Source organism: Bradyrhizobium sp. MV1.5, assembly GCF_055807615.1.
Genome location: NZ_JBVVPL010000008.1, coordinates 146,904 through 201,828, shown reverse-complemented (window position 1 = coordinate 201,828; position 54,925 = coordinate 146,904). Strand labels below are relative to the sequence as shown.

The window sequence follows — 54,925 nt, the reverse complement described above, 5'->3', positions numbered from 1 at the left end:
CCCCCCCCAACCCCCATTCCTGAGATGTCTCGTGGGCTCGGAGATTTTTATAAGAGACAGATGCTTTGCATCGCGCCGGGAGCCTCGAAGGATGAACGGCCGAGATGCAGCCGGGCCGTCGCCCTTCGAGGCTCGCCGAAGAGGCGAGCACCTCAGGGTGACGGTGATAGATTATCGCGAGCTATCACATCACCACCGGTGCATCCGGCAGCTCGTTGGGATGCGGGCCGCTTGGCGGAAAGTGCTTTGCCAGCTGCCGGGACACCGCCTCGATCCCGCCGATCACGCCGCGCTCGAACTGCCCCGACCTGAACTCGACTTCCATGGCGCGGCAGATGCGTTCCCAACGCTCGCCACCGACCTTCGCATCGATACCGCGGTCGGCGATGATCTCGACATCGCGGTCGGCGAGCAGGAGATAGATCAGGACGCCGTTGTTGTGCGCGGTGTCCCAGATGCGCAGTTGCGAGAACACGTCGAGCGCGCGCTCGCGCGCCGGCTGGTTGCGAAACAGCGGGCCGCCGTCGAGCGCGCCTTCGACCACGAACCGTACCTGGCCGGAATGCATGGCTTCGCCGCGCCTGATCGCCTGCTCGATGCGGTCGAGCATGTCTTTTGGGAACACCTGCTTGGCACGCCAATGATGCTGAAGCAGATGCCGGGTGATGCGCTTGATGCTCATGACCTACCAGCTCCCCGAAGCACCGCCGCCGCCAAAGCTGCCGCCACCGCCACTGAAGCCGCCGCTCGACGACGACCCGCTGCTCCAGCCGCCGGATGACGAGCCGCTCGACCACGAGCGGCCGCGCGAGGACCCGGTGCCCGATCCCGCCCCGAACAGATCGGCGATAAACGTCAGGACAGCGCCGAGCACACCGACACCCAGTCCGATGACCGCAGAGCCGATCACGAACCAGGCGAGGACACCAACGATCGCCCCGGTTATGCCCGAACCGAACAGCCGCCCGAACATGGAACGCAGGATGCCGCCGATCACCAGCGGCCCGAACAGCAGGAAGAAAAAAAGCGGCTCGATGTCGTTCCAATCGCCGAAATTCACGCTGCGCGAGGGCGTCGGCAGCGGCTCGCCATCGATGACGCGGATCATGCGATCGACGCCCGCCGTGATGCCGCCGGCGAAATCGCCGCTCCGGAATTTCGGCGTGATGTCTTCGTCAATGATGCGCCGCGAGGTGACGTCGGTGAGCGCGCCCTCGAGGCCGTAACCGACCTCGATGCGCAAATGCCGGTCGTTCTTGGCGACCACCAGGATGGCGCCGTCGTCAACCTTCTTGCGCCCGATCTTCCAGGCCTCCGCAACGCGGATCGCGAATTGCTCGATCGTCTCCGGATCCGTCGTCGGCACGATCAGGACGGCGATCTGGCTGCCCTTGCGGGTCTCGAAGTCCTGCAGCTTTTGCGACAGCGCGGCGATGTCGCCGCTGGAAAGCGTGCCGGTCTGATCGACGACGCGGCCGGTGAGCTGGGGTATGGCGACATCAGCTGAGGCGGGAAGCGCAAAGGTGAGAAAGAATGAGAATGCGACGGCGACTATCGCTCGCCACACATGCGCTGTCATCGCCCGGCTCGCCGTCTTCGCTGACGCTTCGCCGGCCCAATATCGAGGAGTCCGGCGAAGCCCTTGGCGAAGCCGGGACCGGGCGATCCAGTATTCCAGAGACGCCAGCGGGATACGGTGAAGCCGCGGCGTACTGGATTCCCCGCTTTCGCGGAGAATGACAGTGGTGGGTGGGGCTGGGCGCATGCGCAAAATAGCGCGCACTTACTTCGACGGCGCAGGTGCCGGATTGAAATCGACCTTCGGTGCGGTCGAGATTTCCTTCTCGTTCCCGACCGTGAAGTTTGGCTTCTCCTTGTAGCCGAACATCATCGCGGTGACGTTGCTCGGGAACGAGCGGATGGTAACGTTATAGTCCTGCACCGCCTTGATGTAGCGGTTGCGCGCCACCGTGATGCGGTTCTCGGTGCCCTCGAGCTGCGACATCAGATCCTTGAACAGCGCATCCGATTTGAGCTGCGGGTAGTTTTCGGTGACCACCAGCAGCCGCGACAGCGCGCCGGAGAGCTCGCCCTGGGCAGCCTGGAATTTCTGGAATGCGGCGGGATCGTTCAGCACCTCGGGCGTCGCCTTGATCCTGCCGACCCTGGCGCGGGCATTGGTGACGCCGAGCAGCACGTCCTTCTCCTGCTGCGCAAAACCCTTCACCGAGTTGACGAGATTGGGCACGAGATCGGCGCGGCGCTGATACTGGTTGACGACCTCGGACCAGTTGGCCTTGATCTGCTCGTCCTCGCTCTGGATCGCGTTATAGCCGCAATTGGTGAGGCTCAACGAGGCCAGCGCCGCCAGCACGGTCAGGATCTTGCGCATCAAATTTCTCCCGGTGGAATCGGGCGCAAGCTACCAGATTGCATGCACGAGATGCCAGACATCTTGCGTCCCGGCCGAGGCCGCGAAAAGCAGCCAATGTACGCAAGCCTCTTGCTTAATCCCGGCTGTAATAGTCAACTTGAGCGAACAATAATACCGGGTCGGGAACGCCAGGGGAACGCGATGAGTTCGTTCGAGACCATCCTCGTGGAGAGGCCGGAGCCGGCGATTGCCCGGATCGTGATGAACCGGCCCGACGCGCGCAACGCGCAGAACCTGCAAATGACCTACGATCTCAACGCCGCCTTCGATGAGGCGGTGCAGGACGATGCGGTCAAGGTGATCATTCTCGCCGGCAACGGCCCGCACTTCTCTTCGGGCCATGACCTGCGGCCCGGCAGCAAGAATGAAGCGGGCGTGGATTTTCCGCCGATCGGAAATTGGGGCGGCTTCGCTGAATCAAATGCTCATGGCCGCTTCGCGCGCGAGCAGGAGATCTATCTCCAGATCACACGGCGCTGGCGCAACCTCGCCAAGCCGACCATCGCCGAGGTGCACGGCAAGTGCATCGCCGGCGGCCTGATGCTGGCCTGGGCCTGCGATCTCATCGTCGCCAGCGACGATGCGCAGTTCTGCGATCCCGTGGTCACCATGGGCGTCTGCGGCGTCGAATGGTTCGTGCACCCATGGGAGCTTGGCCCTCGCAAGGCCAAGGAGTTTCTGTTCACCGCCGACGCATGGAGCGCGCAAGAGGCGCACCAGCTCGGCATGGTCAACCGGGTCGTGCCGCGCGCAGAGCTGTCAGCCGCCGTGCTGGCGCTGGCGCGCCGGATCGCGTCAAAGCCGTCCTTTGCGCTGAAGCTGACCAAGGAAGCGGTGAACCGCTCGATTGACGTGATGGGCCAGCCGGCCGCAATCGATCAGGCCTTTGCGCTGCATCAGCTCTGTCACGCCCATAATCTTCAGGAATTCGGCATGGTCGTCGATCCATCCGGCCTGCATCCCTCCGTGCGCAAGCCGCCGGCGGCCGCGGAGTAGACAGGATGGATCTCAATCTCACCGACGAGCAACGCCTGCTGCGCGAAAGCGCGGAGCGCTTCGTGGCCGAAAGCTACGATGCCGATCACCGCCGCAAGATGGCAAACGATCCCCTCGGCTTCAGCCCCGCGGTGTGGACGCAATTCGCCGAGCTCGGCTGGCTGGCATTGCCGATCGCGGAGGAGTTTGGCGGGCTCGGCGGCAGCGCGGTCGAGATCGGCATTTTGATGGAAGCCTTCGGCCGCGGGCTGGTGTCGGAGCCGTATATCGCAACAATCGTGCTTGGCGCTGCGTTGATCGAGCGATGCGGCAGCACGGCGCAGAAGCAGGCAATCCTGCCGAAGATCGCGGACGGATCGATGAAGCTCGCGCTCGCGCATTCCGAGCGCGCGGCGCGGTTCGATCTTGCCAAGGTTGCAACCATCGCCCACAAGACGGCGCAAGGCTGGCGCCTCGCCGGCAGCAAGATTGCCGTGCTCGACGGTCATGCCGCCGACGAGATCATCGTCTCCGCGCATATCCATGATCATCAGGGGCCCTCGGCGCGGATCGGCCTGTTTCTGGTCGCGGCGACGACGCCGAATGTTGCGATCTCCGACTACGAGCGCCTCGGCGGCGGGCGGGCCTGCAACGTCGTGCTGTCGGACGTGCAACTGCCGGAGGATGCCTTGCTCGGCAACGGGCATGACGCGCTGCCGGCCATCGAATGGGCTGTTGACCGCGCCATGGCTGCGCTTGGCGCCGAGGCCGTCGGCATCATGCAGGTGCTGCTGGACACCACGCTGGAGTACACAAAAATTCGAAAGCAATTCGGCCGGCCGCTCTCGGCCAACCAGGTGATCCGCCACCGCCTCGCCGACATGGCGGTGCAGGTCGACGAAGCGCGCTCGATGGCGCTGCGCGCCGCGCTGAAGGTCGACGCCGATCCGGTCGAGCGCGCGCGGGCGGCGTCGGGCGCGAAGGCGAAGATCGGCAGGTCCGCACGTTTCGTCGGCGAGCAGTCGATCCAGCTTCACGGCGGCATGGGCGTCACCGAGGAGCTCGAGGTCGGCGCTTATTTCAAGCGGCTGGTCGCCTTCGACACGCTGTTCGGCGGCAGCGCGCACCATTATGGCCGCCACGCCCTGCTTGGCCGCACCATCGTGCCGGCCTGATACTGGGAGAGCCTCATGGACCTGTCGTTCAATGCCGAGGAGCGCGCCTTCCAAGACGAGGTGCGCGGCTTCATTGCCAAAAATCTCACCGAGGAGATGAAGCGCGCGACCGCGCTGACGCCGTCGGTGTTCTCCGACCCCGATATCGGCATGGCCTGGCAGCGCACGCTGCACAAGCAAGGCTGGGGCGCGCCGGGCTGGCCGGTCGAGCATGGCGGACCGGATTGGACGCCGGCGCAGCGCTGGATTTTCGAGACCGAGAGCGCGCGTGCCGGGGTGCCCAATGTCAATGTGATGGGCGTGAAGATGGTCGGCCCCGTCATCATCGGCTTCGGCTCGGCAGAGCAGAAGAACTTCTACCTGCCGCGCATTCTGTCCGGCGAGGACTATTGGTGCCAGGGCTATTCCGAGCCGGGCTCCGGCTCCGATCTCTCCTCGCTGAAGACGCGCGCGGTGCGCGACGGCGACGACTACGTCATCAACGGCACCAAGATCTGGACCACGCATGCCCACCACGCCAACCGCATGTTCGCGCTGGTGCGCACCAGCGACGGCCCGCGGCAGCAGGACGGCATCAGCTTCATCCTGATCGACATGAAGACGCCGGGCATCACGACGCGCCCGATCCTCACCATCGGCGGCGACCACGAGGTCAACCAGGTGTTCTTCGACGACGTGCGCGTTCCCGTGGCGAACCGCGTCGGCGAGGAAGGCAAGGGCTGGACCTACGGCAAGTACCTGCTCGAGTTCGAGCGCGGCTCCGGCATCGCCTCGGCAAAATTGCGCGAAGGGCTGAAGGCGATCGCGGATCTCGCCGAGTCCGACCTGACGGGCCGCGCAATCGACAGTCCTGAGATCGCGACGCGCATCTCCGAGGTCGAAATCGACATCGACGCACTGGAGATGACGGAGCTGCGCGTGCTGTCGGCGCTGCAGACCGGACAGAATCCCGGCGCGGTGTCGTCGATCCTGAAGCTGCGCAACAGCGAGATCCGCCAGGCCGTGACCCGGCTCGGCGCCGACGTGATCGGCCATGACGCCCTCACGATCGAGCCGATGCGCCCGCTCTACAGGCTCAACCACGAGCCGGCGATGCCGGAGGAGATGCTAACCGTGGTGCCGGAATATCTCAACGGCCGCGCCTATACGATCTTCGGCGGCACCTCGGAGATCCAGCGCGACATTATTGCGAAGATGATGCTGGGGATTTAGCACTTGTAGCCCGGATGGAGCGCAGCGCAATCCGGGACAACAATCGCGAGCGGCCCCCGGGGGGTGTGGGTGGGGAGCGCGCGGGGCGCCCCCCCCCCCCCCCCCTCAAAAACCTCCCCCCCGGCGCCCTTTTTTGCGCCCCCCCACCCGGGCCCCCCACGCCGAGCAACTACCCCACCTTCGCGTCCCGGATCGCCTGCCAGATCTTCTGCGGCGTCAGGGGCGTGTTGAGCTGGGTGATGCCGAGTTCGGCGAGCGCATCCATCACGCCGTTGGTGACGCAAGGCGGGCCGCCGATGGCGCCGGATTCGCCGCAGCCCTTGGCGCCGAGCGGATTGGTGCGGCAGGGCGCGGAATCATCCAGCGTCACCACAATGGGCGGAACGTCGTCGGCGCGCGGGATGCAATAGTCCTGGTAGCTCGCGGTGAGCAACTGACCGTCGGCATCATAGGACACGGCTTCATACAGCGCCTGGCCGATACCCTGCGCCACGCCGCCATGGATCTGCCCCGTCACCAGCATCGGATTCACGGCGACACCGACGTCGTCGACGGTGGTGTAGCGCACGACCTTGGAGACGCCGGTCTCGGGGTCGATCTCGACCTCGCAGATATGCGTGCCGTTGGGCCAGCTCGGACCATCGACCTCGCCCTCGGAATCGACGCTGAGTTTTGCGCCGCTCTCCTTCTCTGCAATATCGAACAGGCTGATGCGGCGGTCGGTGCCGACCACGGTGAGCATGCCGCCCTGATATTCGATGTCCTCGATCGAGGTCTCCAGCACGTTCGCCGCCTTCTCGCGCGCCTTCTGGATCAGATCGTTGGAGGAGACCGCGACCGCCGTGCCGCCGACGAACAGCGAACGCGAGCCGACGCTGCCAAAGCCCGTCGCCAGATCGGTGTCGCCCTGGACCACGTCGATCTTGTCCATGGCAATGCCGAGCGTGTCGGAGATCATCTGGGTGTAGGTGGTCTGCAACCCCTGCCCCATCGCCATGGTGCCGGAATGCAGGATGACGCGGCCTTCCGACGTCGCGTGCAGGCTGACCTTTTCGGTGTGGGCGCGGCCACCCGTCCATTCGATATAGGAGGTAAGACCGCGGCCGTAGAGCAGGCCCTTCTTCTTCGCCGCCTTCTTGCGCGCGGCAAAGCCGTCCCAATCCGCAAGCTTCACGGCGCGATCGAGCATGTGCGCGAAGGCGCCGGAATCGTAAACCTGCCCCGCAGCATTGGTGTAGGGCAGTTGCGCCGGCTTGATGTAGTTGGCTTTTCGGATCGCGCGGGGGTCCATGCCGATTTTTCGCGCGGCCGCGTCGAACAGACGCTCGACGATGAACACCGCCTCCGGGCGGCCCGCGCCGCGATAGGCACCGACGGGTGCGGTGTGGGTCATCACCGACTTCACCTCGAAATGCACCAGCGGCAAATCGTAGACGCCGGTCTGCACGAACGGCCCCAGCACCAGCGGAATGATGTTGGCCGCGCCCGAGGAATACGCGCCGGTACAGCCGATCGAGCTGACGCGATAGGCCAGCACCTTGCCCTTGTCGTCGAGCGCGAAAGAGGCGGTCGAGGTGAGATCGCGGCCGTGCGTGCCGCCGACGAATTCGTCGGTGCGGTCCCCGCGCCAGCGGATTTTCCTGTTCAGCTTGGTTGCGGCATAGGCGACGATGCCGTCCTCGGGATAGAGGTTGGTCTTCTGGCCAAAGCCGCCGCCGATATCGCCGACCAGCACGCGAATGCTGTCCTTCGGACGCTTCAGCACGGCCTCGGCCAGCACGTCGCGGGTCGAGGCGGGCGTCTGCGACTGCACATGGAGGAGAAGACGGCCGGTCTTGTCGATCTCGGCAATGGTCGAGCGCGGCTCCATGGCCGAGGGCACCAGGCGTTGGCTGACGAGATCGAGCTCGACGGTATGCGCCGCCTTGGCAAAAGCCTCGTCCACCTTGGCGGCATCGCCGTAAGCCATCGCGCCGACGATGTTGTCGGGCGCCTCCGGCCACACCAATGGCGCGCCGGGCTTGACCGCCTCGACCGGATCGACCACCGCCGGCTGCACGTCATATTCGACCACGATCGCTTCGGCCGCGCTCTGCGCGTCGGCACGCGAGGAGGCCACCACTGCGGCCACAGCCTCGCCGGCATAGCGCACGATCTCGTGCGCCAGCAGGCGACGTGGCGGCACCGTCATCGGCTTGCCGTCGGGGCGCTTGAAGATGCTCAAGGTCGGGATGATTCCGATGTCGTCCTTGACGAGGTCGGCGCCGGTGTAGACCGCGGTCACGCCGGGCATTGCAGTGGCGGCGCCAGTGTCGATCGAGACGATCTTCGCGTGGGCATGGGGCGAGCGCAGCAGGTACAACCACAGCGCGCCATCTTCCGGCTTGTCGTCAATGAACTGCCCCTTCCCGGTGAGCAGTCGCTGGTCTTCCAAACGCTTGACGGGCTGCCCCGCTCCGAAACGCAAATTGCCGGGAAGAATGTTCATTCCGTGGGGTCCCTTAATGTCTCAAAAGCGGCTGCCTTTTAGCGGATCGAGGCATGCGAGGCCAGCCGCGGTTTTGGGCGGTCTATCCACGATTTCGTCATGCCGGGCATAGGCGAGCGGAAGCGAAGCCGTCCTATGGACGCCTAGCCAAGCTCCCGCAGGGCCGCTTCCACGATCTTGCGCGCATCGGCCGTGAGAGCGGCCTGCGGCAGGACGGGATCGCCGACGTCGTAGCCCTGGATAGCCAGCCCGGCCTTGATGCAGGCCGCCAGGTTGAAGCGGGCAAAAGCCTCGTTGATGCGCCACAGCCTGCGCTGGAGCGCCATCGCCTCATCCCAGCGGCCGGCCTTGCAGAGGTCGTAGAGCGCGACGCTCTGGCGCGGAATGATGCAGGCCGGACCCGCCATCCAGCCGAGCCCGCCGATCAGCATCACGGCGGCCGGGATGTGGGCGGAGGCCGAGAACACCCGCAAGGCATCGCCGCAGCGGTTCATGATCGAGAGCAGCCGGCCGGTGTTGGTCGAGGCGTCCTTGATGTAGCCGATGCGCGGATGTTCGGCGAGGCGCGCGATGACGTCGAGGGTGAGATCCGAGCGCTGGAATTGCGGATTGGTGTAGACGACGACGGGGATGTCCACGGCATCCGCGATGGCGTGGAAATAGGATTCGATTTGGGCATCGGCGAGCGGGAAATACGCTTCCAGGATCGCCAGAATGCCGTTGGCGCCGAGCTTCTGATACGCTTTCGCCTGCGCCACCGCGTCAGCCGTCGAGGTGGAGGCGACACCCGCGACAACAGGCACACGTCCCCTTGCCGCCTCGATCGTGGTCTGCACGACCGCGGTGCGTTGGGCGGCATTGAGATAGGCGAACTCGCCGGTCGAGCCGAGCGGGGTCAGACCGTGGACGCCGGCACCGACCAGATCGTCGCAGAGCTTTGCGAGCACGTTCGTGCGCACCGCGCCATCGGCAGCGACGGGCGAGACGAGATAAGGGAAGACGCCGCGAAAATCGGACATGTCAGGTGTGAATCCCGGAAACTGGCCAGCGCCTGACCGGTCATACCAACGCTGGCGCCGGCGATCAAACCCTGATCAGCCGCACCCGCGTGCCCCAGGGATCGATCGCCTCGACGCCATTGGCCAGCGCCGTGACTTTCGCGCCGCCCTTGCGCAGGCGCTCGTCCTGCGCGGCAAGCAGGTCCGGCTTCTCCGTCACCAGCGAGAACCAGGCGAGCCCTGTTGCCTGATCGTCGCGCTGGCCGGCGCCCTGGCTCTGCCAGACGTTCATGCCGAGGTGATGGTGGTAGCGGCCCGACGACAGGAACGCGGCACCGTTGCGGCTGCGGGTCGGGTCCAGGCCGATGGCACCGTGATAGAAGCGCTCAGCCTGCGCGAGGTCGCCGACGCGCAGATGCATGTGGCCGATGCGCATTCCGTCCGGCGCCCTCGCATAGTCGGCCACGCGCGCATTGGTCAGCGACAGCAGGTCGGGAATGTTGAGCTCGTCGGCCGCCATCTTCACACTGCCCTCGCTCCACTGCCATTGCGAGGGATCGCGATCGGCATAGACCTCGATGCCGTTGCCCTCGGGGTCGTCGAGATAGACGGACTCGCTGACGAGATGATCGGCAAAGCCCGACAGCGGCACACGATGCGAGGCCGCTGCTACCAGCCAGCGCGCCAAGTCCTTACGGGTCGGCATCAGGAAGGCGGTGTGGTAAAGGCCCGCGGCGTTGCGTGGTTCGATCTCGGCATCAGGACGGGCCTCCAGCACCAGCAGCGCGATGCCGGCCGTGCCAAGCTTGGCGGCGCTCGCCGAGCGCTCCATCACGGTGAGCCCGATGACGTCGCGGTAGTAGTTCGCAACCTTGTCGAGATTTTTCACGCGCAACGTCACCATGCCGACCCGCATCGGCGTACGGCTGGCATAGGTCGGCCCACCGCCCTGTGGTGCGCCCTCGGCGCGCGCAGCGCCCGCAGCCGCCATTGCGAGCGAGCTGGCGCCGGCGAGTTGAAGCAGGGTGCGGCGGGTAAGGTCGATGGTCATCAATCAGGGCTCGCAAAAAGGCTCGAGGCCGTACGGCACAAAGTCGAGCCGATTGCTACACGTTCCCGTGAGCGGCTCCAATCACATGTTCGTCGGCCGTGGTCTTACGGACCAGCTTCCCTGCCTATTTCCTGGCCATGCGGCCAGTTACGCGATCGCCCGCGACATCCCAGATTGAGGACAGCTTACAGGAGCCTCCCATGACCGAACCCACTCCCCTGTCCTCACTGTCGTCCGCGCTCGCAGACGTCGTGGCGCGCACTGCGCCGTCCGTCCTCGCCGTGCATTCGCATCGCTCCCGCGCCACCGGCTTCGTCTGGAAACCCGGCCTGATCGTCACCGCCGACGAGGCGCTGGCTGACGAGGGGGACGTCGCGATCGGCCTCCCCGACGGCAGCCAGGTGGCTGCCACGATCGCGGGCCGTGACCACACCACCGATATCGCGCTGCTGCGCGCCGATACGGCGATTGCTCCGGTCAAGCTGGCCACAACGGTGCCGCCCCTCGGCGCGTTGTCGGTCGTCGTCGCCACCAACCGCGATGCGTCGAGCGCCGCGCTCGGCATGGTGTCGCTGTCCGGCAAGAGCTGGCGCTCCTTGCGCGGCGGCGACATCGACGCGCGAATCGAGCTCGACGTCCGCTTGCGCTCCAGCCAGCAGGGCGGCCTCGCGCTCGATGCATCGGGCGAAGCCTTCGGCATGGCCGTGCTCGGCCCGAGGCGTGTGCTGGTGATCCCGACGGCGACGATCGAGCGGGTCGCGGCCCAGTTAGAGGCCCGCGGCCACATCGCACGCGGATATCTTGGCCTCGGGCTGCAGCCGGTCCGGCTCGACGACGGCGTCGGCGCGATGGTGATGAATGTCGACAAGGCCGGCCCTTCGGCCGCGGCCGGCATCCGCCAGGGCGACGTCATCGTCGCGGTCAACGACCAGAAACTGTCCGGCGTGCGCGCGCTGTCGCGGACGCTGGGTCCGGCGAGTGTCGGCACGGTGGTCGATGTCGCGGCGCGCCGCGGCGGAGAGCCCGTCAGCTTCAAGGTCACGATCGGCGAGAGGCCGGCGGCGTGAGCGAGGATATCGCGCCCGAGATCGTTCTGGCCCTGGAGATCGACGATCCCGCCCTCGCCGATCGCCTGGCGGCTCTGCTCGGCAATATCGCCGGGCTTCGCCTCGCCGAACCCGGCGAGAAGGCCGCCGCGACGATCGTCACTCGCGATCCGCGCATCATGCCTGAGGACATCGCGCTGACACAGCGCGAGCTCGATGTACTGGCGTTGATGGCGGAGGGTGGCTCCAACAAGATGATCGCGCGTCAGCTCGGCATTTCCGTCCACACCGTGAAATTCCATGTCGGCTCGCTGCTCGACAAGCTCGACGCCACCGGCCGCACCGACGCGGTGGCACATGCGGCCCGCCGCGGCGTGATCGAACTCTAGAGCGGGAGCAGCGGGAAGCTGAGCTGAACCGTCAGGCCCGGCGCGTTGTCGTGCAGGGCAATCTCGGCGCCATGGAGGCCGGCGACCGCGGCGACCAGGCTTAAGCCAAGGCCGTTACCCGGCGTGTAGCGGCTCTGTTCGAGCCGGTAGAAACGCTTGAACACGTGATCGCGCTGATCCGCCGGAATGCCCGGTCCATCGTCGGCGACCGCGATCGTCGCGCCACGGTCGGTGCTGCGGCAGGTGACGGTCACCTGCCCGCCTTTGCAGCCGTGCTTGATCGCGTTGTCGACGAGATTGGCGATGGCGTCGAACAGCAGGTCGCGATCGCCCGTGATCGCCACCTCGCGGTCGCCGCCCAGGCTGAGCCGCGTCGCGACCTGTTCGGCGGCGGCATCGTAGAGCTCGACGACCTCGCCGGCGATTTCGGCGAGATTGAGCTTGCGAAACGCGCTGCGGCGGGCGCGGGTCTCGATCTCCGAGATGCGGGTAATGGAGGCAAACATGCCGAGCACGGCGTCGAGATCGGCGATGGTGTCGCCGATCAGCGCCGCATCGGCCTCCCCGTTGCGATGGGCGTGATAGGCCTTTTCCAGCCGGCCCCGCATGCGCGTCAGCGGCGTGCGCAGATCATGGGCGACGTTGTCGCTGACCTGCTTGACCTCGCCCATCAGCGTCTCGATGCGGTCGAGCATCTGGTTGAGGTTTTCGGCGACGCGATCCCACTCGTCGTGGCTGCCGCGCAAGGGAATGCGCTGGTCGAGGCCCGACATCATGATGGCGCGGCTGGTGGCGTTGATCTCCTCGATTCGTCCGACCGTGCGGCGCGTCACCAGCACCGCGGCGAGCCCGGCGAGCACCAGCATCAGCACGGCTACCGCAGCCATTGCGAGCTCGATCATCGCGGTGAAGCCGCCGTGATCGCCGGCATCGCCGACCCGGCTCCGCACATAGGCGATCGTACCGAAATAGACATACGCCATGATTGCCGCGACGATCAGCCCAAACGCTGCGATCGCGATCAGCGCAAGGCGGAAGGTCGAGGAGCGGAGCGTTTTAGCCAGGAGCACGGAGACAATATCCGATGCCGCGGATGGTGTGGATCAGCGGATAGGCCTGGGCACCATCGACCTTGCGACGGACGCGCCCGACATAGACGTCGATGATGTTGGTGGAGGGATCGAAGTGCAAATCCCAGACATGCTGGAGCAGCATCGCACGCGAGACGACGCGGCCCTCGTTGCGGACCAGATATTCGAGCAGCTGGAATTCCCGCGGCAACAGCGGAATCTTCCGGCCGCGGCGGCTCGCGCTGCGTGCGATCAGGTCGATGGCGAGATCTCCGATCCGCAGGATCGTCTCCTTGGCGACGGTGTCACTGCGCCGGCCGAGTGCCTCCAGCCGCGCCAGCAACTCGGTGAAAGAGAACGGCTTGACGAGGTAATCGTCGCCGCCGGCGCGCAAGCCGCGCACGCGGTCGTCGACTTCGCCAAGTGCGGAGATGATCAGGAACGGTGCGGCGATGCCGTCGTCACGCAACTGGCGCATCACGCTGATGCCGTCGATGTCGGGCAGCATGCGGTCGATGGTGATGACGGCATAGTCGCGCGCGGCGCCGCGGCTGAGGGCTTCGCGCCCCGTGGCGGCGAGATCGACATCGTAGCCGGAGGTCGTCAGCTCCTCGACGAGCTGGCCTGCGGTTTCCGCATCGTCCTCGACGACCAGAATGCGGCGGTGAGCTCCGGTCATGACAAACTCCGCGCGACGATCGCCACCAGACTATCCCGTTCCGGGGCTGAGCGGAACCGTCCGATGACGATCGCGACAATGGTGCGGTACGGCGATGCTAGTACCAAGAGTCTCCGCACACATTGACCCATTGCCACCCATAGGGCGTCAAGCTCCTGCGCCAGCAGCCGTCATTGTAGCCGGCATAGATGAAAGGTGCTCCGAAGAAGAAGCGATGGTGGTGCCGGAAGAAGGCATGGCGACCAATGAAGGGCCTGCCGTGCCAGCCGGAGCCAGCGAAGCGCGGCCCGATCGCCGCATGTGCGAAGCCGGCGCCGCCGAAGCCGGGTCCGCCAACATGGGCGAAACGGGCGCCACCCATGCCACCAACGTGCATGCCGCCGAAGCCACCGGCGTGCATGCCACCGCCGAAGCCTCCCGCGTGCATGCCACCACCACCGAAATGCCCGCCGCCACCAAAGCCGCCATGACCTCCGCCGCCAAAGCCGCCTCCGCCGTGACCTCCGCCTCCGCCACCGCCGCCACGGGCGAGCACAGGCGAAGCGAGCGCCATCACCGCGGCGACCGACACCGCCGTAAGGCCTTTGAGAATCCTGTTGTCCATCGAAGCGTCCTCCGTGCTGCGCAGCGATACCTGCCGCGCGAGGGGGCTCAGATGAAAGCAAGGGACCGGCACCTTCAACTTACAAAGGCGCCAGATTCTGACGCGGAAGTTAGGAGGCGTCCCGAATCTCTCCTCGTCATTGCGAGGAGCGAAGCGACGAAGCAATCCAGAGTCCCGCCGCGAAACGATTCTGGATTGCTTCGCTGCGCTCGCAATGACGATTGGATAGAGCTCTCCATACATCGACCAGTGCGATCAGCGGAGGCTCGGCCCTCACCCGGAATCCGCGCTTCGCGCGAATTCCGACCTCTCCCCGCAGAAGAGCGGGGACAGGTTAGAAGCTACGCCCGCTTGCCGCCGTTCTTCTCGGCCGCGCGGCGCAGCGCTTCGGCGAGCGCACCGCCGCCGCCGGAAGATTCCTGCTGGCGCGGGGTCGACGACGTCATGCGGGAGGGGTTGCGTGAGCTGTTGTCCCGCTGCATGCCGGGGGCGTCCTTCTTGGCGCCGACCTCGTCGTCGAGCCGCAGCGTCAGCGAGATGCGCTTGCGCGCGACCTCGAAGTCCAGCACCTTGACCTTGACGATGTCACCGGGCTTCACCACCTCGCGCGGATCCTTGATGTAGGTCCTGGACATCGCCGAGATGTGCACGAGCCCGTCCTGGTGCACGCCGATATCGACGAAGGCGCCGAACGCGGCGACGTTGGTCACGGTGCCCTCGAGGATCATGCCCTTCTTGAGGTGCTTGATCTCCTCGACGCCGTCCATGAACACTGCTGCCTTGAACGCCGGACGCGGGTCGCGGCCGGGCTTCTCGAGCTCGCGCAGGATGTCGGTGACGGTCGGCAGACCGAACGTCTCGTCCACGAAGTCTTTCGGCTTCAGCGTGCGAACGATGTCGCTGCTGCCGATCAGCGCCTTGATGTCGCTCTTGGTGGCGCTGAGAATCCGGCGCACCACCGGATAGGCTTCCGGATGCACGCCGGAGGCGTCGAGCGGGTCCTCGCCGCCGAGGATGCGCAGGAAGCCCGCGCACTGCTCGAACGCCTTGGGACCGAGCCGCGGCACGTCTTTCAGCGCCTTGCGCGACTTGAACGGACCGTTGGCGTCGCGGTGTGCCACGATGCTGGAGGCAAGGCCGGAGCCGACGCCCGACACGCGCGCGAGCAGCGGAGCGGACGCGGTGTTGACGTCGACGCCGACGGCGTTCACGCAGTCTTCGACCACCGCGTCGAGCGATTTGGCGAGCTTGGCCTGGCCGAGGTCGTGCTGGTACTGGCCGACGCCGATCGCCTTGGGCTCGATCTTGACGAGCTCGGCGAGCGGATCCTGAAGCCGCCGCGCGATGGACACCGCCCCGCGCAGGGTGACGTCGAGATCAGGCAACTCCTCCGAGGCGAAAGCCGAGGCCGAATAGACCGACGCGCCAGCTTCCGAGACCACGATCTTGGTCATCTTCAAGTCAGGCAGGCCCTTGACGAGGTCGGCCGCGAGCTTGTCGGTCTCGCGGGAGGCGGTGCCGTTGCCGATCGCGATCAGCTCGACGCGATGTTTCAGCGCGAGCTTGCCGAGGATCGCAAGCGCCTCGTTCCACTGCCGCTGCGGCTCGTGCGGGTAGATCACGGCGGTATCCACTACCTTGCCGGTTGCGTCGGTGACGGCGACCTTGACGCCGGTACGGAAGCCGGGATCGAGTCCCATGGTGACGCGGGTGCCGGCGGGCGCGGCCAGCAAGAGGTCGCGCAGGTTCGAGGCGAACACGCGCACGGCCTCGGTCTCGGCGGCATTCCACAACCGCATGCGCAGGTCGATGTTGAGATGCACCTGGATCTTTGTGCGCCAGGCCCAGCGCACGGTGTCGATCATCCAGCGGTCGCCGGCGCGCTTGAGGTCGGCGATGCCGAACCGCTTCATGATCTTCAATTCATACACACTCGGCACGCCCGGGGGCGATGCTTCGGCCTCGGCCTGGATCTGGAGATCGAGGATTTCTTCCTTCTCGCCGCGGAACATCGCGAGGATGCGGTGCGAGGGCAGCTTCGTCAGCGGCTCGGAGAACTCGAAATAGTCGGCGAACTTTTCGCCCTCGGTTTTCTTGCCGTCGCGCACCTTGGAGGCCATGCGCGCATTGGTCCACACCTCCTCGCGAAGCGCACCGATCAGGTCGGCGTCTTCGTCGAAACGCTCGACCAGGATGGCGCGGGCGCCATCGAGTGCCGCAGCGGCATCGGCAACGCCCTTCTCGGCATTGACGAAGGCTTCGGCGACGACCTTCGGATCGTTGGTGGGCTCGGCCATGAGCTGATTGGCGAGCGGCTCCAGGCCGGCTTCCTTGGCGATCTCCGCCTTGGTGCGGCGCTTCGGCTTGAACGGCAGATAGATGTCTTCGAGGCGCGCCTTGCTGTCGGCGGCGAGAATGGAGGCTTCCAGCGCGGCATCGAGCTTGCCCTGCTCGCGGACCGATTCGAGGATGGCCTTGCGGCGGTCCTCGAGCTCGCGCAGGTAACCCAGGCGCTCCTCCAGCGTGCGCAATTGCGCGTCGTCGAGCGCACCGGTCGCTTCCTTGCGGTAGCGGGCGATGAAGGGAACCGTGGCGCCGCCGTCGAGCAGCGCCACTGTCGCCTCGACCTGCTCCGCCCGAACCCCAAGCTCCTGCGCAATTTTCTGGTTGATATTTGCCACGCGAGAACCCCTCTATCCAAGCACCCATCGCGGAGGCGAACCACCGGCTGCGGGACGCCGCTTATGGACCAATCAGGGTTGATTCATCAAGGTGCGACGCACGGCCGTCGACAAGGGATTTTTTGTTGAGCCGATGCGATCTCGCCACAATCGTGGGAGCGACGAAGACGACGCACATACTTCGTCGTCGTCCTGGCGAAAGCCAGGACCCATACCGCGGAATTCATCGATTGTGGGCGGTATCAATACCGAACGACGAGCCTTCGCCAAACTCCCCCGTGGGGTAATGGGTCCTGGCTTTCGCCAGGACGACGAGGAGGACATCTTGACAGGCGCCGCGGTTCAGCGGCTGTTTTGTCGGCCGGGCTCCTGAACCCATGTGAGGACTATCATGCGAACGACATCGGTCGGCGTCTTCAGGATCGCCACCAAGGGCCCCGGCGACATCTCCGGATTGATCAGCATGATCGCCTCCGGCGCGATCGATCCGGCATCCATCCTGGCGATCCTCGGCAAGACCGAAGGCAATGGCGGCGTCAACGACTTTACCCGTGAATATGCCGTTGCCGCGCTGTGCACGGCGCTGGCGCCGCAGCTCGGCCTGTCGCCGCAGGAGGTCGAGCAACGCATCGCTTTCGTGATGTCCGGTGGCACCGAGGGTGTGCTGAGCCCGCACATCATCGTGTTCACGCGCCGGGACGTCCAGCAGCGCCCGCCAGGCATCTCCGGCAAGCGCCTGAGCATCGGCATGGCGCACACGCGGGATTTTCTCCCTGAAGAGCTCGGCCGCTCCGCTCAGATCACGGCGACAGCCGACGCCGTGAAGGCCGCGATGTCGGATGCCGGCATCGCCGATCCCGCCGACGTCCACTTCGTGCAGATCAAGTGCCCGCTGCTCACCAGTGAGCGCGTCGCGGCGGCGAATGCGCGCGGCCACAAGACGGTGACGACCAGCGCCTACAGCTCGATGGCCTATTCGCGCGGCGCTTCCGCGCTCGGGGTCGCGGTCGCGCTCGGGGAGATCGCAACCGACATTCGCGACGACGACGTGCTGCGACGCTACGATCTGTTCTCGAACGTGGCCTCGACCTCGTCCGGAATCGAGCTGATGCACAACGTCGTCATCGTGCTCGGCAATTCGATGTCCTCAACGAGCGAATTCGAGATCGGGCATGCCGTGATGAGCGATGCGATCGACGCTGCCGCGGTGCTTGCGGCGCTGGAGAGCGTCGGGCTCGGTGCCGCGCCGCAGACGACGACCGGCCGCGAGCTCGTCAACATCTTCGCCAAGGCCGAGGCCCCGCCTGATGGCAGCGTGCGCGGCTTCCGCCACACCATGCTGGAAGATACCGATATCAGCTCGACACGCCACGCACGGGCTGCCGTCGGCGGCCTGATTGCCGGCCTCGCCGGCACCGGGGCGGTCTACGTCTCCGGCGGCGCCGAGCATCAGGGCCCCGCCGGCGGCGGGCCGGTCGCGGTGATCGCAAAGCTCTCGAATTGATGCGCGCGCATGCAATGCGGGATTACCTCTCCATCCGGCGCAACCCTGCCCTTCGCGCCGCTCAGTTGATTAAAGTGTTCCTGTGCGAAACTAAGATGGCGCCGCACGAAGAGGTTTGGATCGCATGACTTTTCCGATGAGCTGGAACGAATGGGCGCAGCACGATGGCGTGGGGCTGGCCGCGCGCGTCCGCAAGGGCGAGCTCACGGCAAAGGAGTTGGCGCGCCAGGCCGCCGCGGGCGTCGCCAAGGTCAATCCGGCACTGGCGGGCGTGGTCGAGTTGTTCGATGACGTGATCGCCGATCCGGCCAAGGACGGCGCCAATCTCGCCGGCCCGTTCGCAGGCCTGCCCTTCCTGATGAAGGACCTCGGCCCGACCATGAAGGGCCGGCTCCAGGAGATGGGCTCGCTGCTGATGCGCGGCAATCGCGCCAGCGCCGACACGTTCCTGACCGGCAAATTCCGCCAGGCCGGACTGAACCTGATCGGACGCACCACGACGCCGGAATTCGGCGTGTGCAGCTCGGCCGACAATCCCGCCGTCTATGTCACGCGCAATCCCTGGGATACCGACTACACCACCTGCGGCTCGTCGGCCGGCAGCGCCGCAATGGTGGCCGCCGGCGTGGTGCCGATCGCGCACGCGACCGACGGCGGCGGCTCGATCCGCATTCCCGCCGGCGTCAACGGCAATATCGGCCTGAAGGTCTCGCGCGGCGTGTTCTCGCTGGCACCGCACATGTCCGATCTCACCGGCCTCGTCTCAATCCAGGGCTGCCAGTCGCGCTCGGTGCGCGACACCGCCGCCTTCGTCGATCACGCAAGGGGAGCGGCGCCCGGCGAATTCATGCCGTTCTGGACCACGGCGCAGCCATATTCCGAGATGATCAAGCGCGATCCGTCAAAACTTCGCATCGCGCTGTCGCACAGCTGGGGCGACTACACCGCGACGCCCGAGATCGCAGCCGAACTGGCGAAGGCCGGCCGCTTCCTCGAAGGCCTCGGCCATCACGTCGACTACGCCTTGCCCGAAGTCGACTTCCGCGCCGCGTTCGAGGCGCAGACGACCTGCTACATTTCGAATTTTGCCGTGGTGATCTCCAACATGCTCGCCGCGCGCGGGCTGGAACGGCCGCCGGAAGATCTCATCGAGCCGATGAATATCCGGATCTGGGAAGCCGGCCGGCACACGAGCTTCGCCGAGCGGGCGAAGATGCAAGGCGCGTTCAACACGACCTCGCGCGCCTTCGGCGCCTTCTTCGAGCAGTGGGACGTGATCCTGACCCCGATCACCGCGCTGCCGACGCCGAAGGTCGGCACCAGGGAATATCTCACCATCTCCGACAACCCCGACGTGCTCGACTGGTTCGGCAATCTCTGGCGCTTCTTCGCCTTCACGCCGCTCGCCAATCTCTGCGGCATGCCCGCGATCTCGATGCCGATGGCCACGCAGAACCACGGCCTGCCGCTCGGCATCCAGGCGATTGCGAAACAGGCCAATGACGGCCTCCTGCTGCAACTCGCCGCCCAGATCGAGCGCGCGCTCGACGGCAAGTGGAACGACGGCAGGAAGCCGAAGGTGCATGTGAGCTGAAGCGGAGCTATTCGCCTTGACGAGAGTTCACGTCCCCGCGGCCATCCTTCGAGACGCCCGCGTTGCGGGCTCCTCAGGATGAGGTCTGGTTTAGCGGCGAGGCGAAATGTCAGACCCTCATGGTGAGGAGACCGCGAAGCGGTCGTCTCGAACCATAAGGCCAAGCGCGCGAGCCAACCTCCAAAGCGGATCTCAGTTCTTCACGGTCGGAATTTCCTCCGGCCGGGGCTGCTGCTGGCCCTGCTGGTACATCGCCAGCGCCTTTTCGAGCGCTTCGCGCAGCGCCAGCGCCGCGGCCACGCTGCAGCGCAGATGCGCGGTCTGGACCACGTCGACCCTGACGGCGGCGCCGACCGGCATCAACAGGTTCGCCGCAAGTTCGATCTGAATCGCGCCGTTGTGGTGGCCGAAGCAGGATGCGCCGTCGAAATAGATGATCGGCGCCCGCTCCGAGCTCGAGGTCGAAATGATGACGGGCCCCTGGCTGGTGGCGGGCGTTTCGGAATCGGCCATGGGTACTCCTTGCGGCTAGTCGGACGAACGAAGCGCCCACCATCGTTGCTTCGGCCCGCCCTGTCGAGGCCAAACCGCCCCCGGCGCCTGCCGCCGGACACGCATCCGGGGTTTTGCGCCGCGCCCGCCACTGGTCTAGAACGTCCTCATGTCCAGCTCACCGACCACACTTTCGTTCGAGGACCTCGCCGAGGCGATCCAGGGCCGCCGCTCCGATTACGGCCGTATCAGCGGGCTCCAGCTCGATCGCTTCGCACCTCGCGAGGCCTGGTCCAGCCTGCCCTACCGGCCTGTCTTCGTCGGCGACACCGAGACCGGCGTCCTGCATGGCGGGGTCGTCACCGCGATGCTGGACGAGAGCTGCGGCATGGCAGTGCAGCTCGCGCTCGACGGCACGAGCGCCATCGCGACGCTCGATCTGCGCATCGACTATCAGAAGCCGGCAACGCCCGGCCTCGACATCAAGGCGCATTCGGTCTGCTATCGCACCACGCGTTCGATCGCCTTCGTGCGCTCGACTGCCTATCAGGAGTCCGAGGACGATCCGGTCGCGACCGCGACCGCCTGCTTCATGATCGGCGCCAACCGCACCAACATGCTCGCGGATCGCAGGATGGACTCGCTCGACATCCCGACGCTGGAGGCGCCGGACGATCCGGAAGGCCCGTTCGCCAACAGTCCGTTCGCGCGTTGCCTCGGCATTCGTGTCAACGACGACGACACACTGACGATGCCGTTCTCGCCCAAGATCATCGGCAACCCGATCCTGCCCGCGATTCATGGCGGCATGACCGGCGCCTTCCTCGAGACCGCCGCGATCTTCGGAGTGGCGCGCGAGCTCGGCGTCGCCGCACTGCCCAAGCCGATCGGACTCACCGTCAACTATCTGCGCTCGGGCCGCGCGCTCGACACGTTCGCCAACGTTTCGATCGTGAAGCAGGGCCGGCGCATTGTCGCCTTCGAGGCGCGGGCCTGGCAGGACGATGCGAACAAGCCGATCGCCACCGCCTTCGGCCATTTCATGCTGCGGCCGACGCCCGGAAACGACGAGGAATAGGCGCATTTTCCCTTGACGGCCAAGGTCTGGGCCACAACGATAGCGCGTTCCCGCGAGAGGTATTGGGTTGCGGCATCCGCTCGACATCATCGCCATGTTCGCCGCGCTCTGGCTGCTGGCAGCGATGGTGCTCGACGCGCTGACGCCGAAGGAGCTGACCGCGGTGATGATTGGCATTGCCATCGGACCCGCCATCGTCATCACCGCCGTGTTCTACTATCTGCGCTGCCCGCGCCTGGATTTCGCGGTGATGTTCGCAGCGCTCTGGCTGATCTCCGACATCGGCATTGCGTTCATCTCACCGGCGCAGCTGCCGCATTTCCTGATCGCGCTCGGCTTCGTGCCGGCACTGCTGATCGGCATCGTGCTGCACTGGCAACGCTTCCAGCGCCGCCATGAGCGGCTGCCCGTGCCGTCGGTCAAGCGCGGCTAGCGCGGCAGCAAATTGGTCTTGGCGAGATCGACGACCTCGTCGCCGCGGCCATTCATCACCGCGCGCAAGACCCAGAGGCTGAAGCCTTTGATCTGCTCGGGCGTGATGGTCGGCGGCATCGACAGCTCCTGCTTCGCGGTGACGACGTCGAGCAGCGCCGGCCCGCTGTGGGCCAGCATCTCCTTCACCGCCCCCGAGAGTTCGCCGGGATCCTCGACGCGCCGCGCAAAGATGCCCATGGCGCGCGCCATCGCCGCGAAGTCCGGATTCTCCAGATCGACATTGGTGTCGACGAAGCCGGCCGCCTTCATCTCCAGTGCGACGAAGCCGAGCACACCGTTGTTGAAGATGACCACCTTCACCGGTAGCTTCATCTGCATCAGCGTGATCAGATCGCCCATCAGCATCGTGAAGCCGCCGTCGCCCGAGAGCGAGATCACCTGGCGGCCGGGCTGCGCGGCCTGCGCGCCGATCGCCTGCGGCATGGCGTTGGCCATCGAGCCGTGCACGAACGAGCCGATCAGCCGGCGGCGGCCGTTCATCTCGAGATAGCGCGCGGCCCACACCGTCGGCGTGCCGACATCGGCGGTGAACACCGCATCATCGCTCGCATGGTCGCTGATGACCTTTGCCAGGTATTGCGGATGGATCGGTTTGCTGCCCGGCGTGCCCTTGGCGAGCGAGTTGAGGCCCTCGCGCGCCTTCTTGTAATGCGCGATCGCATCGTCGAGGTGCTTGCGCTGCGTCTTGGATTTCAGCAGCGGCAGCAGCGCCTCGAGGGTGAGCTTGACGTCGCCGACCAGGCCGAGATCGAGCTTGCAGCGGCGCCCGAGATTTTCCGGACGGATGTCGATCTGCGCGATCTTTGCATCGGTCGGGAAGAACTGCTTGTAGGGAAAATCGGTCCCGAGCATCACCAGCGCGTCGCAAGCGTGCATGGCCGCATAGCCCGAGGAGAAGCCGATGAAGCCGGTCATGCCGACATCGTAGGGATTGTCGTATTCGACATGCTCCTTGCCGCCCAGCGCATGCACGATCGGGCTCTTCAAAGCTTCCGCAAGCTGCATCAACGGCGCATGCGCGCCGGCGCAGCCGCGACCGCAGAACAAGGTGATGCGCTCGGCGCCATTCAAGAGGTCCGCGAGCGCCTTCAGCTCATCGGCCTGCGGCACGACCTTCGGCGCCGACAGCGCAAGGCCACGCGCCGTCGACAGCGCGCGCTTGGGTGGGCTACGGAAGGCGACGTCGCCGGGCATGGCGACGACGGCAACGCCGCGCATGCCCACCGCCGCGCGGATGGCGTTTTCCAGCACGTAAGGCAGCTGGCTCGGATCGGAGACCAGCTCGCAATAATGGCTGCACTCGCGGAACAGGTTTTGCGGATGGGTCTCCTGGAAATAGCCGCTGCCGATCTCGGCGGTCGGGATTTGCGCGGCGATCGCCAGCACCGGAACGCGGCTGCGATGTGCGTCGAACAGGCCGTTGATGAGATGCAGATTGCCGGGACCACACGAGCCCGCGCACACCGCAAGGCTCCCCGTCATCTCCGCTTCCCCGGCCGCGGCGAAGGCCGCAACCTCCTCGTGCCGGACATGGATCCACTCGATCGTGCCGCGCCGCCGCAGCGCTTCGGTCAGCGCATTCAGGCTGTCGCCGACGATGCCGTAGATGCGCTTGACGCCGGCCTGTTCGAGCGTTGCCACGAACAGATCGGCCACGTTGTTGATCGCCATGTCGGTCTCCTGATCTCGCTTCTTCGGCAAGATAGGATAACGCGCGACCGTGACCGCATCACGGCTGGTTTATTGCGGGGTCAGTCTTTCGCAATCGCCCGATCGTAGGCCGCGATCGTCAACTTTGCGCGCGCGGCGACATCAGCCGCCGACATGCCGGGCTTGTAGAGGCTGGAGCCGAGCCCGAACGCCGTGACGCCACCCTTGATGTACTCCGCAAAATTCTGATCGGAGACGCCGCCGACGGCGGCGATCATCACGCCGGCCGGCAGCACGGCGCGAATCGCGGCGATGCCGGATGCACCGAGCACGCTGGCCGGAAAGAATTTCAGGCCCGAGGCGCCGGAGCGCGCGGCATGCAGCGCCTCGGTCGGCGAGAATACGCCCGGCAACGTCACCATGGCGTACTGATGTGCACGCGTAAGCACCTGTGTATCCACATTCGGCGAGACCATCAGCTTGCCGCCGACATCATTGAGCCGATCGACATCTGCGGTGGTCAGCACCGTGCCGGCGCCGATCAGCACGCCCGCCGGCGCCTGTTTCACGGCCGTTGCGATGGAGCGGAACGGGTCCTGCGAGTTCAGCGGGATCTCGATCGCAGTCATGCCGGCTTCGATCAGCACGCCGACGATGGCCTGCGTCTCCTCGGGCTTCACGCCGCGCAGGATCGCGACCAGTGGCCGCTTCATCGCCGGAAAGGGAACGCTCATCTCGACAGTCCTCTCATTTCATCCAGATCGCAGCAGCCGCCATCGACAGACCGCGGCGGACGGCTTCATCGGCATCGACCGGGTTCACAGTGACCGACAGCGCGCCGAAAGCCAGCCGGTACAACGTCGCGAGCCGCCCCGAGGCAATCAAGGTAATGCCTGATTTCGGCACGGCGCCAGACAGCCCCGCGGCCAGCTCGATGCCGATCAAGGTGCCCGACAGCGTTTCGCGCGCGGCAGCTGGCGTGCCGCCGAACAGCAACTGCCGCGACCGCGCGGTGAACAGAAGGTTGGCTGCAAAGGCCGGCGCTTCATACGCAGACTTCACCGCTGCCTGGAAGCTCGCGACATCCTCGGCGTCATCGGCCCCGGCAACCGCAAGCGACAAAATCGTCTCGCGCGAGACGACGCTGAAGAGCTCGCCGGTCATGAAGGTGGAGAAACGCGCGACGGTGCCGTCCTTCAGGCGCACCCATTTCGAATGCGTGCCGGGCATGCAGACCAGCGCTTCGCCGGCGGCATCGAGCCCGAGCGCGCCGAGCAATTGCGTCTCCTCGCCGCGCATCACGTCCGGCGCTCTTGGATCGCGCTGCGCGATACCCGGCAGGATGCGGATGTCGCGTGCTTCGCCCGGCACGCGCGCGGCCTGCTTCAGAACGGCGGAGAGTGGTGCCGGCGTGTCGACATAGCCGGCCTCGACCCAGCCCGTCTTGGCGCCGGCCATGCCGCAGACCAGAACCGGCAGTTGAGCTGGTGCTTCGACGGCGGCAAGATGCGATTGCAGCACGACCGCGAAACCGGTCTTTGCCGCCGCCAGCATGCCCTCATCGCTGCGGCGTTCGGCCAGCACCACGCCGGTACGATCGATCAACCAGAGCCGGAAGCTGCTGGTGCCCCAGTCCACCGCGACGTAAGCGGGTTCGGTCATCTCGGTTCTCGTCCTCGTCTCACCGGCAAGACGCCGTCTCGCGACAATGAGACGACATCAGGCAAATTCGCCCCGGGATATCGGCTATTGCCGCCGCAAACCAGCGTTTTCTCGCGGGTCTGAGACGCTGTAGTGCTGGCACACCGCTTGCGGAGCGGTGGCACACCGCTTGCTCAAGCAACCCTGCTCACATCCGTGAACCGCGCAACAAGACGCGTCAATTGTGGAGAGGAAACCCATGGAGATCGGCTATTTCACGATGCCTTCGCACCCGCCGGAGTGCGGCCTGAAGGAAGGGAACGACTGGGACCTGCAGGTCATGCGCTGGCTCGACGAGCTCGGCTATCAGGAGGCCTGGGTCGGCGAGCACCATACCGCTCCGTGGGAACCCAATCCCACGCCGGATCTGCTGATTGCACAGGCCCTGATGCAGACCAAGAATATTCGCATCGGACCGGGCGGCTTCCTGCTGCCCTATCACCACCCGGCCGAACTCGCCAACCGCGTCGCCATGCTCGATCATCTCTCCGGGGGGCGACTCAATTTCGGCGTCGCAGCCAGCGGCCTGCCGAGCGACTGGGCGATGTTCAACGTCGACGGCATGAGCGGACAGAACCGCGACATGACGCGCGAGGCGCTCGAGATCATTCTGAAGATGTGGAGCGATCCCGCGCCCTGGACCTACAAGGGTAAATTCTGGACGGTGACCAAGCCGGACACGATGTTCGACTTCCTCAAGCCGCACATCAAGCCGTTGCAGACGCCGCATCCGCCGATCGGCGTCGCCGGTCTGTCGAAGAACTCGGACACGCTGAAGCTCGCCGGTGAGCGCGGCTTCATCCCGATGAGCCTCAACCTGAACCCGGCCTATGTCGGCAGTCATTGGGATTCGGTCGTAGCAGGTGCCGCCAAGACCGGGCGCAAGCCGGATCGCGCGGATTGGCGGCTGGTGCGCGAGGTGTTCGTCGCCGATACCGACGAGGAGGCGTGGAAGCTCTCGACCGGCGACATGATGGGGCGGATGATGGGCGAGTACTTCCTGCCGCTGCTCGGGCATTTCGGCTTCAAGGACTATCTGAAGCACGCGCCCGACGTGCCCGATAGCGACGTCACCGTCGAATATTGCGCCAAGCGGAACTGGATCGTCGGCTCGCCCGCGACCGTCGCCGAGAAAATCGAGAAGATCTACGAGGAAGTCGGCGGCTTCGGCGTGCTGCTGGTGTTCGGCTTCGACTACAAGCACAAGGCTGAAGCCTGGCATCACTCGCTGTCGCTGCTGAGGAACGAGGTGATGCCGCGCCTGAAGCATCTCGGCTCCGCGAAGAAGGCGGCTTGACCCGATGCGGATGCGGCGCGATCGTGCCGCATCCGTTCTTACTGGAGACCATCGCGTGAGCGTGGACGCTAAGAATTTCAAGCAGGCGATGCGCCAGTGCGCCGGCGCGGTCGCGCTGGTGACGGTGGGGGCCGAGCACGGCAAGCGCACGGGGCTGACGGTGACCTCGGCCTGCTCGCTGTCGGACAATCCGCCATCCCTGATCGTCTGCGTCAACCGCAACGCCAGTGCGCACGCGCGTATCCGCGAGGAAGGCGCGTTCGCGATCAACTTCCTGCACGAGGACCATGCGGCGCTGGCGCTGACCTTCAGTGGCCAGAAGGGCATCAATGGCGACGACCGTTTTGCGTTCGGGGAGTGGACGCGCGGGGTGACCGGCGCGCCGGTGCTGAGCGATGCGGTCGCCGCGTTCGACTGCGTGCTGGCCCAGGAATTCGAGACGTCGACGCATTCGATCTTCGTCGGCGAGGTGCGCGGCGTGTCGTATTCCGACGGGACTGCGCCGCTGGTATATCTGCGCAGCAGCTTCCACGCACCGCGCGAAATCCGTGGGACAGTCACAGTCGGAGATCTCGATTCCCGGCATCTGAGCTGGAGTGATTTTTCGTAAGGCAGCGGCGGCGAGTTCGCTACCGTTCCCTTCTCCCCTTGCGGGAGAAGGTGGCGCCGCACGCAGCTGAGGGCTACTGCGCCGTCTCGATCTTCAACTGCTTGATCTTCCGATACAGCGTGGCACGGCTCAGCTTCAGCGCGCGCGCCGCTTCGGTCACATGGCCGCCATGCTTGCGTAGCGCCTCTACGATCGTGGCGCGTTCGGCCGCTGCCAGATCCGGCTCCGCCGCCCTTCCACCAAACGGCGGCAGATCGAGGTCGGCGTCGGTGATGACGCCGTCCTCCGCCGTGCAGCCGGCGAGCCGCAGCACATGGCGGAGCTGGCGCATGTTGCCGGGATAGGGATAGGCCGCGAGCTGCGCCCAGGCCTCGTCCGAGAGGGAGCAGTTCGGCGCTTCCTCGCGGGCGATCTGGCGGATGACGTCGTCGCGGTCCGCGCGCTCGCGCAGAGCCGGCAGCCGCACCTCCATGCCGCGCAGACGGAAATAGAGGTCGGTGCGGAAGGCGCCCTCCTCGGCCATGCGGCCGAGATCGCGATGGGTAGCGCTGATCAGGCGAATGTCGACCGGCACCGGCTTCAGCGCGCCGAGCGGCCACACTTCGCGGTTCTCCAGCACACGCAGCAGTCGCGTCTGCAGCGCGATCGGCATGTCGCCGATCTCATCGAGGAACAGCGTGCCGCCGTCGGCCTGCACGATCAGGCCCTTCGAGCCGTCGCGGCGTGCGCCGGTGAAGGCGCCGGCCTCGTAGCCGAACAGCTCGGCATCGATCAGGCTTTCCGGCATCGCCGCGCAGTTCAGCGCGACATAGTTGTGGCGTGCGCGATTGCCGGCTGCGTGAATGGCACGAGCGAACACATCCTTGCCGACGCCGGTCTCACCATGTAGCAGCACCGGCAGATTGTGATCGCCGATGCTTCTGAGCCGCTTTACACTCTTGATCAGTCCGGGATCGCGACCGGCGAGCCGGTGCAGCGCGTCGAACCGGTCCACAGGAGCGTCACGACGCTGCGTGGACGGCCGTGGTCGCAGCGGCGGCGCGACATGGCCATGCCCCAACGGAGTGCCATCGGCCCGGCGCAGCTCGACGAGATCGTCTGCGTCGCGCGCGGCGGGATGGTCGAATTTGACGTAGCGCAACAGATCGATGCCGGCTGCGATCAAGCCATCCGTGAGACCCAGCAGTGCGCGCGCCGAACGGCAGGCGCCGACAATGCGGCGATCGTCGTCATAGGCGAGCAGGCCGCTGCCGCCGTCGCCCGGGACGGTCGCGATCCAGGCGTTGCGGAAATGACCGCGGAAGATCGCCCCCTCCATGCGCCGCGTCGCCTCCATCGTCACCGCCAGCGCAAGCTGATGCGCGGTGCGTTCGAGGTCCTCGCGGCAGGAGGTGATGTTGACGGCGCCTGCGAGCCGTCCGGCCTGGTCGAACAGCGGCGTCACGGCGCAGGAGAACATGTGCCACTGCGCGCGAAAATGCTCGTCGCGATGCACCAGGATCGGCTTCTGCTCGGCGAGTGCGGTGCCGAGCCCGTTGGTGCCTTCGAAGGCCTCGGAAAAATTGGAGCCGGTGTAGATCTTCCAGTCCATGAATAGTCGTGCGTCGGCCTCGCCGGGCAGACGGCTGAACAGCATGGTTGCGTTCACGTCTGCCAGATTGACGCAATAGCCGGCATCGCGCAGCACACGGGCGAGGTCGTCGAGCTCCGGTGTTACGAGCCGGATCGTCTCCTCCATGGGTTCGGCGACGCGACGAATCTCGACTTCGGTCAGCGTCTGCGGCGGCCCCTGACGGGCGGGATCGAGCTTGTGGCTGACCAGGCAGCGCCGCCAGGAATTGGCAATGCGCGAAGAGGCATCGACGTCGGCCACGTGATTGGCGACGGACAAGACGCGGGCGACATGGTTCGAGGCCGAAAGGCTGGCCATCGCGGACGTCTCCACCCTGTATTATTGTGCAAAGTCTGGCACCGCAGGCGGGGATGTCAATCGGGAACCGGAAACGCGGCGAAGCGCAATCAGAATTGCTGCAGCGCCCTCACCACGTATCGATGCACGGCCGCTTCTTCCCGGTCCGCGCCGGCGGCTTCGGCACCGAGCGCAGGCCTGCCATGATCCACCGCCGCGTCTCGGCGGGATCGATGACGTTGTCGATCTCGAACACGGAGGCGATCGAGACCGCCTTGCCGTTGGCATAGAGCTCGGCGACCTTGTTGCGATAATAAGTCTCGCGCTCGACGGGGTCGGCGATCGCCTCCATTTCCTTGCGGAAGCCGAGCCGGACGTAACCCTCCAGACCCATGCCGCCGAACTCGCCGGTCGGCCAGGCCGCGGTGAAGAACGAGGCGTGGAAGCCGCCGCCGATCATCGACTGCGCCCCGAGCCCATAGCCCTTGCGCAGGACGATGCCGAACAGCGGCACTGTCAGGCTCGCGCCTGTCACGAACATCCGCGAGACGTGGCGCACGATCGCGGTCTTCTCGGCTTCCGGGCCGACCATGAAGCCGGGCGTGTCGCACAACGAGACGATCGGCAGATCGAAGGCGTCGCAGAGCTGGAGGAAGCGCGCGGCCTTGTCGCCGGCATCGGCGTCGATCGCACCGCCGAGATGGCGTGGATTGTTGGCGATCAGGCCGAACGGTTTGCCCTCGATGCGGATCAGCGCGGTGATCATGCCGACACCGTAGTCGCGGCGCAGCTCCAGCACGGACTCCTTGTCCGCGACGAGATCGATCACGCTGCGGATGTCATAGACCCGCAGGCGGTTCTCGGGGATCGCGCGGCGCAGCAGGCGCTGGTCGGCGGCCTGCCACTCCGTCACCGCGCCCTGGAAATAGGACAGATATTTTTGCGCAACACGCGTCGCCTCCTCCTCGTCCTCGACGAGGATATCGATGACACCGTTCGGCGACTGGAACGTAACAGGACCGACCTCGGCCGGATGATAGACGCCGAGCCCGCCGCCCTCGATCATCGCGGGGCCACCCATGCCGATCGAGGCGTTTTTGGTCGCGATGATGACATCGCAGCAGCCGAGCATCGCGGCATTGCCGGCGAAGCAATAGCCGGAGACCACGCCGATGACCGGCACCAGACCCGAGAGCCTCGCGAACTGCACGAAGGACGGACCATCGAGCCCGGTCATGCCGAGCCGGTCGGTATCGCCGGGCCGGCCGCCGCCGCCTTCGGCATAGAACACCAGCGGCACGCGCCAGTCTTCCGCGAGCGTCAGCATGCGGTCGATCTTCTTGTGATTCATGTGGCCCTGCGTGCCCGCGAGCACGGTGTAGTCATAGGCCACGACGATGCAGCGCCCGCCTTCGGGACCGAACTTCCCGGCGTTGACGGTCGCGACGCCCATGACGAGGCCGTCGGCCGGCGTGTTCTTGACGAGATCGTCGAGCTTGCGCCGGCGCCGCTGCGCCGCGATCGCAAGGCTGCCATACTCCATGAACGAGCCGTCGTCGACGAGCTGCGCGACATTTTCGCGCGCGGTGCGCTGGTTGGTGTTGCGACGGCGCTCGACCGAGGCAGGGCGATTTTCATCGAGCGTGTTGGCCTGGCGCGCAATCAGTTCGGCGAGATCGGGACGGATGTGGTCGAGATCGATGTCGGTTTCCGTTGCCGACGCGTCAGCCGCGACATCGAGCGGCTCCAGATACATGATCGGCTCGCCATGCATCAGCGTGACGCCGTCGCCGGCCACGAGCTTCATGACGCGGCCGCCCTGCTCGGCCATGACGAGATGCTCCATTTTCATGGACTCGATCACGGCGAGCTGCTGGCCCGGGCGCACGACCTCGCCTTCCTTCACCTGGATGGTGACGATGGTTCCCTGCAAGGGTGCTGCGACCATCACGGCGCCTTCAGGAACTACCTGCGCGACGTGTGCGTCGGTGTCTTGGCCACCGCTTCGCTCGCTCGCGGCAAAATACAGCGGCTTTGCAGCGCCATCAGCGGCCTCCACGAGCTTCGCGATATTGCGATCGATGAAGTCTGTCGCGATGCGGTTGGCCCTGAAGTCGGGATGCGCCAGCACGGCCTGGAGGAAGGCGATGTTGGTGATGACGCCGTCGATCCGAAACTCGCGCAAGGCACGCGAAGCCTTGGCAACGACCTCGTGCCAGGCTTCACCGGGCGTATGCACGATGACCTTTGCCAGCAGCGAGTCGAAGGCGGCGCTGGTCTTGTAGCCGGCATACCCAAAACTGTCGACGCGGACGCCGGGACCTGACGGCGGCTCGAACACGGCAAGTACGCCGCCGGTCGGGTGCGTCGCCCCCAGCTCGTCCAGCGTCTCCATGTTGACGCGCAACTGCATGGCGTAGCCGCGCGGTTTCGGGATCGAAGCTTGCGCCAGGCCGAGCGAGGCAAGCGAGGCACCGCCAGCGACCGCGAGTTGGGCGCGGACGAGATCGAGGCCGAGCACCTCTTCCGTCACGGTGTGCTCGACCTGCAGCCGCGGGTTGGCCTCGATGAAGGCAAAACTGTCGTCGGCAGTGCCGTCAACCAGGAACTCGAACGTGCCGAGATTGTCGTAAGACGCGGCCGCGGCGAGTTGCTTCGCCGCTTCGATGATCCGGCCACGCAAGCCGTCGCTGAGCGACGGGCTCGGCGCCACCTCGACCAGCTTCTGGTGCCGGCGCTGAATCGTGCATTCGCGTTCCCAAAGATGAGAGATCGCGCCATGGCGGTCGCCGATGATCTGCACCTCGATATGGCGCGCCCGCCGGATCAGCCGTTCGGCATAGACGCCGTGGAAGCCGAACGCGGCCTTAGCCTCGGACTGGCAGCGCGTGTAGGCCTCCGCGAGATCGGCAGCGCGCTCGACCAAGCGCATGCCGCGGCCGCCGCCGCCGGCCATCGCCTTGATCACGATCGCCGCGTTGCTGCCGAGCGAGGTGAAGAACGCCGTGATGTCCTCCAGCGAGGACGGCCCGCTGGTGCCGGCGATGATCGGCACGCCGCAGCGCTTTGCCAGCTGACGTGCCGCCACCTTGTCGCCGAACAGTTCGAGCGCCGCCGGCTTCGGCCCGACAAAGGCGATGCCTGCATCGGCGCAGGCCTTCGCAAACGCAGCGTTCTCGCTGAGGAAGCCGTAGCCGGGATGCATGGCGTCGCAGCCTGCGCTCTTCGCCGCCTTCACCACGGCCTCGATGTCGAGATAGGCCCGCGCGCCGCGGCCGGCAATTTCGAGCGCCTCGTCGGCAACCCGCACATGCAGCGACAGCGCATCGTCCGCGGGATGGATCGCGACCGTCGCGATCCCCGCGTCCGCCGCCGCACGCGCGATGCGGATGGCGATCTCGCCGCGATTGGCGATCAGGAGCTTCTTGAACGACATGCAGCGTCTCCATGCCCGCGTGCCCAAGCGCGGATCGGCAGGTCCGATGGTTCTGCTTCGTCACTTTAACCGAGGCCGTCAAGGGCAAGAACGCTAGTGGCGACGACCGTTCCCGCGGGCCGGAATTTCAGTCGGGCGCGCGCGCCGTGAGGAGGCGAATAATCCGCGCCACGGCAGACGGGATCGGCGCGATCACCGGCACGGTGAACATCGGCTGAAGCTCGCGCGCGACGTCGCCCAGCGGCCCGCCACCGATGATGACCGCCTCCGCGCCATCCTGCGCGATGCAGGCCTCGACCGCGCCGGCGAGTGCGGCGCGCAGCCGCGCCGGATCGCGCATCAGCTCCTGCGGATCGCCCTCCGCGAAGCGGACGCCGGTGTAATACGATCGCAGCCCCAGTGCGTCAGGCAAGGCGTTGATCTTCGCCTCCAGCAGCGGCGTCGTGGTCGCCACGCCGAAGCGGCGGCCGTTCTCGGCGGCTGCCAACATCGAGGACTCGCCGATGCCGACCGCGGGCAGTTTTAGCGCGGCCTTTATCCCGGTCAATCCGGGATCGCCGAACGCCGCGACGATGATACCGTTGCATGCATGCCGGTTCGACTCCGTGATCTCCAAGACTTCGGTGGAAGCTGCATCCAGCGCATCCGGCGTCACGATCATTTGCGGCGCGCGCGTTGCGGTCGCGCCGTCGATGTCGAAGCCGTCGACGGCGGCCGACTTCGCGATGGCGACCATCATCGCTGTGGTCGCCACGGAACTGTTCGGATTGATCAGGAGAATGCGCGCGCGCCGATCGGAAGTTTGGCCCATCCCCCTGCTATACTAGGCGGCCCGCACCCCGGCAACGAAAGCACTGACTTCGTTTTCCAACGATTGCAGCTTCTGCGACAGCCGGCCGCTCGATTGCAGCACGAGGCCGGCAGCCTGGCCGGTCTCAGCCGTGGCATCAGTGACACCCGAGATGTTCTGCGAAACCTGGTCGGTGCCGGAGGCGGCCTCCCTCACGCTGTGGGCGATGGCCGCGGTCGCGGCGCCCTGCTCCTCGACGGCTGCGGCGATCGACGAGGAGATCTCGTTGACCTCCATGATGGTCTTGCGAATGCTGTCGATGTTGCCGACCACCTGGTTGGTCTCGGCCTGGATCGCGGTGATCTGCGCGCCGATCTCGTCGGTCGCCTTCGCGGTCTGGCTTGCCAGCGACTTCACTTCGCTTGCCACCACCGCAAAGCCCTTGCCGGCCTCGCCGGCGCGCGCCGCCTCGATGGTGGCGTTGAGCGCGAGCAGATTGGTCTGCGAGGCGATCTGGTTGATGAGGTCGATGACCTCGCCGATCTTGTGCGCGGCGGCGGCAAGTCCCTGCACGGTGTCGTTGGTGCGTTGACCGTCGGCGGCGGCCTTGTCGGCCACGCTTGCAGCCTGCGCGACGCGCTGGCTGATCTCGGTGATCGAGGACGACAGCTGCGCGGCGGCGGAGGCCACCGTCTGCACGTTGCTCGAAGCCTGCTGGCAGGCGGTGGCGACGAAGCTCGCACGGTCGGTCGCCTTGTCGGCGGTCGCGGACATACCCTGCGCGGCCTGCTGCATCGCGCGCGCCTCGTTGAAGACGTCGCGGACGACGGCTTGAACGTTCGCCTCGAACTTGCCGGCGAGATCGGTCATCGTCTTGCGCTTCTCCTCGTCGGCCTTCTGCTTCGTCTCCTGCTGTTCGGCGTGCATCCGGCCGACCTCCACAGCATTGTCCTTGAACACGGCGAGCGCCTTGGCGAGCCCGCCGATCTCGTCGCGACGGTCGGTATGGGGCACGTCGAACGCGCTGTCGCCGGAGGCGAGGCGCTCGGTGAGCGCGGTGATCTTCGCCAGCGGCCGGGTCACGCTGCGGCCGATCACGAAGGAAGCGCCGAGCACGAGCACGAACACGACCAGGCACACCAGGGCGAAGGTCATCGCATTCTGGCGGAAAACGGCATCGACGTCGTCGAGATAGATACCGGTGCCGATGATCCAGCCCCAGGGCGCAAAGCCCTTCACATAGGAGATTTTCCCGACCGGCTGGTCGAAGCCGGGCTTCGGCCAGAGGTAGCTGTAGAAGCCCGCGCCCTGCTTCTTGACGACGTCGACGAAGCCGACGAACAGCGCGTTGCCGGACGGATCCTTCATCCCGGCGAGATCCTTGCCATCGAGCTCGGGCTTGATCGGGTGCATGACCATCTTGGGGGTCATGTCGTTCAGCCAGAAATACTCGACCTTGTCGTAACGCAGGCTCTTGATCTCCGCGATCGCGCCGGCCTGGGCCTGCTCGCGCGGGAGTTTTCCCTCGCTCTCGAGCTTCTGGTAGTGCGCCAGGATGCCGTAGCCGACGTCGACCATGTGCTGCGTCTTTGCCTCACGGTCCGCGATCATCTGCGTGCGCAGGGTCGAAAGCGCGATCGGCGCCAGCGCGATCATGCCGAGGAGGCTGATGCCGACAATCAGGACCAGCTTGAAACTGATGCGGGAGAAAAACATTGGAGCTCGCAAGAATTGGAAGGGCTGATATGCCAGTTTATCCCGCGCCCCTTAGCAAAGCTTTAAGCATTCGGGTTCCCCCAAAAACTCCGCAGACCTCCGTAGGATCCTACCGGCGTGCCGCGCACGGCCTCGCAGGTTCACGACGCCGGCTGCATCCGAGATGCGAACTCTTCAAAACTAGAAGACCTCGACATCGCCCCTCCGGGCGTTGACTTGCAGGGGGCTCTCACCGAACGATCGACGCAGATCATCAGCGCCGGCCGGGGCATCGGCGCAGCCAGAGGCCGGAGGCTCAATGCATCAATCGACATCGACAGGATCCCTCGACCTTCCGTCGCTGAGCGCGGCGGAGCGGCTCTTCATTTGGGGATTTCGGGCCAAGGCACGCAGCGGAAGCGCAGTTCCGACCGCGGCCGACATCCAGCAAGTGTACGAACAGTTTCGCGTGGGCGATGCCGTGCCGTCGCTGGAATCCATCATCGAGATCTTTGCTTGCACGGCGCATACGGCCATCGCGGTGCACTGCCCGACCTGCCCGCGCATGTCCGACAGCGAGCACGGCATGTTGCGGGCGATCGCCGCCGCGCAGAAAGAGCGCGACGATATCGCGCGCGAACAGTTCGAATGCTGGCTGCCACCGGTCGGCGCCGATTGGGCCCTCGCACCTGTGCGGGGGCTTGCAACGATCTTCCGCATGGCCGGTCTCATCCTGCCCGACCGACACGTTCCGTCTTTCGACCATGACCGAACGATGGCGATAAAGAGCTGGCTGGTCGGAAGCCCGACGTTGCACTGACCGGGATCGCGCATGATGCAGGATAATTGCGGCTCTGTGTCTGTCACGGAAGCCGGCCAGGCGCGGCTCTGTCCGCTTCAGGCCGCGCTTGCGACGCGGCCTAACGTCGAGAGCTACGATGATTTTGGCCGCGTCACGCTCTCGCTGTTCCGGTTCATCGCTGCCGCCTATGCGACCGGCGCGTCCGATTGCTGGGAGGCGGCCTATCGCTTTGCCGACGAGGCGCCTGGCATCGCCGACAGCCCGCTGCTGGTCGCACGCGTTGCCGCGCTGGTCAGAATCCTGCGCAGCGGCCGGCCCTGCCAATTGTGCTTCATGCCGCCGTCGTGCCGGCGCCTGTCGAAGGACGAGGCGGAATTGATGCGGCTGCTGGCGGTGGCGCGCGGCAGCCAGGCGGGTGAGCTCGAATCCGCCGTCTGCCAGTTCGTCGGCAACGAGAACGAGACCGTGACGACGCGGGCGGTCAACGCGCTCGCGGTCTGCTGACACCTAGCCGCCCTTCTTGCCGAGCACGAGATCGATGGTGTGGGCGGCGATCATGCGCAGCTGGGGCTCGTCGCCGAAGGCACGTTCGAGCACCGCGAGCCCGCGCGTCACCGTGATGATGTGCAGCGCTGCGGACGCGGGGCTGCCGTTGAATTCACCGCGCGCCGCACCCGCCGACAACGTCTCCTGAACCAGAACGGTAATGCGCGAGATGAGGTTCGCGAAGGCTTGCCGCGCCTCCTCGTCCAGCCCCTCGCCTTCGGCCGCGCCGAGCTCCATCAAGCCGCGCGTCGTCGGACATCCGCGCGGCGGTGTGCCGGAGCGGAAGTTTGTGATGGTCAGATCGAAGAACGCGGTGAGGCGTTTTCGCAAGCTGCCCGCAGCGAGCGCTTTTTGCAGCGCAAGAAGATAGTCGCCCGCGTAGCGCTCATAGGCCTGGAGGAACAGCGCCTCCTTGCTGCCGAAAGCATTGTAGAGGCTGCCGCGCTGGACACCGGCATCCCGCGCGATGTCGGACAGCGAGGTGCCGCGCACGCCCTTGCGCCAGAACTGGTCGAACGCGATCCGCAGGACGTCGTCGTGGTCGAACTCGCGCGGCCTCAAGGTTTGCTCCTGCCGGGAATATTTGACACGCCGTCAAAAATGTGGTTTCTTGACGCTGCGTCAAGAACAAACTGGTGCCGATGCGCCCTCTCGTCAATGAGGAATTCGCGATGCCTCTCCTCCACATCTCGATGCGCGCCGGAAAGCCGGAAGCGTACCGGAGGGCCATCCTCGACGGCCTCTACCGTGCCATGCGCGAAGCGCTGAACGTCCCTGACGGCGACGAGTTCATGACCATCAGCGAGCTCTCGCCTGCGAACTTCCGCTGCGGCAACGCCTATGGCGTCGAGCGCAGCGACGACGCCGTGCTGATCCAGATCACCGTGTTCGCCTCGCGCACCCCTGAGCAGAAGAAGGCCCTGTACCGGCGGATCGCCGACCTGCTCGGCGAAAACCCGGGCATCCGCCCCGAGGACGTGTTCGTGAACGTGCTCGACGCGCCCGCGGAGAACTGGTCCGTCGGCCACGGCCTCGCGCAATTCGCTTGAGGCAGCAGCTTCACCGATCCACAACGCACGTCTCCATGATCCCATCGAGCTCGGCCTTCGAGAGCACCCCGAGCTCGGCGATGAAGACGATCCGCGCACGCGGCAGGCCCGGCGGCCGCGCATCGCCATCTGCGGGGGCCAGCGTGGCGCGGCCGGCGGCGAATTGAAACGCCATCCGGCGCCCGGGCTGCTCGACGGTCTCGAACAGGCCTTTTGCCCGCGCGAGTTTTGGCGCAAGCCGTCCGATCGCCTGCTGCAGGCGCGGCAGCGAGAGCGGGTGGTCGGAGGTCCAGCTCAGCGTTTCGAAGCGTTGCTCCGCCGGCCGTTTAGGTCCGGGCTCGCGTAGCGCGGGGGCGCGATCGACGGTTGCGGGAAACAGCAGCGCGGACGGAATCTCGCCGTGCTGCGCATCGACCACCACGGCAGGAACGCGCTGCGCGCGGATGGCCTCGCGCATCCGGGAGCCCGCGCCCTCGTCCGCCAGATCCAGCTTGCTCAGAGCCACGATGTCGGCGACGCGCAATTGCGAACGGTGCAGCGCATCGTCCAGGGCAGCCGGCGGTGTCGCCGCGTCCATCACGCAGAGCACGGTTTCCAGCGGCGCCTCGCGCAGGATCACGGGATCCATCAGGTTACGGACGATCTCGGCGGGATCGGCGACGCCGCTGGTCTCGATGACGATGTACTCCGGCTTGGGATTTCGCCGCAGCAGCGTCGCAAGCGTGCGCAAGAGGTCGCCTTCGAGCGAGCAGCAGATGCAGCCGTTGGCGAGGCTGACCACGCCGTCGATCACGCCCGCGATCAGCTCGGCATCGATGTTGATCGCGCCGAAATCGTTGACCACAGCGGCGATCCGCCGCCCCTCCGCATGCGCCAGCAGATGGTTGACGACAGTGGTCTTGCCGGCCCCCAGAAAGCCCGTCACCAGGAGAATGGGGACCGGCATGTCTCAGCCCCCAACGACGGGGCGGCGCACGGGACGGCCAGGCCGCGCCGCCACGTCCAGCACACCATCTGTGATCAGCGGTTGGCCGCTGACCACGAGATGCCGCACGCCTTCGGAGGGGCGGTTCATCGCAGTGAAGGTCGCGCGGTCCGAGAGCTTCTCGTAGTCGAACACGACGATGTCGGCATCGGCATCCTTCGCGAGCCTGCCCTTGGCGCGCATCGCGGGCGTGCTCTGCGACAGGATCTCCGCCGGGATCAGCGCGCATTTGCGCACGCCTTCGAGCAGCGACACGGTCTTGCGCTCGCGCACCCATTCGCGGATGAACTTCGTGAAGCAGCCCGCCGAGCGCGGATGCGAGGTGGCGTCATCCGGCAGCGGCCAGGCATCGCCGGTGTAGGTCTTGCCGTCCGACGTCGTCCACGGCATCGCGTCGGAGGCGATCGCGCCGCCGGGATAGAGCACCGACATGTCGAGGAGGTCGCGATGATGCGCATTGTTCTCGGTGTCGAGGATGTGCCACAGCACCAGCGAGGACGGCTCTTCCGCCTGCGCCTTCAAGAGCTCCTCGCGATCGCTGAAGCGATGGCCGTCGGTCACCCGCTGCACGGAATCGTAACCGGTGCCGTTGCGCTCGACGAATTCCGGGTCGCTGAAGAAGGCCGCCGCCAGCACGGTCGAGCCGGTGCCGTAGGGATAGGCCTCGACCGTGATCGGCAGGCCCTGCGCCTGCGCCTTCGCGATCAGCACGCGGCAGCGCCCGACGTCGGTCTTGCTCGACGAGTTGAAATGGCAGATGTGCATGTGCGCGCCGGTGGCGCCGGCATAGCCGATCAGGCGGATATAGGCCTCCGCCGCGCTCTCGGGGTCGACCCGCGACATGTAGGCGACATGGGTGAAGGTCGGCACGTCCTGCGCGGCCGCGAGCTGGCAGACCGCGGTCAGCTCCTGCACCCCGGCGCCCGGCGCATAGGCGTTCAAGATGCCGATGCCGATGCCGCCCTCGTTCAGCCCGCGCGAAAGGCGCTCCAGAATGCCGGCGACCTCCGCATCGCTCGCCACGTTGTCCATCCAGCGGCGATCGCGCATGGCGTTGCCGAACGCCTCCAGCGAGCTCTCCGCATTGGAGCCCGTCATCGCGCCAATACGCGCGAAAGCCCAGTTGGTGGCCGCGCCGTAGTTCAGCACGCGTCCCTTCCGCGCCTGGCGCTCATACCAGGACCCGACCGGCAGCACGCCGGCTTCGAGATCGAGCGTCGTCGTGACGCCGTCGAAGGCCTGCATGCGATCGGCGGGGAGCGATTGGCCGTGCGCATGAAGGTCGATGAAGCCGGGCGCAACCACGAGCCCGGTGGCGTCGATCACCCGCTCGGCGCCGCCGAGCGAGGCGCCGACTGCGGCGACCTTGCCGTCCACCACCGCCACATCACCAACCGCGTCCATTCCGCTGGCGGGATCCACCACCCTGCCGCCAGAGATCACCAAGCCGCTCATATCGTCACTCCCTCACGCTGAATTCGCATCAAGGCAGATTCCGCGAGGGACGACCACCTCCACCGATGCCGACGCATCATGCTCGCAAGCAAGGCTCGCAAGGAAGGCTCGAAAGAGAGGTCAATTCACATGCGGGTCGCGGACACGCGCTCGCAGTCTCGCGGCAGGTTTGCCCGAGTTATGCTTCTCGCTTCACCCCTCCGAAAGGAAAGGGCGCAGGGAAGACCGGGCGCCGGCTGGCACCCATAAAAACCCCCATGCGAACTGATTGCACACGCAATGCACAGGGGAGCCACAGGGCAGCCGAGACCAGGCCTTCCCTGCGCGATGGTTTGACGGCCTATGCCGCGCTCTCCCCGGAGACGAGTTCCTGCTTGCCTCCGTCACCTCCGCGAAATGCACGGCACCGCGCCGGTTGACGCGCTGACGCCTTCGCAAAGGCTTGACCGTAGCAACGACGGCCAGGACCACACGGTTTCGCCGTACGCGAGCTTCCTGCTTCGCCCAAGGCTTCGCAGGACATGCCTGCTTCGCCAGAGGCTTCGCGAGGTTTGAGCGCCGTCCGTCGATGCGGTTCGTGCCATGCTCACGAGGTTCATCTCGCCCTGCACGTTACTCACCCGCCTTTAACACCGCCCGCGTCCACCGCAACTCCCAACCCGCGTTCGTGACGACGTACGACCGCCCCTTTGTGGGCTGGGATGGGCAACACATGCGATATTTCCGAATTTCGGTAAAGTGGAATATTTTTGTGGGAGGGGATTGACAGGGGATTGGGTGTTTCGCTTTTCCTCAGGGAGCTTCACGCCTGAGCGAGACGGCACTCAGGCTCGGCGATTCTTCGGGCCGGCGGATGCCGTGTGAGTGCGTCCAGGACGCTCCTTCGCCGTCTTCTCGCCCCCATTGTCATTCACGGAGCTAGCGGGGCGGCGTACGGTGGGCAAAGTTCCCAAAGGTTCCATGTGATCAGCCGACCTCTCTTGCAACGCGACTCCGGTCATTCTGTTTCGCGCCGCGCGCTCCTCGGCGGATTTGTGTCGGCAGGGAGCGCCCTCGCGCTCGGCGGATGCGCCGGCCTGGGAGCGACCGGTGCGCGCTTTGACGCCTCGTCGCTCTCCGTTGACCCCACATTGCTCGTCGTCACTACGCGCAAGCCCGTGAACGGCGGCCGCACCAAACCCTGGTTCGGGCCGGAGCGCGCAACCAGCATGACGGTCGCGCGGGCGAAGCTGGTGGTGCCGGACGAGAGCCGTATTTCTCTGGCCTCGGTTGGACTTGGAGATTGGCGCCTGGACCGGCTCGAACCGGTGTCGGCCGATGCGGGCGATCTCGCTGCGCAGGCTGGCGGAGGAGACGTGCTGATCTACGTGCACGGCTTCAAGCAGACATTCGAGACCGCCGTACTTGATGCCGCCCATCTGTCCGACGGGATCAAATTCCGCGGCCGGACCATGGCGTTCTCCTGGCCTTCCAAGGCAGGACTGTTCGACTATGCCTATGACCGCGACAGCGCGATGTGGTCGCGCGACGATTTCGAACGCGTGCTCTCTGCGCTGGTGTCGGCGCCAGGCGGCGGCCGCGTGCACATCGTTGCGCACAGCATGGGAACCATGCTGACGCTCGAAAGCCTGCGCCAGCTCTATGCGCGCTACGGCGACACGGTCACGAGCAAGATCGGCACCGTCGTGTTTGCCGCGCCCGACATCGACATGGACGTGTTCACGTCGGCGATCCAGCGCATCGGCCCGCTGGCCGGCAAGATCACCGTGATTGCCGCGACCAACGATCGCGCTCTGGCGCTGTCGGGACAGATCGCAGGTGGAATGACCAGGGTCGGCGCCGCCGAGAAAGCCGTCATCGCGCGGCTCGGCGTGCGCGTGGTCGATGCATCAGCGGAAGGCTGGGGCATTATCAACCACGACCTGTTCCTCTCGAACGCGGAAGTGCAGCGGGTGATCCGCCGCTCGATCGACGGCACGACGGCTTGAGAGAGCGCTTCCTCAGTCTACGCGATCAAACGCTGCACCAGCGCCGACTCGCTCGAGTACGTCAGGAGTGCCTCGTGGGTCGCCCGGGTCACCCCTACATAGGTCAGTCGGACACATTCCTCGACGGTCTCGCCGTGGCGGCCGAGCAAGCCCAGGCCGGCAATGGCGACGCAGGGAAATTCCAGCCCTTTTGCGCTGTGCATGCTCAAGAACCGCACGGCCACCCGCTTGACCGAAACTCTGTTGCGATTGTCCTTGGCGATATCGATCGGCACGTCATGCCTGGCGAGGATCTGCGCGACCCGCCCGCCGATCCAGTGCTCCGGGTAGAGACACGCCATCTGCGACCACTCGTACCCGGCCTTTTTCCGGTCGAGCAACCACTCGGCGACGCAGTGAGCTTCCGCGTCCACGCTCACGCATCGCCGCACCGCCGGCTCCAGTCCTTGCCGGCCCGCATCTTCAGGCAGCAGGATGGCGTGCTCATCGTCGGCTGTGATGCCGGGAGCGCCGATGACGTCTGCAGCGAAGCGTCTCGCGAAGGCAACGATTTGCGCAGTGTTGCGGTAGTTGACTTTCAACACGGTCGTTCTGCCCTTGGCCTCGATCCCGAGCTGACTCCACACCGGGCGTTCACGTCCCTTGTAGATGGCCTGGATGTCGTCGTAGACGACCATCAACGCCTTAGTGCGCGGGTTCACCATCTTGGCCGCAAGCGCGAGCCATTGCGGCTCGAAGTCGTGTGCCTCGTCGATCAGGACGGCGTCGTACTGCTCCGCCGGGATATGGCCTTGATCCACGGCCTTCACCACCTCTGCAACGCTCGCAGCCAGTCGCTCTGCGTGGTCCGGATGGTCTCGCTCGGATGGTGCGGAAATCCCATAAGTCCGCAGCATGCGGTAGCACCATGAATGAAAGGTGAGAACCTGAACGCGGTTCTCCACGCCTCTGCTCTGCATGGCATCCTCAAGTCGCCCGGCGATGCCATTGGCGTAACACAGGATGAGCACCGGCTTTGCCGCCGCACGTGCCAGATACTCGGCTCGAAACGCGAGGATCAGAGTCTTGCCCGATCCGGCGACTCCGCGAATAATTCGATGCCCCTCTCCCAGGCTGCGGGCGAACTGCTCCTGATGCATGTCCATGACCGCAAGCGTCCGGTCCGAAGGATCGCCCTCGGTCGGCTCGTCCAAAGGCAGCGCAATCTGGCGTATGCGTATTTCCGGAAAGAGCAGCGCACGCAGCCTGTCGAACTGCGGCATGGATAGGGGCTCGCCGAGACGCGGATGAACCATGTGCCACACTCTGGACGGAATTCTTCGGGATGCGTCCCCTCCGTCATTTCGTCCTTGAACAGACATAGATGCTCCGCCAGCACCTCCTTCAGATTGGTCTGCTCGAACTGCTTGCGCGTGATGTTGGTAAAAACGGCCCCGAAGCCGAACGGAACAATGGACCGGCCCATCAAGCGATGACCCGCCGGAAACAGCAATTGTCCATCGCGCTCCAGCGTGCGCACGACCTCGAACGTATATTTACGAGCCTGTTCGAGCGGATTGCTCTCCCGCACAACGCCGCGACTTGTCAGCAGCTCGACCTTTGTCTTGTCCGCCGAAACAATCGTCTCCAGGCGCCAGTCCTTCACCTCGAGTACGAGCAGGCCATTCGCGGGATGAACGACGATAAAATCCGGATGCCGGTTGCGAGGGCCGACAGGGAGGTCGTGCCAGACGACGGCGTTGTCTTCGAGGAAGTCCTTGAGGCGTTCCGCGAGTCTTAGCTCTCCACGGCTGTCGAAGCGCGCGAAGCCCAGACTGGGGATCAGGATTGCCATGTTACAACCGCGAGGGCCATTGCGGACCACCTCGTCAGGCTACGCGTGTAGCAGGGTGGTCTCTCTCCAGGCTCCCATGGTCGCCTAGGGTGTGCAGTTTTTCAATGGCTTAGGATGTGTCTGGCGCTCCCTAGGGGAATCGAACCCCTGTTTCAGCCTTGAGAGGGCCGCGTCCTAACCGCTAGACGAAGGGAGCGTGAGGGAGAGGACATAGCCTCGAATTTTGCCGGCGGCAAGCGGGGATCGGGGGGTTTCAGACGCGCAATCGGCGTCGTCCTGGCGAATGCCAGGACCCATTACCCCGAATGAGCGTGGTCAAGGCAAATCGGAACGACGATCTCGTTCACGCAACCGGGTTCGGTGGTTATGGGTCCTGGCGTTCGCCAGGACGACGGCTGAGGCGAGTGCCGCGCCCCAGCCCCCCGCGTTACGGCTCATTGGCGAATTTCAGCTTTCCGGCCGGCCGCAGGGTATGGGCGTCGAAGGTGCGGATCTCGGTGACGCCGCCGACATCGAGCGTGATCACGAGCCGGTCGCCGGCCACACCGCTCGAGACGATTTTGGCGCCCTTGGGCAGGGTGGCGGTGACGTCGCCGACAGGCTCGGGCGCCCTTCCCTCGGACTTGAAAAGGCGGTAGCCCACCGCGATCAGCACGGCGCAGATTGCCAGCGCCGTGGTCAACCCCGCGATCAGCATCATCCGCCGCACCCGCGCGAACAGCGCGGCCTGCTCGGGGCTCGGGTCGGGAACAGCGGTATCAGACGTCGTCATGGAAAATTCTGGCTCTGCGCAAAGGTTGGAGGTGGTCGTCGAGGGCTCCGAGGGCTCGACCCGGCTCGACCGCGTGCTGGCTGTGCATCTTGCCGAGCTGTCGCGATCGAGGCTGAAAGCCCTGATTCTGGCGGGCGCGGTGAGCCTCAGGGGCGCCGCGATCCGGGACCCCGCTTATCACGTCGCCTCCGGCGATACGATCACAATCGACGTGCCGGAAGCGGCCCCGCCGGAGCCGAAAGGCGAGGATATCGCCCTCGACATCGTGTTCGAGGACGACGACATCGTCGTCCTCAACAAGCCAAAGGGGCTGGTGGTGCATCCCGCGGCGGGCCACGAGACCGGCACGCTGGTGAACGCGCTGATCGCCCATTGCGGCTCATCGCTGTCGGGCATCGGCGGGGTGCGCCGGCCCGGCATCGTGCACCGGCTGGACAAGGACACCACCGGGTTGATGGTGGTCGCCAAGAACGACCTCGCGCATGCCTCGCTCACCGCGCAATTCGCCGATCACGGCCGCACCGGGCCGATGCGGCGCGGCTACATGGCCTTCGCATGGGGGCTGCCGGGCCGCCACCGCGGCACCGTGGACGCGCCGATCGACCGCCACCCGCATGCGCGCGAGAAGATGGCGGTGCGCCAGGGCGGCCGCGAGGCGGTGACGCATTGGGAGCTGCTGGAGAGTTTTGCCGGGCGTGACGGCAAGCCGATCGCGACGCTGCTCGCCTGCGAGCTCGAGACCGGGCGCACCCACCAGATCCGCGTCCACCTCGCCCATATCGGCCACCCCCTGATGGGCGACGCCGTCTACGGCCCGCATTTCAAGACCAAGGCGAACCAGCTGGCGCCTGAGTCGCAGGCCGCCCTCGCCGCGCTGGGGCGGCAGGCCCTGCACGCCTACCTGCTGGTATTGGAGCACCCGAGGAACGGAGAATTACTTCACTGGGAGACGCCTCTGCCGGAGGATTTGCTTCTCCTTCAGGGGGCCCTGAAAGCGGCGCAATGACGCAGGCCGCTTCAGAAATGCTTTACATTACAAAAAGTTATAGCTGCCACACGGGGACGTGACGTCAGCAATCCTTCCCTTTTTGCCTCCCGATGGAGTATATTGCGCTTGCGTTGAAGACCAACGCGGAACATCGCAGCACCGATCGGCTTTAACCAAGCGGTCGTCTGCCTGGCCCGCCGCTATCGGGGGCCTGAACCTGTTTGGAGGGCGCACTATGGCCCGTACAGCTACCCTGCCGGTCCTTAATGGCGAATCCGGCCTTTCCCGTTACCTCGGCGAGATCCGCAAGTTTCCGATGCTGGAACCCCAGCAGGAATACATGCTCGCCAAGCGTTGGCGCGAGCACGATGATCGTGACGCGGCGCACCAACTCGTCACCAGCCATCTCCGTCTCGTGGCCAAGATCGCCATGGGCTATCGCGGCTACGGCCTGCCGATCTCCGAGGTCGTCTCGGAAGGCAATGTCGGCCTGATGCAGGCAGTGAAGCGGTTCGAGCCCGAGAAGGGCTTCCGTCTCGCCACCTACGCGATGTGGTGGATCAAGGCGTCGATTCAAGAGTACATCCTGCGTTCGTGGTCGCTCGTGAAGATGGGCACCACCGCGAACCAGAAGAAGCTGTTCTTCAACCTGCGCAAGGCGAAGAGCAAGATTTCCGCGCTGGACGAAGGCGATCTCCGCCCCGACCAGGTGGCCATCATTGCCAAGCGTCTCGGCGTCACGGCCCAGGACGTGGTCGACATGAACCGCCGCCTCGGTGGCGACGCGTCGCTCAACGCTCCGATCCGCGACGACGGCGAAGCCGGCGAATGGCAGGATTGGCTGGTCGACAATTCGCCCAACCAGGAAGCCATGCTGGCCGAGCACGAGGAGTATGATCACCGCCGTGACGCCCTGAACGGCGCCATGGGCGTGCTCAACCCGCGCGAACGCCGCATCTTCGAGGCGCGCCGCCTCGCCGATGAGCCGATGACGCTGGAAGACCTTGCCGCCGAGTTCGGCGTGTCGCGCGAGCGCGTCCGCCAGATCGAGGTCCGCGCCTTCGAGAAGGTGCAGTCCGCGGTCAAGGGCACGATCGCAAAGGCCGAACAGGCCGCGCTGGAAGCCGCGCTCTAAGCGCGAGGTTTTTGGCGCCAGAGATTGGCGGATCGACGAGAGACGGAAAGCCGGCGGCAACGCCGGCTTTTTTTTGCGTGTGAGGCGCAGCATGTTCGCGGGGACGCGGACCAGGCATCTTGAACCGGCGCTGCCGGTCGACCGACCAAAAGCATCGGGCAGACAGCATCAAGAGAACGGACACGCACCGTGTCGATCATCCTGCAATCCACCGTCGGCGGCTTCTCCGCCCAGTTCATGCGCAAGCTGCCGCTGGTGGAGCAGGCGATGCGCGAGCACGGACTCGAGCCGTCGGAGTTCGTGATCTCGAAGGACTACGCCTCGACCGCGAGCATCCCGCTCATGGGCCCGTTCTTCTTCAATTACAGCGTCTATTTCGGCGACGAGACATTCACCGTCACCGAGCCGAACGACATGGTGTTCCTGGACTACTTCTTCAAACGCGTGCTGGCGGCGGACGGCCCGCCGGAGATGCCGCGGCGGCCGGGCTTGATCCGGCGGCTGTTCGGCTGGATGTCGGAGCCGGTGTGACTGATCTTCCCCTCGCCCCTTGCGGGAGAGGGTGGATCGCCGCGTAGCGGCGAGACGGGTGAGGGGTTGCCTCCGCGAGCACGCCTCTCTCATCGTCATTCGCGGAGACAACCCCTCATCCGGCGCTTCGCGCCACCTTCTCCCGCAAGGGGAGAAGGGAAAAGACTACCGCCGGCGCGCCCTCTACTCCCCCCAAACCCGCGCCAGCGTCGCGAGCCAGCAGCCTTCGCAATAACGGGCGTCCTTATAGTCGATCCAGTTGTGCGCATAGACGTGGTCGAGCGGGATGCCGTAGCGCGCGCGCAGGATCTGGACGAGGATCTTCCACGCCGCGACCTGCGCCGCGGTCGGGCCCGTGGTGACGTCGGGATAGTTGCCGGCGAACTCGACGCCGATCGAATTGTCGCGCACCACCTGGCGATAGGTCGGCTTGTTGTCGATGTACTTGTTGTCGTTGCGATTGGCGCCGTCGCCATGGGTCGGCACCAGGTGTTCCGCGACCGCCCAATAGACGGTGCCGTCGGTCTCGACCCACAATGTGACGCCGCGACGCGTGGGATTCTTCGCTTGCTCTTGCGCGCCGCCGCGCGCCGAGCCTGCCGGTCCCTCGGTCTGGTGCACGATGATGTTGCGCCAGGGTTTTGCGTTGGCGACATCGCCCCATGGCGCCAGCCACACCATCTTCAGGCCGGGAATGTCGGGCGTGCCGGAGGCGCGCGCGAGCTTTGCGAGCTCGGCATCGGTCGCAGCGGCGGGTGCGATCAGAATGAGAGCGGCGAGAACGGCCGCGAGCAGGCGAGAGATCATCATGGAGGTCCAGTGCGGACCTGACGTTAGCACGCCCTTACGCGAATTTGCGCAAGGCCTCGCCTGGACCGATCGGGTCAGGCATGAGCGGCGGCGCCGGATCGTGGACGGCAAAGTCGTTCTTGCCGTTCTTTTTGGCCGCATAGAGGGCGTGGTCGGCATGCGCGATCAGCCGGTCCGGAAACTGGCCGACGCCGCGGTCCCACTGCGCCACCCCGATCGAGATCGCGATCGGAATGTCGATGCCGGTGCAGGTGACGGCATCCTGGCGGCAGACCTCGAGCACGCGGCGGGCGATCGCAGCCGCCTCGCGCAAGGTCGACGACGGCAGCACGACGCAGAATTCGTCGCCACCGGTGCGGGCGAGCATGTCGCCGGGCCTCAAGCGCGTCTGCGCCATCAAAGTGAAGTGCTGGAGGCAGGCATCGCCCGCGGCATGGCCATGGGTGTCGTTAATGGTCTTGAAGCCGTCGAGATCAATCACCAGCAGCGAGAACGGTTCGTTGCTGCGCTCCGAGCGGGCGCATTCTTCACCCAGCCGCTGCAACAGGTGCCGCCGGTTGGCGACACCGGTGAGATCGTCGAGCAGTGCGAGGTCGGCAACCTCGTTGCGCAGGCGGTCCATCGCCATCAGGAGGAAGCCGAAATTGAGCGTCATCGACAGGAACAGGAGGCCCAGCACCATGACCGCATGAGACTGCCCCCCGGCGACCGACGAGAAATCGCCGCCGAGCAGATTGCCGATCGCACGGGCCGCGAAGATCGCGATGATGGTGATGATCACGATGCCGGAGAGCCGGGCTCCCGGGCTGGCGCGGCCTTCCGGCGGCGACAGCAGCAACCGCAACGACAGCGCCAGCGGCAGCGCCTGGCCGAGCGAGTAGCTGAGCATGCGCAGCTGCATGTGATCGTATGCGACCATGAAGAACAATACGCCGCCGAGGCTGAGAATTCCCGTCGCGGCCATGACGCGCCAGGACACCGGCTGGCCGTAGAAACGCTGAATGCCCATGGCGGCAAGGCAGCTCGCGGCAATGATGCCGACGGCTCCGAGCAGAAGCGGGACAGGCGAAACGACGAAAAGGCGGATCAAGGCCGCCATCGTGCCGGTCGCGCCGACGAAGCACGATGCCATCCAGAACCGCGCGGCCGCGAATTTCGGATAGGAGCGCGTCACGTAGGCCCAGATCAGGCCGAGCGCCAGGAAGTTGACGACGAACACGGTCCAGAGTGTCGGCACGTTCAGCATGGCGCGCGCCACAAGCGCAGCGTCGCGCCCTCCGTCCCTGCCAGCTGTCCGTCCATGACCCGTCCCCGTTTTCTTGCGGGGACAATGCGACCGACGCGCTTAACGGAGTCTCACTGCGATCCGCGAAAACATGCCTTTGGTTTTGGATTCATGAACGGCGAGCGCATTGTCGGATCGTTAGGCATGCCGGCGAAGCGGATTCGCGAACCAAAATCACCCGAAAATGCATCTGAGCTGTGGATAACGCGATGACACGGATGTGACAGCGCGGGGCAGAAGCGCGCGAATCTGCTGAGTTCGTCGTCGAGGATGTTGCGAGGCTGGCCCTCCGCCGAGCATCCCTCGTGTCGCGTTTCACCATTAACCCTGAAGAGGATCCTATGGCTAAGAAAGCGAAGAAGGCGAAGAAGGCGACGAAGAAGAAGGCCAAGAAGGCAGCGAAGAAGAAGTAACGAGGCTTCTTATTCTTTGCCCGGGTGGAGTTCGCTCCGCCCGGGCGTCGGGCAAGAGTTCTGAGTTTGAAGACGGCGGGCAAGGCCCGCTTTTTTATTGGCTCCCGCGTTTATTGGCTGGAGAAGCCTACCGCTCCGCGAACGCCAGCTTGGCGCCGAGCGCGGCGAAGCCGGCGGCAAAACTCCGGCGCAGCCAGGCCATGACGCGCGGGCGGGAGATGACGCGCTCGCGCACCGAGGCTGCGCAGAGCCCGTAGACCACGAACACCGCAAACGTCATCGCCATGAAGGCGCCGCTCAATTCCAGCATCCGCGCCAGCACATGGGTTTCGTCCGCGGCGATGAACTGCGGCAGGAAGGCCAGGAAGAAGATCGACAGTTTTGGATTGAGGATGTTGATCAGGAAGCCGGTCACGATCACCCGGCCCACCGAACGCTCGCGGATCTCGCCGTCCACCGCCAGCGCCCCGGTCTCGCGCAGGGCCTGCCAGGACATGTAGAGCAGATAGGCGACGCCGCACCATTTCAGTGCGGCGAAGGCGAGCGCGCTGGTGTGGAGCACCGCGGCGAGCCCCAGCATCGCGGCCGTCATGTGTGGCACGATTCCAAGGGTGCAGCCGAAGGCGGCCGCGATGCTCGCGCGCGAGCCGCGGGTCAGTGCGGCGGCCAGCGTGTAGAGCACGCCGGTGCCGGGCGAGGCGACGACGATCAGCGAGGTGAGCAGGAAGGACAAGGTCATGGACCGACCTTATCACCGCGCCCCGGACCGCGAAAGCGGCCCCGCGGGATCGCCTTCAGGACAGTTGCGCGATCTCGGCCTCGCGGAGCACGTCGAGCGGGGCCCAGGGTTTGGCCCAGAATTTCGCGCCGTCAGGCAGGGCCTGCATCAAGGGGCGGCCGGAGGTGACGATGATGTCGAGCCTGGGGTTGCGGTCCTTGGCGACGTGGGCGAGCTCGACGCCGTTCATGCGGCCCGCAAGCTGGACGTCGGTCATCATCAGGCAGAGCGCGCCGGCCCTCTTCTCCAATACAAGCTCGGCCGCCTCGGCGCTCTCGCACTGAATGACGTCGTAGCCGCTTTCTTCGAGAAGAAGACTGAGCATCTCCCTCTGCATGAGGTCGTCTTCCACGATCAGTGCGGTGGCCCGAAATGGCTGTGCTTGTCCCATCGGCGGCTCCCAATGCTGCCTGTCTTCATCAAGTAACGTAGGTTAAGGTGGGAACAGCGATGCGGTTCGGTTCCAATATGAAAAAATGTAAATCATAGTTCCGTTCGAGAGGCTCGACGGGGGATCATCATGACAGCAATCCGCGGCGCCGCCGCCATCACCGGAGCGGCAAGCGGCATCGGCCGCGCGCTGGCGATCGAGCTTGCGCGGCGCGGCTGCGATCTCGCGCTCGCCGATCGCGACGAGGCCGGGCTGAAGACGCTCGCGGCCGAGATCGGCGCCGCATGCAAGATCAGCCTGCATCGCGTCGACGTCGGCGAGCCCGACGACATCGCGCAGTTCGCGCGTGAGGCGACCACCACACATCCCGCGCTCGGCATCGTCGTCAACAATGCCGGCGTGGCGCTGATGGGCTCGTTCGAGGAGATCGACCAGGCGCAGATGGACTGGCTGTTCGACATCAATTTCTGGGGCGTGGTGCACGGCACGCGCGCCTTCCTGCCGCATCTGAAGACGCTGGGCGAGGCGCACATCGTCAACCTGTCCTCGATCTTCGGCATCATCGCCCCGCCGGGACAGTCAGCCTATGCCGCGGCGAAATTCGCGGTGCGCGGCTTTTCCGAGAGCGTGCGGCACGAGCTAGTGGTGGCGGGCAGCCCTGTCAGGCTGTCGGTGGTGCATCCCGGCGGCGTCGCCACCGCCATCGCCCGCAATTCGCGCACAGGGGTCGGCGTCACCGACAATGCGCGCCGGTCGCAATCGATCGAGCGGTTCGAGAACGCGGCAAAGACCACGCCGAGAGACGCCGCGCTGCGCATCATCAAGGGCATCGAGAGAAACGAGCCGCGCATCCTGATCGGCAACGACGCCCGCTTCATGGACCTCCTGCAGCGCTTCCGCCCGGCAACGTACTGGGCGCCGTTGCAGCGCAAGCTGGAGAAGATGGCGAAGGGGACGTGAGCAAACCCGTCGCCGTCGTCCTGGCGAAAGCCAGGACCCATAACCACCGAATTCAGTTTGGCGAAGACTGGCAGTTACTCAGCATGTGACTGTGAATCGTTGTAACAAGTCCCGCCTGGGGTAGTGGGTCCTGGCTTTCGCCAGGACGACGGCGGAGAGACATCACGCCCCTCACTGCCCCGCCAGCCGATCGGCGAAATACCCGATCGTCTTGCGATAGATCACCGCCCTGTTCCATTCGCGCATGGCTTCGAAATTGGCGGTGCCTTCGCCGTAGGGCTGGCCCATCTTGAAGCCGCTGGTGTGGAGCAGGTTCGCGGTCGAGGCGAGCACGTCGGGGACGCTGTGGCGGAGATCGACGTGGCCGTCGCCGTCGAAATCGACGCCGTACTTGATGTAGGAGGACGGCAGGAACTGGGTCTGGCCGATCTCGCCGGCATAGGCGCCGATCAGGTCGCGCAGCGGCAGGTCACCGCGCTGCACGATCTTCAGAGCGGCGAGCAGCTCGCCCTGGAACAGCTCCGTGCGGCGGCAGTCATGCGCAAGCGTCGCCAGCGTGCGGATCACCGGCAGCTTGCCGATGTCGCCCTTGCCGAAATCGCTCTCCAGCCCCCAGATCGCGACCAGGATGTAGCGGGGCACGCCGAACTGCTGCTCGATGCGTGAGAGCAACGCGGCGTGGCGCTGCAACAACGCACGGCCGCCGTTGATGCGGCCGGGGCCGACGCGGGTCGAGACATACTGCTCAAAGCTCTTGTTGAAGGTGTAGCGCTGGCGCCGGTCGAAGGCGAGCACCGCGCCATCCTGCTGCACACCGCTGAGCGCCGCGCTGGTCACGCTCGCCGAGACGCCGGCAGCCTGCGCTTCCGAGGTCATGCTGGCGACAAAGCTGTTGAAGTCGCCGCCGCAGCGCGCGGCTTGCGCCGATCCGCCGGCCAGACAGGCGATGAAGGCGATGGCCAAGGCGTATTTCGACATTCGGATGAATCCTACAGGGAATGGGCGGGGGAGCAGCGCGCGATCATGCCCGGGAACCGGATTCGCGTCAAAGCGGCAAATCCTCGCCAGAACCGATCGCTGCCTGCCTGCGACAAATCAAATGCGCTCGCCCCCTCCCCAACCGATCGAGATGACCATGCCTATGTCCATGTCGCGCCGCATGCTCGGCGTCCTCGCATCGCTCTCCCTCACCGTGACGGCCGCTTCCGCGCAGACGCGCGATGTGGCAGGTGGCCGCGACTATCCCGGCATCGGCCGGTTCGCCGGCAGCGTCATCACCGGCTATGTGATGAAGGATTTTGACGTAGCGCGGATGCAGGCGGCTCCCTTCAGGGACGGCCAGCCCGTCGATGCGCGACGGCTCGAGGGCCGCGTCTTTCGCATCGCGTATCGCACCAATCCCGGCCCCTCGATCCTGGAAGTGTCGCGCAATTTCGAGACGCAGCTTGCCAAAGCCGGCTTCGAGACCCTGCTCGCCTGCGACACCGATGCGTGCGGCGCCATTCCCTTTACTGAAGCTATCGACACGCTGCCGGTGCCGCAGATGTGGGTCGATGGTTTCAACTACCGTTACTACGCCGGCCGCAAGACCGAGGGCGGGCGCGAGACCTTTGCCAGCGTCCTCGTCAGCCAGAACAATCAGGACATCACAGCGCAGGTCACCGTCGCCGAGCTCGGCGCCATCGCGAACAAGATGGTGGATGCCGCCGCGATGGCGAAGGGGCTTGGCGAGACCGGTCACATCGCGCTCTACGGCATCTATTTCGACACCGACAAGGCGGTGCTCAAACCGGAAAGCCGCCCGACGCTGGAGCAGATCGCAAAGCTGCTGACGAGCCAGCCGCAGCTCAACGTCTTCATCGTCGGCCACACCGACAGCCAGGGCGCCTATGAGTACAATCTCGATCTGTCGAAGCGCCGCGCCGAAGCAGTCGCAGCCGAGCTGGTGAAGAGTTTTCGCATCGCTCAGGCGCGATTGCGCACTGCCGGCGTTGGATTGCTGGCGCCGGTCGGATCCAATGCAACGGACGCGGGCCGTGCGCTGAACCGACGGGTGGAGCTGGTGGCGCCGTAGGAACGGTGCATGCGGCGCGCGCAATGTGATGGGAACAACGCTACGTGTGGAGCGCGGAACTCATTATGTTGGGCATCGCAACTTCTGCACGCGGGGAATACGTGCAGGCAAACGCGCTTGCCGACAAGGCGCGCACCGATCGCTGCATTGCGAGAGGAAATATGAACAAAGTGATTTGGCTATCCAAGCAATGCTCTGACCCTGATCGAAACGCGATTTCGCGACCATTGCATGTCTGATGCGCTCGCTGCGACATCGCAGCCCCAACGATTTGCCTTGCCATGGCATGGCGCCGGTTATAAACTTCTATTCTAGGTTGTCGCCCCGCCAGCCCCGGGCGACACTGAAGACCAAAAATAAACGGCGGGCTTCGCGGCCCGCCGTTTGTTGAGGCAAGGGTGAGGCAAGGCTGAAGTTGAGGGTCCCCCCCGAAGGAGCGCATCGGGTTTTACGAAGCGTCGGACGCTTCCGCCCTGCATCCGCGCCGCTCACAAACGGGTTCGTCGATCGATCGCGCAGCCGGTGCTGCCGCTGCAGAGCCCGCGGCCGGCCCCCGGAAACCTGCCAAAGTCATTTGACTATGGCCCCCTGATCGACGAAAAGCCGGCCATGGCCAAAAAACCCGGAACCAATCCCAAGGGCGAATTCGCCTTTTTCAACGTCTTCTATGAAGACGGCTCCCAACGCTCCAACCGGCGCGTCCCCGCCGAATTGCTCGGCGGCCTCGACGGCGACGAGCCGGCCCGCGGCTTCATCATGGAGCAGGACCGCGAGATCGCCGAAAAATCCGGCCGCCCGGCGCTGGAGATCAAGAACCTCGAGCGGGTCGGCGCGAAGAAGAAATAGGCTCCGCTCGCGCCACGCGCGAAGCGTCGGAACCAGAATGGCGGGCTTGGGCCCGCCGTTCTGTTTCGATGAATGCATTTGCGAGGCTGGAGGCGGCGCTGAAAACCAACACAAAGGGTTGCCCCTGCGGCCGGTCGTTTTGAGGTTGGGTGGGCAAAGCCCCTCAGGCCGTGCCCGTCTAGGGAAATAGCGGCGGATCACCGATCCTCAGGCGGAATTCTAGGAACTTC

51 protein-coding genes and 1 tRNA gene (1 of these 52 running past the window's edge) are annotated in these 54,925 nt (G+C 65.6%); 21 read left to right on the top strand and 31 right to left on the bottom strand.

What is annotated here, in order from left to right; genetic code table 11:
• Positions 1 to 184: 184 nt before the first annotated feature.
• The 3 genes from AC0L2J_RS11045 to AC0L2J_RS11035 form a co-directional block, all read right to left on the bottom strand.
• Positions 185 to 682 carry a TPM domain-containing protein gene (locus AC0L2J_RS11045; protein ID WP_007614550.1) on the bottom strand — a complete coding sequence of 166 codons (498 nt, stop codon included), beginning with the start codon at positions 680 to 682 and terminating at the stop codon, positions 185 to 187.
• A gap of 3 nt (positions 683 to 685) precedes the next feature.
• Positions 686 to 1,579: a TPM domain-containing protein gene (locus tag AC0L2J_RS11040; protein ID WP_007614553.1), complete on the bottom strand. Its 894-nt coding sequence runs from the start codon at positions 1,577 to 1,579 to the stop codon at positions 686 to 688.
• A 204-nt stretch (positions 1,580 to 1,783) separates the two neighbouring features.
• On the bottom strand, positions 1,784 to 2,392 hold the full coding sequence (locus AC0L2J_RS11035) for a LemA family protein (RefSeq protein ID WP_473389391.1): 609 nt from the start codon (positions 2,390 to 2,392) through the stop codon (positions 1,784 to 1,786).
• A 183-nt stretch (positions 2,393 to 2,575) separates the two neighbouring features.
• Here AC0L2J_RS11035 and AC0L2J_RS11030 point away from each other — a divergent pair, with 183 nt between their 5' ends.
• Genes AC0L2J_RS11030 through AC0L2J_RS11020 form a run of 3 tightly spaced genes read left to right on the top strand, consistent with a single transcriptional unit; the run spans position 2,576 to position 5,796 of the window.
• Positions 2,576 to 3,430 (top strand): enoyl-CoA hydratase, encoded by an 855-nt coding sequence (locus AC0L2J_RS11030; protein WP_473389386.1) that lies wholly within the window; start codon positions 2,576 to 2,578, stop codon positions 3,428 to 3,430.
• A gap of 5 nt (positions 3,431 to 3,435) precedes the next feature.
• On the top strand, positions 3,436 to 4,584 hold the full coding sequence (locus AC0L2J_RS11025) for an acyl-CoA dehydrogenase family protein (protein ID WP_473389382.1): 1,149 nt from the start codon (positions 3,436 to 3,438) through the stop codon (positions 4,582 to 4,584).
• Positions 4,585 to 4,599: 15 nt separating this feature from the next.
• A complete protein-coding gene (locus AC0L2J_RS11020; protein ID WP_473389378.1) occupies positions 4,600 to 5,796 on the top strand; it encodes an acyl-CoA dehydrogenase family protein in 1,197 nt (398 codons plus the stop codon).
• Between the two features lie 169 nt (positions 5,797 to 5,965).
• On the opposite strand, the gene AC0L2J_RS11015 is transcribed toward AC0L2J_RS11020, so the two are convergent.
• The 3 genes from AC0L2J_RS11015 to AC0L2J_RS11005 form a co-directional block, all read right to left on the bottom strand.
• Positions 5,966 to 8,284 carry a xanthine dehydrogenase family protein molybdopterin-binding subunit gene (locus tag AC0L2J_RS11015; RefSeq protein ID WP_473389374.1) on the bottom strand — a complete coding sequence of 773 codons (2,319 nt, stop codon included), beginning with the start codon at positions 8,282 to 8,284 and terminating at the stop codon, positions 5,966 to 5,968.
• A gap of 143 nt (positions 8,285 to 8,427) precedes the next feature.
• Positions 8,428 to 9,303, bottom strand: coding sequence for a dihydrodipicolinate synthase family protein (locus tag AC0L2J_RS11010; protein WP_473389371.1), 876 nt, complete (start codon positions 9,301 to 9,303; stop codon positions 8,428 to 8,430).
• 64 nt (positions 9,304 to 9,367) lie between these two features.
• On the bottom strand, positions 9,368 to 10,333 hold the full coding sequence (locus tag AC0L2J_RS11005; RefSeq protein WP_473389367.1) for a VOC family protein: 966 nt from the start codon (positions 10,331 to 10,333) through the stop codon (positions 9,368 to 9,370).
• 200 nt (positions 10,334 to 10,533) lie between these two features.
• On the opposite strand from AC0L2J_RS11005, the gene AC0L2J_RS11000 reads away from it, so the two are divergent.
• Positions 10,534 to 11,400, top strand: a complete 867-nt coding sequence (locus AC0L2J_RS11000) for a S1C family serine protease (protein WP_473389364.1) — start codon at positions 10,534 to 10,536, stop codon at positions 11,398 to 11,400.
• Entirely contained in the window at positions 11,397 to 11,768 is a 372-nt protein-coding gene (locus AC0L2J_RS10995) for a response regulator transcription factor (protein ID WP_007614569.1), read from the top strand. The genes AC0L2J_RS11000 and AC0L2J_RS10995 overlap by 4 nt, the downstream gene beginning before the upstream one ends.
• On the opposite strand, the gene AC0L2J_RS10990 is transcribed toward AC0L2J_RS10995, so the two are convergent.
• From AC0L2J_RS10990 to AC0L2J_RS10975, 4 genes are all read right to left on the bottom strand, one after another.
• A complete protein-coding gene (locus AC0L2J_RS10990) occupies positions 11,765 to 12,838 on the bottom strand; it encodes a sensor histidine kinase (protein WP_063993837.1) in 1,074 nt (357 codons plus the stop codon). The genes AC0L2J_RS10995 and AC0L2J_RS10990 overlap by 4 nt on opposite strands.
• Positions 12,825 to 13,517: a response regulator transcription factor gene (locus tag AC0L2J_RS10985; RefSeq protein WP_007614572.1), complete on the bottom strand. Its 693-nt coding sequence runs from the start codon at positions 13,515 to 13,517 to the stop codon at positions 12,825 to 12,827. Before AC0L2J_RS10985 ends, AC0L2J_RS10990 begins: the two co-directional genes overlap by 14 nt.
• Positions 13,518 to 13,614: 97 nt before the next feature.
• Positions 13,615 to 14,121, bottom strand: coding sequence for a hypothetical protein (locus AC0L2J_RS10980; RefSeq protein WP_473247104.1), 507 nt, complete (start codon positions 14,119 to 14,121; stop codon positions 13,615 to 13,617).
• Between the two features lie 341 nt (positions 14,122 to 14,462).
• The gene (locus AC0L2J_RS10975; RefSeq protein ID WP_473389358.1) at positions 14,463 to 16,802 is read right to left on the bottom strand and encodes a Tex family protein; all 2,340 of its coding nucleotides are present in this window, start codon (positions 16,800 to 16,802) and stop codon (positions 14,463 to 14,465) included.
• A 391-nt stretch (positions 16,803 to 17,193) separates the two neighbouring features.
• On the opposite strand from AC0L2J_RS10975, the gene atzD reads away from it, so the two are divergent.
• Positions 17,194 to 18,306, top strand: coding sequence for a cyanuric acid amidohydrolase (gene atzD, locus AC0L2J_RS10970; protein WP_473389354.1), 1,113 nt, complete (start codon positions 17,194 to 17,196; stop codon positions 18,304 to 18,306).
• Positions 18,307 to 18,430: 124 nt separating this feature from the next.
• A complete protein-coding gene (locus AC0L2J_RS10965) occupies positions 18,431 to 19,900 on the top strand; it encodes an amidase (protein WP_473389350.1) in 1,470 nt (489 codons plus the stop codon).
• Between the two features lie 192 nt (positions 19,901 to 20,092).
• Here AC0L2J_RS10965 and AC0L2J_RS10960 read toward each other — a convergent pair whose 3' ends face one another.
• On the bottom strand, positions 20,093 to 20,413 hold the full coding sequence (locus AC0L2J_RS10960) for a hypothetical protein (RefSeq protein WP_007614584.1): 321 nt from the start codon (positions 20,411 to 20,413) through the stop codon (positions 20,093 to 20,095).
• 148 nt (positions 20,414 to 20,561) lie between these two features.
• Between AC0L2J_RS10960 and AC0L2J_RS10955 the strand changes: the two genes are divergently transcribed.
• Both AC0L2J_RS10955 and AC0L2J_RS10950 read left to right on the top strand, forming a co-directional pair.
• Entirely contained in the window at positions 20,562 to 21,470 is a 909-nt protein-coding gene (locus AC0L2J_RS10955) for a PaaI family thioesterase (protein WP_063993841.1), read from the top strand.
• Positions 21,471 to 21,537: 67 nt separating this feature from the next.
• Complete coding sequence (locus tag AC0L2J_RS10950) at positions 21,538 to 21,903, top strand: hypothetical protein (RefSeq protein ID WP_007614586.1); 366 nt, start codon at positions 21,538 to 21,540, stop codon at positions 21,901 to 21,903.
• Here the strand turns inward: AC0L2J_RS10950 and poxB are convergent.
• The 3 genes from poxB to AC0L2J_RS10935 form a co-directional block, all read right to left on the bottom strand.
• Positions 21,900 to 23,636, bottom strand: a complete 1,737-nt coding sequence (gene poxB, locus AC0L2J_RS10945) for a ubiquinone-dependent pyruvate dehydrogenase (protein ID WP_473389346.1) — start codon at positions 23,634 to 23,636, stop codon at positions 21,900 to 21,902. The two genes, AC0L2J_RS10950 and poxB, sit on opposite strands and share 4 nt — an antisense overlap.
• Before the next feature lie 80 nt (positions 23,637 to 23,716).
• Positions 23,717 to 24,349: a 2-dehydro-3-deoxy-6-phosphogalactonate aldolase gene (locus tag AC0L2J_RS10940; protein WP_473389343.1), complete on the bottom strand. Its 633-nt coding sequence runs from the start codon at positions 24,347 to 24,349 to the stop codon at positions 23,717 to 23,719.
• A 13-nt stretch (positions 24,350 to 24,362) separates the two neighbouring features.
• Positions 24,363 to 25,277, bottom strand: a complete 915-nt coding sequence (locus AC0L2J_RS10935) for a 2-dehydro-3-deoxygalactonokinase (RefSeq protein WP_473389339.1) — start codon at positions 25,275 to 25,277, stop codon at positions 24,363 to 24,365.
• Between the two features lie 238 nt (positions 25,278 to 25,515).
• Between AC0L2J_RS10935 and AC0L2J_RS10930 the strand changes: the two genes are divergently transcribed.
• Together AC0L2J_RS10930 and AC0L2J_RS10925 are read left to right on the top strand one after the other, a co-directional pair.
• Complete coding sequence (locus tag AC0L2J_RS10930) at positions 25,516 to 26,613, top strand: LLM class flavin-dependent oxidoreductase (RefSeq protein WP_473247111.1); 1,098 nt, start codon at positions 25,516 to 25,518, stop codon at positions 26,611 to 26,613.
• 55 nt (positions 26,614 to 26,668) lie between these two features.
• Positions 26,669 to 27,223, top strand: a complete 555-nt coding sequence (locus AC0L2J_RS10925; protein ID WP_473247112.1) for a flavin reductase family protein — start codon at positions 26,669 to 26,671, stop codon at positions 27,221 to 27,223.
• 73 nt (positions 27,224 to 27,296) lie between these two features.
• Here AC0L2J_RS10925 and AC0L2J_RS10920 read toward each other — a convergent pair whose 3' ends face one another.
• The 4 genes from AC0L2J_RS10920 to AC0L2J_RS10905 form a co-directional block, all read right to left on the bottom strand.
• On the bottom strand, positions 27,297 to 29,153 hold the full coding sequence (locus AC0L2J_RS10920) for a sigma-54-dependent Fis family transcriptional regulator (RefSeq protein ID WP_473389335.1): 1,857 nt from the start codon (positions 29,151 to 29,153) through the stop codon (positions 27,297 to 27,299).
• 109 nt (positions 29,154 to 29,262) lie between these two features.
• Positions 29,263 to 32,568, bottom strand: coding sequence for a carboxyl transferase domain-containing protein (locus AC0L2J_RS10915; protein WP_473389331.1), 3,306 nt, complete (start codon positions 32,566 to 32,568; stop codon positions 29,263 to 29,265).
• Between the two features lie 127 nt (positions 32,569 to 32,695).
• Positions 32,696 to 33,379 (bottom strand): aspartate/glutamate racemase family protein, encoded by a 684-nt coding sequence (locus AC0L2J_RS10910; RefSeq protein WP_473389327.1) that lies wholly within the window; start codon positions 33,377 to 33,379, stop codon positions 32,696 to 32,698.
• 12 nt (positions 33,380 to 33,391) lie between these two features.
• On the bottom strand, positions 33,392 to 35,074 hold the full coding sequence (locus AC0L2J_RS10905; RefSeq protein WP_473389322.1) for a methyl-accepting chemotaxis protein: 1,683 nt from the start codon (positions 35,072 to 35,074) through the stop codon (positions 33,392 to 33,394).
• Positions 35,075 to 35,372: 298 nt separating this feature from the next.
• On the opposite strand from AC0L2J_RS10905, the gene AC0L2J_RS10900 reads away from it, so the two are divergent.
• Together AC0L2J_RS10900 and AC0L2J_RS10895 are read left to right on the top strand one after the other, a co-directional pair.
• Entirely contained in the window at positions 35,373 to 35,873 is a 501-nt protein-coding gene (locus AC0L2J_RS10900) for a hypothetical protein (RefSeq protein WP_473389318.1), read from the top strand.
• Between the two features lie 12 nt (positions 35,874 to 35,885).
• Positions 35,886 to 36,359 carry a hypothetical protein gene (locus AC0L2J_RS10895; protein WP_473389313.1) on the top strand — a complete coding sequence of 158 codons (474 nt, stop codon included), beginning with the start codon at positions 35,886 to 35,888 and terminating at the stop codon, positions 36,357 to 36,359.
• Between the two features lie 3 nt (positions 36,360 to 36,362).
• On the opposite strand, the gene AC0L2J_RS10890 is transcribed toward AC0L2J_RS10895, so the two are convergent.
• Positions 36,363 to 36,962, bottom strand: a complete 600-nt coding sequence (locus AC0L2J_RS10890; RefSeq protein ID WP_473389309.1) for a TetR/AcrR family transcriptional regulator — start codon at positions 36,960 to 36,962, stop codon at positions 36,363 to 36,365.
• A 110-nt stretch (positions 36,963 to 37,072) separates the two neighbouring features.
• Between AC0L2J_RS10890 and AC0L2J_RS10885 the strand changes: the two genes are divergently transcribed.
• The gene (locus AC0L2J_RS10885; RefSeq protein WP_473389305.1) at positions 37,073 to 37,450 is read left to right on the top strand and encodes a tautomerase family protein; all 378 of its coding nucleotides are present in this window, start codon (positions 37,073 to 37,075) and stop codon (positions 37,448 to 37,450) included.
• 10 nt (positions 37,451 to 37,460) lie between these two features.
• On the opposite strand, the gene AC0L2J_RS10880 is transcribed toward AC0L2J_RS10885, so the two are convergent.
• Both AC0L2J_RS10880 and AC0L2J_RS10875 read right to left on the bottom strand, forming a co-directional pair.
• Positions 37,461 to 38,396, bottom strand: coding sequence for a CobW family GTP-binding protein (locus tag AC0L2J_RS10880; protein WP_473389300.1), 936 nt, complete (start codon positions 38,394 to 38,396; stop codon positions 37,461 to 37,463).
• A gap of 3 nt (positions 38,397 to 38,399) precedes the next feature.
• Entirely contained in the window at positions 38,400 to 39,890 is a 1,491-nt protein-coding gene (locus tag AC0L2J_RS10875) for an amidohydrolase family protein (RefSeq protein ID WP_473389296.1), read from the bottom strand.
• 962 nt (positions 39,891 to 40,852) lie between these two features.
• Here AC0L2J_RS10875 and AC0L2J_RS10870 point away from each other — a divergent pair.
• Positions 40,853 to 41,878, top strand: a complete 1,026-nt coding sequence (locus tag AC0L2J_RS10870) for an alpha/beta hydrolase (protein ID WP_473389291.1) — start codon at positions 40,853 to 40,855, stop codon at positions 41,876 to 41,878.
• 17 nt (positions 41,879 to 41,895) lie between these two features.
• Here AC0L2J_RS10870 and AC0L2J_RS10865 read toward each other — a convergent pair whose 3' ends face one another.
• The 4 genes from AC0L2J_RS10865 to AC0L2J_RS10850 form a co-directional block, all read right to left on the bottom strand.
• A complete protein-coding gene (locus AC0L2J_RS10865) occupies positions 41,896 to 43,023 on the bottom strand; it encodes a DEAD/DEAH box helicase (protein WP_473389286.1) in 1,128 nt (375 codons plus the stop codon).
• The gene (locus AC0L2J_RS10860; protein WP_473389282.1) at positions 42,936 to 43,712 is read right to left on the bottom strand and encodes a nuclease-related domain-containing protein; all 777 of its coding nucleotides are present in this window, start codon (positions 43,710 to 43,712) and stop codon (positions 42,936 to 42,938) included. The genes AC0L2J_RS10865 and AC0L2J_RS10860 overlap by 88 nt, the downstream gene beginning before the upstream one ends.
• A 121-nt stretch (positions 43,713 to 43,833) precedes the next feature.
• Positions 43,834 to 43,908 (bottom strand) — tRNA-Glu (locus AC0L2J_RS10855).
• Positions 43,909 to 44,139: 231 nt separating this feature from the next.
• Complete coding sequence (locus tag AC0L2J_RS10850) at positions 44,140 to 44,484, bottom strand: hypothetical protein (RefSeq protein ID WP_007614622.1); 345 nt, start codon at positions 44,482 to 44,484, stop codon at positions 44,140 to 44,142.
• Between AC0L2J_RS10850 and AC0L2J_RS10845 the strand changes: the two genes are divergently transcribed.
• The 3 genes from AC0L2J_RS10845 to AC0L2J_RS10835 all read left to right on the top strand — a co-directional run bounded on the left by AC0L2J_RS10845 (position 44,483) and on the right by AC0L2J_RS10835 (position 47,138).
• Entirely contained in the window at positions 44,483 to 45,490 is a 1,008-nt protein-coding gene (locus AC0L2J_RS10845) for an RluA family pseudouridine synthase (protein ID WP_473389276.1), read from the top strand. The genes AC0L2J_RS10850 and AC0L2J_RS10845 overlap by 2 nt on opposite strands.
• Positions 45,491 to 45,707: 217 nt before the next feature.
• Positions 45,708 to 46,607, top strand: coding sequence for an RNA polymerase sigma factor RpoH (gene rpoH / locus AC0L2J_RS10840; protein ID WP_007596598.1), 900 nt, complete (start codon positions 45,708 to 45,710; stop codon positions 46,605 to 46,607).
• A gap of 189 nt (positions 46,608 to 46,796) precedes the next feature.
• Entirely contained in the window at positions 46,797 to 47,138 is a 342-nt protein-coding gene (locus tag AC0L2J_RS10835; RefSeq protein ID WP_007614624.1) for a hypothetical protein, read from the top strand.
• 183 nt (positions 47,139 to 47,321) lie between these two features.
• Here the strand turns inward: AC0L2J_RS10835 and AC0L2J_RS10830 are convergent, their stop codons facing one another.
• The 4 genes from AC0L2J_RS10830 to AC0L2J_RS10815 form a co-directional block, all read right to left on the bottom strand.
• On the bottom strand, positions 47,322 to 47,948 hold the full coding sequence (locus tag AC0L2J_RS10830) for a peptidoglycan recognition protein family protein (protein ID WP_473389272.1): 627 nt from the start codon (positions 47,946 to 47,948) through the stop codon (positions 47,322 to 47,324).
• A 34-nt stretch (positions 47,949 to 47,982) separates the two neighbouring features.
• Complete coding sequence (locus AC0L2J_RS10825; RefSeq protein ID WP_473389267.1) at positions 47,983 to 49,194, bottom strand: GGDEF domain-containing protein; 1,212 nt, start codon at positions 49,192 to 49,194, stop codon at positions 47,983 to 47,985.
• Positions 49,195 to 49,773: 579 nt separating this feature from the next.
• Positions 49,774 to 50,385: a LysE family translocator gene (locus AC0L2J_RS10820; protein WP_473389265.1), complete on the bottom strand. Its 612-nt coding sequence runs from the start codon at positions 50,383 to 50,385 to the stop codon at positions 49,774 to 49,776.
• 55 nt (positions 50,386 to 50,440) lie between these two features.
• The gene (locus tag AC0L2J_RS10815) at positions 50,441 to 50,815 is read right to left on the bottom strand and encodes a response regulator (protein WP_007614637.1); all 375 of its coding nucleotides are present in this window, start codon (positions 50,813 to 50,815) and stop codon (positions 50,441 to 50,443) included.
• 129 nt (positions 50,816 to 50,944) lie between these two features.
• Here AC0L2J_RS10815 and AC0L2J_RS10810 point away from each other — a divergent pair, with 129 nt between their 5' ends.
• Positions 50,945 to 51,775 (top strand): SDR family NAD(P)-dependent oxidoreductase, encoded by an 831-nt coding sequence (locus AC0L2J_RS10810; RefSeq protein ID WP_063993864.1) that lies wholly within the window; start codon positions 50,945 to 50,947, stop codon positions 51,773 to 51,775.
• Between the two features lie 171 nt (positions 51,776 to 51,946).
• Here the strand turns inward: AC0L2J_RS10810 and AC0L2J_RS10805 are convergent, their stop codons facing one another.
• Entirely contained in the window at positions 51,947 to 52,753 is an 807-nt protein-coding gene (locus AC0L2J_RS10805; protein ID WP_473389260.1) for a lytic murein transglycosylase, read from the bottom strand.
• 157 nt (positions 52,754 to 52,910) lie between these two features.
• Between AC0L2J_RS10805 and AC0L2J_RS10800 the strand changes: the two genes are divergently transcribed.
• Complete coding sequence (locus tag AC0L2J_RS10800; protein ID WP_473389256.1) at positions 52,911 to 53,849, top strand: OmpA family protein; 939 nt, start codon at positions 52,911 to 52,913, stop codon at positions 53,847 to 53,849.
• Between the two features lie 609 nt (positions 53,850 to 54,458).
• The gene (locus AC0L2J_RS10795; protein ID WP_473389252.1) at positions 54,459 to 54,695 is read left to right on the top strand and encodes a hypothetical protein; all 237 of its coding nucleotides are present in this window, start codon (positions 54,459 to 54,461) and stop codon (positions 54,693 to 54,695) included.
• Between the two features lie 178 nt (positions 54,696 to 54,873).
• Here AC0L2J_RS10795 and AC0L2J_RS10790 read toward each other — a convergent pair whose 3' ends face one another.
• A protein-coding gene (locus AC0L2J_RS10790) for a non-canonical purine NTP pyrophosphatase (protein ID WP_473389248.1) crosses the window boundary here: on the bottom strand, positions 54,874 to 54,925 show its final stretch. It continues 596 nt past the right edge of the window; only the last 52 of its 648 coding nucleotides appear in the window; the start codon falls outside the window, past its right edge — the gene reads right to left on this strand; it ends in the stop codon at positions 54,874 to 54,876.

Excerpts from the sequence above, each read along its gene's own strand:
- AC0L2J_RS10955 (WP_063993841.1), top strand. The coding sequence starts at position 20,562 with ATGTCCAGCTCACCGACCACACTTTCGTTCGAGGACCTCGCCGAGGCG.
- AC0L2J_RS10825 (WP_473389267.1), bottom strand. The coding sequence starts at position 49,194 with ATGCTGAACGTGCCGACACTCTGGACCGTGTTCGTCGTCAACTTCCTG.
- AC0L2J_RS10865 (WP_473389286.1), bottom strand. The coding sequence starts at position 43,023 with ATGGACATGCATCAGGAGCAGTTCGCCCGCAGCCTGGGAGAGGGGCAT.
- AC0L2J_RS10910 (WP_473389327.1), bottom strand. The coding sequence starts at position 33,379 with ATGGGCCAAACTTCCGATCGGCGCGCGCGCATTCTCCTGATCAATCCG.
- rpoH (WP_007596598.1), top strand. The coding sequence starts at position 45,708 with ATGGCCCGTACAGCTACCCTGCCGGTCCTTAATGGCGAATCCGGCCTT.
- AC0L2J_RS11040 (WP_007614553.1), bottom strand. The coding sequence starts at position 1,579 with ATGACAGCGCATGTGTGGCGAGCGATAGTCGCCGTCGCATTCTCATTC.
- AC0L2J_RS10815 (WP_007614637.1), bottom strand. The coding sequence starts at position 50,815 with ATGGGACAAGCACAGCCATTTCGGGCCACCGCACTGATCGTGGAAGAC.
- AC0L2J_RS10880 (WP_473389300.1), bottom strand. The coding sequence starts at position 38,396 with ATGCCGGTCCCCATTCTCCTGGTGACGGGCTTTCTGGGGGCCGGCAAG.
- AC0L2J_RS10965 (WP_473389350.1), top strand. The coding sequence starts at position 18,431 with ATGACTTTTCCGATGAGCTGGAACGAATGGGCGCAGCACGATGGCGTG.
- AC0L2J_RS10940 (WP_473389343.1), bottom strand. The coding sequence starts at position 24,349 with ATGAGCGTTCCCTTTCCGGCGATGAAGCGGCCACTGGTCGCGATCCTG.
- AC0L2J_RS10820 (WP_473389265.1), bottom strand. The coding sequence starts at position 50,385 with ATGACCTTGTCCTTCCTGCTCACCTCGCTGATCGTCGTCGCCTCGCCC.
- AC0L2J_RS11005 (WP_473389367.1), bottom strand. The coding sequence starts at position 10,333 with ATGACCATCGACCTTACCCGCCGCACCCTGCTTCAACTCGCCGGCGCC.
- AC0L2J_RS11025 (WP_473389382.1), top strand. The coding sequence starts at position 3,436 with ATGGATCTCAATCTCACCGACGAGCAACGCCTGCTGCGCGAAAGCGCG.
- AC0L2J_RS11035 (WP_473389391.1), bottom strand. The coding sequence starts at position 2,392 with ATGCGCAAGATCCTGACCGTGCTGGCGGCGCTGGCCTCGTTGAGCCTC.
- AC0L2J_RS10900 (WP_473389318.1), top strand. The coding sequence starts at position 35,373 with ATGCATCAATCGACATCGACAGGATCCCTCGACCTTCCGTCGCTGAGC.
- AC0L2J_RS11015 (WP_473389374.1), bottom strand. The coding sequence starts at position 8,284 with ATGAACATTCTTCCCGGCAATTTGCGTTTCGGAGCGGGGCAGCCCGTC.
- AC0L2J_RS11045 (WP_007614550.1), bottom strand. The coding sequence starts at position 682 with ATGAGCATCAAGCGCATCACCCGGCATCTGCTTCAGCATCATTGGCGT.
- AC0L2J_RS10800 (WP_473389256.1), top strand. The coding sequence starts at position 52,911 with ATGCCTATGTCCATGTCGCGCCGCATGCTCGGCGTCCTCGCATCGCTC.
- AC0L2J_RS10960 (WP_007614584.1), bottom strand. The coding sequence starts at position 20,413 with ATGGCCGATTCCGAAACGCCCGCCACCAGCCAGGGGCCCGTCATCATT.
- AC0L2J_RS10830 (WP_473389272.1), bottom strand. The coding sequence starts at position 47,948 with ATGATGATCTCTCGCCTGCTCGCGGCCGTTCTCGCCGCTCTCATTCTG.
- AC0L2J_RS10845 (WP_473389276.1), top strand. The coding sequence starts at position 44,483 with ATGGAAAATTCTGGCTCTGCGCAAAGGTTGGAGGTGGTCGTCGAGGGC.
- AC0L2J_RS10920 (WP_473389335.1), bottom strand. The coding sequence starts at position 29,153 with ATGGCCAGCCTTTCGGCCTCGAACCATGTCGCCCGCGTCTTGTCCGTC.
- AC0L2J_RS10985 (WP_007614572.1), bottom strand. The coding sequence starts at position 13,517 with ATGACCGGAGCTCACCGCCGCATTCTGGTCGTCGAGGACGATGCGGAA.
- AC0L2J_RS10915 (WP_473389331.1), bottom strand. The coding sequence starts at position 32,568 with ATGTCGTTCAAGAAGCTCCTGATCGCCAATCGCGGCGAGATCGCCATC.
- AC0L2J_RS10895 (WP_473389313.1), top strand. The coding sequence starts at position 35,886 with ATGATGCAGGATAATTGCGGCTCTGTGTCTGTCACGGAAGCCGGCCAG.
- AC0L2J_RS10850 (WP_007614622.1), bottom strand. The coding sequence starts at position 44,484 with ATGACGACGTCTGATACCGCTGTTCCCGACCCGAGCCCCGAGCAGGCC.
- AC0L2J_RS10980 (WP_473247104.1), bottom strand. The coding sequence starts at position 14,121 with ATGGACAACAGGATTCTCAAAGGCCTTACGGCGGTGTCGGTCGCCGCG.
- AC0L2J_RS11000 (WP_473389364.1), top strand. The coding sequence starts at position 10,534 with ATGACCGAACCCACTCCCCTGTCCTCACTGTCGTCCGCGCTCGCAGAC.
- AC0L2J_RS10805 (WP_473389260.1), bottom strand. The coding sequence starts at position 52,753 with ATGTCGAAATACGCCTTGGCCATCGCCTTCATCGCCTGTCTGGCCGGC.
- AC0L2J_RS10885 (WP_473389305.1), top strand. The coding sequence starts at position 37,073 with ATGCCTCTCCTCCACATCTCGATGCGCGCCGGAAAGCCGGAAGCGTAC.
- atzD (WP_473389354.1), top strand. The coding sequence starts at position 17,194 with ATGCGAACGACATCGGTCGGCGTCTTCAGGATCGCCACCAAGGGCCCC.
- AC0L2J_RS10795 (WP_473389252.1), top strand. The coding sequence starts at position 54,459 with ATGGCCAAAAAACCCGGAACCAATCCCAAGGGCGAATTCGCCTTTTTC.
- AC0L2J_RS11020 (WP_473389378.1), top strand. The coding sequence starts at position 4,600 with ATGGACCTGTCGTTCAATGCCGAGGAGCGCGCCTTCCAAGACGAGGTG.
- AC0L2J_RS10810 (WP_063993864.1), top strand. The coding sequence starts at position 50,945 with ATGACAGCAATCCGCGGCGCCGCCGCCATCACCGGAGCGGCAAGCGGC.
- AC0L2J_RS11010 (WP_473389371.1), bottom strand. The coding sequence starts at position 9,303 with ATGTCCGATTTTCGCGGCGTCTTCCCTTATCTCGTCTCGCCCGTCGCT.
- AC0L2J_RS10860 (WP_473389282.1), bottom strand. The coding sequence starts at position 43,712 with ATGGCAATCCTGATCCCCAGTCTGGGCTTCGCGCGCTTCGACAGCCGT.
- AC0L2J_RS10930 (WP_473247111.1), top strand. The coding sequence starts at position 25,516 with ATGGAGATCGGCTATTTCACGATGCCTTCGCACCCGCCGGAGTGCGGC.
- poxB (WP_473389346.1), bottom strand. The coding sequence starts at position 23,636 with ATGGCGATCAACAACGTGGCCGATCTGTTCGTGGCAACGCTCGAACAG.
- AC0L2J_RS11030 (WP_473389386.1), top strand. The coding sequence starts at position 2,576 with ATGAGTTCGTTCGAGACCATCCTCGTGGAGAGGCCGGAGCCGGCGATT.
- AC0L2J_RS10935 (WP_473389339.1), bottom strand. The coding sequence starts at position 25,277 with ATGACCGAACCCGCTTACGTCGCGGTGGACTGGGGCACCAGCAGCTTC.
- AC0L2J_RS10905 (WP_473389322.1), bottom strand. The coding sequence starts at position 35,074 with ATGTTTTTCTCCCGCATCAGTTTCAAGCTGGTCCTGATTGTCGGCATC.
- AC0L2J_RS10875 (WP_473389296.1), bottom strand. The coding sequence starts at position 39,890 with ATGAGCGGCTTGGTGATCTCTGGCGGCAGGGTGGTGGATCCCGCCAGC.